50 protein-coding genes and 1 pseudogene (2 of these 51 cut by a window edge) are annotated in these 56,372 nt (G+C 73.0%); 30 read left to right on the forward strand and 21 right to left on the reverse strand.

Features of this window, described 5'->3' with window-relative positions; all coding sequences use genetic code 11:
• Together ACZ66Z_RS16185 and ACZ66Z_RS16190 are read right to left on the reverse strand one after the other, a co-directional pair.
• Positions 1-338, reverse strand: partial view of a LysR family transcriptional regulator gene (locus ACZ66Z_RS16185; RefSeq protein ID WP_469934610.1) — the start only. The gene continues 547 nt to the left of window position 1, outside the view; 338 of the gene's 885 nt are visible here — the first part of the coding sequence; the start codon lies at positions 336-338; its stop codon lies off the left edge, out of view.
• Positions 338-730, reverse strand: coding sequence for a PLD nuclease N-terminal domain-containing protein (locus ACZ66Z_RS16190; protein ID WP_469934611.1), 393 nt, complete (start codon positions 728-730; stop codon positions 338-340). The genes ACZ66Z_RS16185 and ACZ66Z_RS16190 overlap by 1 nt, the downstream gene beginning before the upstream one ends.
• A gap of 89 nt (positions 731-819) precedes the next feature.
• Between ACZ66Z_RS16190 and ACZ66Z_RS16195 the strand changes: the two genes are divergently transcribed.
• Genes ACZ66Z_RS16195 through ACZ66Z_RS16205 form a run of 3 tightly spaced genes read left to right on the forward strand, consistent with a single transcriptional unit; the run spans position 820 to position 3,876 of the window.
• Positions 820-2,271: a menaquinone biosynthesis decarboxylase gene (locus tag ACZ66Z_RS16195; RefSeq protein ID WP_469934612.1), complete on the forward strand. Its 1,452-nt coding sequence runs from the start codon at positions 820-822 to the stop codon at positions 2,269-2,271.
• Positions 2,268-3,170 carry a menaquinone biosynthesis prenyltransferase MqnP gene (gene mqnP / locus ACZ66Z_RS16200; RefSeq protein WP_469934613.1) on the forward strand — a complete coding sequence of 301 codons (903 nt, stop codon included), beginning with the start codon at positions 2,268-2,270 and terminating at the stop codon, positions 3,168-3,170. Before ACZ66Z_RS16195 ends, mqnP begins: the two co-directional genes overlap by 4 nt.
• 31 nt (positions 3,171-3,201) lie before the next feature.
• On the forward strand, positions 3,202-3,876 hold the full coding sequence (locus ACZ66Z_RS16205; protein WP_469934614.1) for a UbiX family flavin prenyltransferase: 675 nt from the start codon (positions 3,202-3,204) through the stop codon (positions 3,874-3,876).
• Here ACZ66Z_RS16205 and ACZ66Z_RS16210 read toward each other — a convergent pair.
• Positions 3,873-4,010 (reverse strand): hypothetical protein, encoded by a 138-nt coding sequence (locus ACZ66Z_RS16210; protein ID WP_189806327.1) that lies wholly within the window; start codon positions 4,008-4,010, stop codon positions 3,873-3,875. The two genes, ACZ66Z_RS16205 and ACZ66Z_RS16210, sit on opposite strands and share 4 nt — an antisense overlap.
• A 112-nt stretch (positions 4,011-4,122) precedes the next feature.
• Here ACZ66Z_RS16210 and ACZ66Z_RS16215 point away from each other — a divergent pair, with 112 nt between their 5' ends.
• Both ACZ66Z_RS16215 and mqnE read left to right on the forward strand, forming a co-directional pair.
• The gene (locus tag ACZ66Z_RS16215) at positions 4,123-4,578 is read left to right on the forward strand and encodes an Lrp/AsnC family transcriptional regulator (protein ID WP_017241016.1); all 456 of its coding nucleotides are present in this window, start codon (positions 4,123-4,125) and stop codon (positions 4,576-4,578) included.
• Between the two features lie 50 nt (positions 4,579-4,628).
• Positions 4,629-5,792, forward strand: coding sequence for an aminofutalosine synthase MqnE (gene mqnE / locus ACZ66Z_RS16220; RefSeq protein WP_356905754.1), 1,164 nt, complete (start codon positions 4,629-4,631; stop codon positions 5,790-5,792).
• A gap of 82 nt (positions 5,793-5,874) precedes the next feature.
• Here the strand turns inward: mqnE and ACZ66Z_RS16225 are convergent, their stop codons facing one another.
• Positions 5,875-6,408, reverse strand: a complete 534-nt coding sequence (locus ACZ66Z_RS16225; protein ID WP_469934615.1) for a GNAT family N-acetyltransferase — start codon at positions 6,406-6,408, stop codon at positions 5,875-5,877.
• A gap of 135 nt (positions 6,409-6,543) precedes the next feature.
• Here ACZ66Z_RS16225 and ACZ66Z_RS16230 point away from each other — a divergent pair, with 135 nt between their 5' ends.
• The 4 genes and pseudogenes from ACZ66Z_RS16230 to ACZ66Z_RS16245 all read left to right on the forward strand — a co-directional run bounded on the left by ACZ66Z_RS16230 (position 6,544) and on the right by ACZ66Z_RS16245 (position 11,039).
• Positions 6,544-6,810: a DUF4229 domain-containing protein gene (locus ACZ66Z_RS16230; RefSeq protein ID WP_469934616.1), complete on the forward strand. Its 267-nt coding sequence runs from the start codon at positions 6,544-6,546 to the stop codon at positions 6,808-6,810.
• 356 nt (positions 6,811-7,166) lie between these two features.
• On the forward strand, positions 7,167-8,498 hold the full coding sequence (locus ACZ66Z_RS16235) for a dicarboxylate/amino acid:cation symporter (protein WP_469934617.1): 1,332 nt from the start codon (positions 7,167-7,169) through the stop codon (positions 8,496-8,498).
• A 111-nt stretch (positions 8,499-8,609) separates the two neighbouring features.
• Positions 8,610-9,080 (forward strand): annotated as a pseudogene (locus ACZ66Z_RS16240) (TetR/AcrR family transcriptional regulator); the annotation flags it as partial.
• A gap of 78 nt (positions 9,081-9,158) precedes the next feature.
• On the forward strand, positions 9,159-11,039 hold the full coding sequence (locus ACZ66Z_RS16245; RefSeq protein ID WP_469934618.1) for an AMP-dependent synthetase/ligase: 1,881 nt from the start codon (positions 9,159-9,161) through the stop codon (positions 11,037-11,039).
• A gap of 17 nt (positions 11,040-11,056) precedes the next feature.
• Here the strand turns inward: ACZ66Z_RS16245 and ACZ66Z_RS16250 are convergent, their stop codons facing one another.
• From ACZ66Z_RS16250 to ACZ66Z_RS16260, 3 genes are all read right to left on the reverse strand, one after another.
• A complete protein-coding gene (locus tag ACZ66Z_RS16250; protein ID WP_469934619.1) occupies positions 11,057-11,710 on the reverse strand; it encodes a pyridoxine/pyridoxamine 5'-phosphate oxidase in 654 nt (217 codons plus the stop codon).
• Complete coding sequence (locus ACZ66Z_RS16255) at positions 11,707-12,978, reverse strand: FAD-dependent monooxygenase (protein ID WP_469934620.1); 1,272 nt, start codon at positions 12,976-12,978, stop codon at positions 11,707-11,709. The genes ACZ66Z_RS16250 and ACZ66Z_RS16255 overlap by 4 nt, the downstream gene beginning before the upstream one ends.
• A gap of 78 nt (positions 12,979-13,056) precedes the next feature.
• Entirely contained in the window at positions 13,057-14,253 is a 1,197-nt protein-coding gene (locus tag ACZ66Z_RS16260; RefSeq protein ID WP_469934621.1) for a thiolase C-terminal domain-containing protein, read from the reverse strand.
• A gap of 106 nt (positions 14,254-14,359) precedes the next feature.
• Between ACZ66Z_RS16260 and ACZ66Z_RS16265 the strand changes: the two genes are divergently transcribed.
• Complete coding sequence (locus ACZ66Z_RS16265; RefSeq protein WP_469934622.1) at positions 14,360-15,571, forward strand: acyl-CoA dehydrogenase family protein; 1,212 nt, start codon at positions 14,360-14,362, stop codon at positions 15,569-15,571.
• Positions 15,572-16,042, forward strand: a complete 471-nt coding sequence (locus ACZ66Z_RS16270; protein ID WP_469934623.1) for a nitroreductase family deazaflavin-dependent oxidoreductase — start codon at positions 15,572-15,574, stop codon at positions 16,040-16,042.
• Between the two features lie 295 nt (positions 16,043-16,337).
• On the opposite strand, the gene ACZ66Z_RS16275 is transcribed toward ACZ66Z_RS16270, so the two are convergent.
• On the reverse strand, positions 16,338-16,985 hold the full coding sequence (locus tag ACZ66Z_RS16275) for a TetR family transcriptional regulator (protein ID WP_351189101.1): 648 nt from the start codon (positions 16,983-16,985) through the stop codon (positions 16,338-16,340).
• Positions 16,986-17,339: 354 nt separating this feature from the next.
• Between ACZ66Z_RS16275 and ACZ66Z_RS16280 the strand changes: the two genes are divergently transcribed.
• A complete protein-coding gene (locus tag ACZ66Z_RS16280; protein WP_469934624.1) occupies positions 17,340-18,131 on the forward strand; it encodes a VOC family protein in 792 nt (263 codons plus the stop codon).
• A gap of 162 nt (positions 18,132-18,293) precedes the next feature.
• Entirely contained in the window at positions 18,294-20,705 is a 2,412-nt protein-coding gene (gene afsK, locus ACZ66Z_RS16285; RefSeq protein WP_469934625.1) for a protein serine/threonine kinase AfsK, read from the forward strand.
• On the opposite strand, the gene ACZ66Z_RS16290 is transcribed toward afsK, so the two are convergent.
• Positions 20,702-21,340 carry a hypothetical protein gene (locus ACZ66Z_RS16290; RefSeq protein WP_469934626.1) on the reverse strand — a complete coding sequence of 213 codons (639 nt, stop codon included), beginning with the start codon at positions 21,338-21,340 and terminating at the stop codon, positions 20,702-20,704. The genes afsK and ACZ66Z_RS16290 overlap by 4 nt on opposite strands.
• A 159-nt stretch (positions 21,341-21,499) precedes the next feature.
• Here ACZ66Z_RS16290 and ACZ66Z_RS16295 point away from each other — a divergent pair, with 159 nt between their 5' ends.
• Entirely contained in the window at positions 21,500-22,093 is a 594-nt protein-coding gene (locus ACZ66Z_RS16295) for a hypothetical protein (RefSeq protein ID WP_469934627.1), read from the forward strand.
• A gap of 45 nt (positions 22,094-22,138) precedes the next feature.
• On the opposite strand, the gene ACZ66Z_RS16300 is transcribed toward ACZ66Z_RS16295, so the two are convergent.
• The 3 genes from ACZ66Z_RS16300 to ACZ66Z_RS16310 are packed head-to-tail and all read right to left on the reverse strand — an operon-like array spanning position 22,139 to position 24,492.
• The gene (locus ACZ66Z_RS16300) at positions 22,139-22,915 is read right to left on the reverse strand and encodes an enoyl-CoA hydratase/isomerase family protein (protein WP_469934628.1); all 777 of its coding nucleotides are present in this window, start codon (positions 22,913-22,915) and stop codon (positions 22,139-22,141) included.
• Complete coding sequence (locus tag ACZ66Z_RS16305) at positions 22,912-23,343, reverse strand: Zn-ribbon domain-containing OB-fold protein (protein WP_469934629.1); 432 nt, start codon at positions 23,341-23,343, stop codon at positions 22,912-22,914. Before ACZ66Z_RS16305 ends, ACZ66Z_RS16300 begins: the two co-directional genes overlap by 4 nt.
• Positions 23,344-23,349: 6 nt before the next feature.
• Complete coding sequence (locus tag ACZ66Z_RS16310) at positions 23,350-24,492, reverse strand: lipid-transfer protein (protein ID WP_469934630.1); 1,143 nt, start codon at positions 24,490-24,492, stop codon at positions 23,350-23,352.
• An 84-nt stretch (positions 24,493-24,576) separates the two neighbouring features.
• On the opposite strand from ACZ66Z_RS16310, the gene ACZ66Z_RS16315 reads away from it, so the two are divergent.
• Positions 24,577-26,157 carry a FadD3 family acyl-CoA ligase gene (locus ACZ66Z_RS16315; RefSeq protein ID WP_469934631.1) on the forward strand — a complete coding sequence of 527 codons (1,581 nt, stop codon included), beginning with the start codon at positions 24,577-24,579 and terminating at the stop codon, positions 26,155-26,157.
• Positions 26,158-26,407: 250 nt separating this feature from the next.
• Here ACZ66Z_RS16315 and ACZ66Z_RS16320 read toward each other — a convergent pair whose 3' ends face one another.
• Both ACZ66Z_RS16320 and afsR read right to left on the reverse strand, forming a co-directional pair.
• A complete protein-coding gene (locus ACZ66Z_RS16320) occupies positions 26,408-26,617 on the reverse strand; it encodes a hypothetical protein (RefSeq protein WP_469934632.1) in 210 nt (69 codons plus the stop codon).
• A gap of 218 nt (positions 26,618-26,835) precedes the next feature.
• Entirely contained in the window at positions 26,836-29,922 is a 3,087-nt protein-coding gene (gene afsR / locus ACZ66Z_RS16325) for an SARP-family global regulator AfsR (protein ID WP_469934633.1), read from the reverse strand.
• Positions 29,923-30,088: 166 nt separating this feature from the next.
• On the opposite strand from afsR, the gene ACZ66Z_RS16330 reads away from it, so the two are divergent.
• From ACZ66Z_RS16330 to ACZ66Z_RS16365, 8 genes are all read left to right on the forward strand, one after another.
• Entirely contained in the window at positions 30,089-31,306 is a 1,218-nt protein-coding gene (locus ACZ66Z_RS16330; protein ID WP_469934634.1) for an amidohydrolase family protein, read from the forward strand.
• Between the two features lie 496 nt (positions 31,307-31,802).
• Complete coding sequence (locus tag ACZ66Z_RS16335; RefSeq protein ID WP_469934635.1) at positions 31,803-33,164, forward strand: hypothetical protein; 1,362 nt, start codon at positions 31,803-31,805, stop codon at positions 33,162-33,164.
• Positions 33,165-33,410: 246 nt separating this feature from the next.
• Entirely contained in the window at positions 33,411-34,328 is a 918-nt protein-coding gene (locus ACZ66Z_RS16340; RefSeq protein ID WP_469934636.1) for a TIGR03619 family F420-dependent LLM class oxidoreductase, read from the forward strand.
• A gap of 11 nt (positions 34,329-34,339) precedes the next feature.
• On the forward strand, positions 34,340-35,101 hold the full coding sequence (locus ACZ66Z_RS16345; RefSeq protein WP_469934637.1) for an SDR family NAD(P)-dependent oxidoreductase: 762 nt from the start codon (positions 34,340-34,342) through the stop codon (positions 35,099-35,101).
• Between the two features lie 99 nt (positions 35,102-35,200).
• On the forward strand, positions 35,201-36,325 hold the full coding sequence (locus tag ACZ66Z_RS16350; protein WP_469934638.1) for an LLM class flavin-dependent oxidoreductase: 1,125 nt from the start codon (positions 35,201-35,203) through the stop codon (positions 36,323-36,325).
• 504 nt (positions 36,326-36,829) lie between these two features.
• A complete protein-coding gene (locus ACZ66Z_RS16355; RefSeq protein WP_469934639.1) occupies positions 36,830-38,557 on the forward strand; it encodes an N-acyl-D-amino-acid deacylase family protein in 1,728 nt (575 codons plus the stop codon).
• A complete protein-coding gene (locus ACZ66Z_RS16360; RefSeq protein WP_469934640.1) occupies positions 38,554-40,011 on the forward strand; it encodes an aldehyde dehydrogenase family protein in 1,458 nt (485 codons plus the stop codon). Before ACZ66Z_RS16355 ends, ACZ66Z_RS16360 begins: the two co-directional genes overlap by 4 nt.
• Positions 40,012-40,249: 238 nt before the next feature.
• The gene (locus ACZ66Z_RS16365) at positions 40,250-41,821 is read left to right on the forward strand and encodes an APC family permease (protein WP_469934641.1); all 1,572 of its coding nucleotides are present in this window, start codon (positions 40,250-40,252) and stop codon (positions 41,819-41,821) included.
• Positions 41,822-41,914: 93 nt separating this feature from the next.
• Here ACZ66Z_RS16365 and ACZ66Z_RS16370 read toward each other — a convergent pair whose 3' ends face one another.
• The 3 genes from ACZ66Z_RS16370 to ACZ66Z_RS16380 form a co-directional block, all read right to left on the reverse strand.
• On the reverse strand, positions 41,915-42,133 hold the full coding sequence (locus ACZ66Z_RS16370) for a hypothetical protein (RefSeq protein WP_469934642.1): 219 nt from the start codon (positions 42,131-42,133) through the stop codon (positions 41,915-41,917).
• A gap of 37 nt (positions 42,134-42,170) precedes the next feature.
• Entirely contained in the window at positions 42,171-42,638 is a 468-nt protein-coding gene (locus tag ACZ66Z_RS16375; protein ID WP_469934643.1) for a carboxymuconolactone decarboxylase family protein, read from the reverse strand.
• 135 nt (positions 42,639-42,773) lie between these two features.
• Positions 42,774-43,514, reverse strand: coding sequence for a GNAT family N-acetyltransferase (locus ACZ66Z_RS16380; RefSeq protein WP_469934644.1), 741 nt, complete (start codon positions 43,512-43,514; stop codon positions 42,774-42,776).
• Positions 43,515-43,628: 114 nt separating this feature from the next.
• On the opposite strand from ACZ66Z_RS16380, the gene ACZ66Z_RS16385 reads away from it, so the two are divergent.
• The 4 genes from ACZ66Z_RS16385 (at position 43,629) to ACZ66Z_RS16400 (ending at position 49,129) form a co-directional block, all read left to right on the forward strand.
• On the forward strand, positions 43,629-44,270 hold the full coding sequence (locus ACZ66Z_RS16385) for a hypothetical protein (protein WP_469934645.1): 642 nt from the start codon (positions 43,629-43,631) through the stop codon (positions 44,268-44,270).
• A gap of 103 nt (positions 44,271-44,373) precedes the next feature.
• Positions 44,374-45,204: an LLM class F420-dependent oxidoreductase gene (locus ACZ66Z_RS16390; RefSeq protein WP_469934646.1), complete on the forward strand. Its 831-nt coding sequence runs from the start codon at positions 44,374-44,376 to the stop codon at positions 45,202-45,204.
• Between the two features lie 86 nt (positions 45,205-45,290).
• A complete protein-coding gene (locus ACZ66Z_RS16395) occupies positions 45,291-47,876 on the forward strand; it encodes a bifunctional FO biosynthesis protein CofGH (protein WP_469934647.1) in 2,586 nt (861 codons plus the stop codon).
• Between the two features lie 134 nt (positions 47,877-48,010).
• The gene (locus ACZ66Z_RS16400; protein WP_469934648.1) at positions 48,011-49,129 is read left to right on the forward strand and encodes an ADP-ribosylglycohydrolase family protein; all 1,119 of its coding nucleotides are present in this window, start codon (positions 48,011-48,013) and stop codon (positions 49,127-49,129) included.
• A gap of 37 nt (positions 49,130-49,166) precedes the next feature.
• On the opposite strand, the gene ACZ66Z_RS16405 is transcribed toward ACZ66Z_RS16400, so the two are convergent.
• Positions 49,167-49,949: an SDR family oxidoreductase gene (locus ACZ66Z_RS16405; protein WP_469934649.1), complete on the reverse strand. Its 783-nt coding sequence runs from the start codon at positions 49,947-49,949 to the stop codon at positions 49,167-49,169.
• A gap of 92 nt (positions 49,950-50,041) precedes the next feature.
• Here ACZ66Z_RS16405 and ACZ66Z_RS16410 point away from each other — a divergent pair, with 92 nt between their 5' ends.
• A complete protein-coding gene (locus ACZ66Z_RS16410) occupies positions 50,042-50,875 on the forward strand; it encodes a hypothetical protein (protein ID WP_469934650.1) in 834 nt (277 codons plus the stop codon).
• 98 nt (positions 50,876-50,973) lie between these two features.
• Here ACZ66Z_RS16410 and ACZ66Z_RS16415 read toward each other — a convergent pair whose 3' ends face one another.
• The 3 genes from ACZ66Z_RS16415 to ACZ66Z_RS16425 all read right to left on the reverse strand — a co-directional run bounded on the left by ACZ66Z_RS16415 (position 50,974) and on the right by ACZ66Z_RS16425 (position 53,119).
• Positions 50,974-51,174 carry a DUF397 domain-containing protein gene (locus ACZ66Z_RS16415; RefSeq protein ID WP_469934651.1) on the reverse strand — a complete coding sequence of 67 codons (201 nt, stop codon included), beginning with the start codon at positions 51,172-51,174 and terminating at the stop codon, positions 50,974-50,976.
• 179 nt (positions 51,175-51,353) lie between these two features.
• Positions 51,354-52,214: a helix-turn-helix domain-containing protein gene (locus tag ACZ66Z_RS16420; protein ID WP_469934652.1), complete on the reverse strand. Its 861-nt coding sequence runs from the start codon at positions 52,212-52,214 to the stop codon at positions 51,354-51,356.
• 206 nt (positions 52,215-52,420) lie between these two features.
• A complete protein-coding gene (locus ACZ66Z_RS16425; protein WP_469934653.1) occupies positions 52,421-53,119 on the reverse strand; it encodes a GOLPH3/VPS74 family protein in 699 nt (232 codons plus the stop codon).
• A 183-nt stretch (positions 53,120-53,302) separates the two neighbouring features.
• Here ACZ66Z_RS16425 and ACZ66Z_RS16430 point away from each other — a divergent pair, with 183 nt between their 5' ends.
• Positions 53,303-55,663: a serine hydrolase gene (locus ACZ66Z_RS16430; protein WP_469934838.1), complete on the forward strand. Its 2,361-nt coding sequence runs from the start codon at positions 53,303-53,305 to the stop codon at positions 55,661-55,663.
• Positions 55,664-55,795: 132 nt separating this feature from the next.
• A protein-coding gene (locus ACZ66Z_RS16435; protein ID WP_469934654.1) for an MFS transporter crosses the window boundary here: on the forward strand, positions 55,796-56,372 show its 5' end (the start). The gene runs 1,337 nt beyond the window's last position; 577 of the gene's 1,914 nt are visible here — the first part of the coding sequence; the start codon lies at positions 55,796-55,798; the stop codon falls past the right edge of the window.

The following is a 56,372-nucleotide window of genomic DNA, read 5'->3' on the forward strand; positions in this document are numbered from 1 at the left end:
TGGAAGTACTCCAGGAGCGGCGGCAGCCGGTAGGAGGTGAGCGACTCCATCGTGCCGATCGCGATCGGACCCGAGAGTTCCGCCGTGGTCGCGACGGCGGAACGGGCCTCCTCCGCCAGGTCCGCCATCCGGCGGGCGTACGGCAGGAGCCGTTCGCCGGCCTCCGTGAGGCGGATGCGGGAGCCGAGGCGCTCGAAGAGGTCGACCCCGAGGGAGGACTCCAGGGCGCGGACCTGACTGGTGACGCTCGACTGGGCGTAGCCGAGCTCGGCCGCCGCCCGGGTGAAGGAGAGGACGTCGGCGACCTTCTCGAAGGTGGCCAGGAGCCGCAGCTCCATCAGCCCTCGGTCTCCGTGTCCTCGCCGCGCTCGCGCCGCTTCAGCTCCTCCTCGCGGCGGCGCAGGTCCGCCTCCCAGTCCTTGAGGAGGGACTCGTCCTTCTTGTTCTCCCCGCGGAGGGACTCGAGGAACTCGGGGTTGTCGTCGGGGGCGACCCACTCGGAGCGGTGGTTCCGGTGCCACTCGGAGGGCGTACGGCCCCCGGCGGGGGCGTGCCGCATCTTGCCGGCGGCGAACCAGACGACCGGGCCCACGATCCAGAACAGCAGGATGATGATGACCCAGACCACCTTCGGCAGGTGCTTGGCCTCGTCCTCGGGGGTGTTCAGGCAGTCGATGAAGGCGTAGATCGTCAGCGCCAGCGGCAGGATGTACATCAGTGCCCTGAGCATGTGGTGCGGCCCCCTGGAAGCAGCGGCGGGGCCGGTTGCGGCGGCCCCGGTGACAGCCCAAGCCTAGCCCGTGACCGATACTGGCCCTTATGGCTTACGACGATCTCCGCTCGCTGCTCAGGGCGCTGGAGCGCGAAGGCGACCTCAAGCGCATCAAGGCCGAAGTCGACCCGTACCTGGAGGTCGGGGAGATCGTCGACCGGGTGAACAAGGCGGGAGGCCCGGCGCTCCTCTTCGAGAACGTCAAGGGCTCCGCCATGCCGCTCGCGATGAACGTCTTCGGGACGGACCGCCGGCTGCTCAAGGCGCTCGGCCTGAAGTCGTACGGCGAGATCAGCGAGAAGATCGGCGGGCTCCTCAAGCCGGAGCTGCCGCAGGGCTTCATCGGGGTCCGCGAGGCCTTCGGGAAGCTGGGCTCGATGGTCCACGTGCCGCCGAAGAAGGTCAAGGAGGCTCCTGTGCAGGAGGTCGTCCTCACCGGCGACGACGTCGACCTGGACAAGCTGCCGGCGCTGTTCACCTGGCCGAAGGACGGCGGGTCCTTCTTCAACCTGGGCCTCACCCACACCAAGCACCCCGAGACCGGCGTGCGGAACCTGGGGCTCTACCGGCTCCAGCGGCACGACAAGCGCACCATCGGCATGCACTGGCAGATCCACAAGGACAGCCGCAACCACTACGCGGTGGCCGCCGCGAAGGGCGAGCGGCTGCCGGTCGCCATCGCCTTCGGCTGCCCGCCCGCCGTCACGTACGCCTCGACGGCGCCGCTGCCCGGCGACATCGACGAGTACCTCTTCGCCGGCTTCGTGCAGGGCAAGCGGATCGAGATGGTCGACTGCAAGACGGTGCCGCTCCAGGTGCCGGCGAACGCCGAGGTGGTGATCGAGGGCTGGCTGGAGCCGGGCGAGATGCTGCCGGAGGGCCCCTTCGGCGACCACACCGGCTTCTACACCCCGCAGGAGCCGTTCCCCGCGCTGAGGATCGACTGCGTCACGATGCGCAGGCGCCCGCTGCTCCAGTCGATCGTGGTGGGGCGCCCGCCGACCGAGGACGGTCCGCTGGGGCGGGCGACGGAGCGGTTCTTCCTGCCGCTCCTCAAGATCATCATCCCGGACATCGTGGACTACCACCTGCCGGAGTCGGGCGGCTTCCACAACTGCGCGATCGTCTCGATCGACAAGAAGTACCCGAAGCACGCGCAGAAGGTCATGCACGCCATCTGGGGCGCGCACATGATGTCGCTGACCAAGCTGATCATCGTGGTCGACAAGGACTGCGACGTCCACGACCTGCACGAGGTCTCCTGGCGGGCCCTCGGCAACACCGACTACGCCCGTGACCTGACCGTGGTGGAGGGGCCGGTCGACCACCTCGACCACGCCTCGTACCAGCAGTTCTGGGGCGGCAAGGCGGGCATCGACGCGACGAAGAAGCTGCCCGAGGAGGGCTACACCCGGGACGGCGGCTGGCCGGACATGGTGGAGTCGGACCCGGCGACGGCGGCCCTGGTGGACCGCCGCTGGAAGGAGTACGGGCTGTGACCACGGCCGCCGTGCCGGGCGCCCAGCCCGGCCGCACCAAGGCGTTCCTGCGGCTCGTGATGATCGAGCACTCGGTCTTCGCGCTGCCCTTCGCCTACATCGCCTCGCTCACCGCGATGTACCAGGTGGACAGGAACATCCACTGGTGGACGTTGTTCCTGGTGACCGTGTGCATGGTGGGCCTGCGGACCTTCGCCATGGCCTGCAACCGGATCATCGACCGCGAGATCGACGCGCGCAATCCGCGGACGGCCGGGCGGGAGCTGGTGACCGGTGCGGTGTCCGTGCGCTCGGCGTGGATCGGCGCGGGCATCGCCGTCGTCGTCTTCCTCGGCGCCGCCGCCCTGCTGAACCCGCTCTGTCTGGCGCTCGCGCCGCTGGCCGTCGTCCCGATGGTCGTCTATCCGTACGGCAAGCGGTTCACCAACTTCCCGCACGCCATCCTGGGCCTCGCCCAGTCCATCGGCCCGATCGGCGCCTGGCTCGCGGTGACCGGCGAGTGGTCCTGGGACGCGGTCGTCCTGGGCCTCGCGGTGGGCGTCTGGATCGGCGGCTTCGACCTGATCTTCGCCTGCCAGGACGTGCAGGCGGACCGGGCGCACGGCGTGATGTCGGTGCCGGCCCGCTTCGGCGTCCCGGCGGCGCTGTGGGGCGCCCGCGCCTCGGCGGTCGTGACGACGGGCCTGCTCGTCTGGTACGCCCTGGTGACGGGCGCGGGCCTCTTCTTCTGGATCGGTCTGGTGATCGTGGTCGTCGCCTTCGGCTACGAGCACACGATCGTGAAGCCGCACGACCTGTCCCGTCTGAACAGGGCGTTCTTCACGACGAACGGGTTCATCGGCATCAGCCTGTTCGTGTGCGCCCTCCTCGACCTGCTGGTCCGCGGGCTCACCCCGTAGCCCCGGTACGACGACGGATAGGCTCGACGGCATGAACGACGGCAAGCGCACCCCCTGGATCGTGGGGGTTTCCGGGGCGTCGGGCACGCCGTACGCCGCCGCCGTGCTGAGGGGGCTGCTGGAGGCGGGGGAGGGCGTCGACCTCGTCGTGTCGCGCGCCTCGCGGCTGACGCTGCTCGACGAGACGGGGATCGCCTTCCGGGACGCGCACTGGCGCGAGGACCTGGCGGCCTGGCTGGCGCGGGGCGCGGACGGGAAGCCAGACGCCTTCGACGTGTCGGGCCGGCTGGACGACGTGCGGTACTGGACGGCCGGGGACCTGGCCGCGGGGCCGTCCTCCGGTTCGTACCCGGCGAAGGGGATGCTGGTGGTGCCGGCCTCGACCGCCGCGGTGGCGGGAGTGGCGCTCGGGCTCTCGAAGGACCTGCTGCAGCGGGTGGCGAGCGTGACGCTGAAGGAGCGGCGCCCGCTGGTGGTCGCGGTGCGGGAGACCCCGCTGAACGGGCAGACGCTCAAGCACATGGTGACGCTGGACGAGGCGGGCGCCGTGGTGCTGCCCGCCTCTCCGGCGTTCTACGCGGGGGCGACGCACATCCAGGATCTGGTGGACTTCGTCGCCGGGCGGGTGCTCGACGCGGCAGGCGTGCCGCACGGGCTGTACCGCCGGTGGAAGGGAGAGCTCGGTGGCGCTCTCCCGTCTGCTTAGCGCTTCTTGGCGCGCTTCTTCGCGGCGCGCTTCGAGGCGGCGGTCGGCTGGTGGGCACGCGAGCGGTTGGCCAGGTCCTGCAGCTCGCGCATGCGTGCGTAGGCCATCTCGATCGTGTACACGGTGAACACCACTCCTGAAAGATCGTCTTTGATCTGCTGAAAGATTCACAGGGCGTCTTCCCTGTGTACCTTAGATTCTATACCTAAACTCGCGGTATCGCTGGACAATGGAAGGTTCCTCTTTATGGACGCCGTGGACAGGCAGCTCATCCAGGCTCTGCGCGAGAACGGCCGCGCCTCGTACGCCGAGCTCGGCCGGCTCGTCGGGCTCTCCGGGCCCTCCGTCACCGACCGCATCAACCGGCTCGAAGCCGCCGGGGTCATCACCGGCTACCGCGCCACCGTCGACGCCGCCTCGCTCGGCCTCGGCGTCACCGCCCTCATCGGCATCTCCCTCTCCGACGCCGCCGACCACGAGGACGTGGCCCGCCGCCTGAAGGACCTCGCCGAGATCGAGGACTGCTGGTTCATCGCCGGCGACGACTCCTTCATGCTCAAGGTGCGCGCGAACGACGTCGACGGCCTGGAGAAGACGATCCGCCGCCTCTCCGGCACCAAGGGCGTCTCCCGCACCCGTACGACGATCGTGCTCTCCACCAAGTGGGAGAACCGGGTCGGGGAGCTGCCCGAGGAGGGCTGAGAGTACGGTGGGTGGAGCTTGAATCGGAGACAAGAGGGAGGCGGCCGTACATGGACGCGGGACTCAAGCGCGAACTTGAGCAGAAGGTCCGGGACGGTGAGCGGCTGAGCCGTGAGGACGGCATCGCCCTGTACGAGTCCGACGACCTCGCCTGGCTCGGCGGTCTGGCCCACGAGGTCCGGACCCGCAAGAACGGCGACGTGGTCCACTTCAATGTCAACCGGCATCTGAACATGACCAACGTCTGCACCGCCTCCTGCGCCTACTGCTCCTTCCAGCGCAAGCCGGGCGAGAAGGACGCGTACACCATGCGCATCGAGGAGGCCGTGCGCCTCGCGAAGGCGATGGAGAACGAGAACCTCACCGAGCTCCACATCGTCAACGGGCTCCACCCCAACCTGCCCTGGCGCTACTACCCGCGCTCCCTCTCCGAGCTCAAGAAGGCCCTGCCGAACGTCTCCCTCAAGGCGTTCACGGCCACCGAGATCCACCACTTCGAGACGATCTCCGGCCTCTCCGCCTCCGAGATCCTCGACGAGCTGATCGAGGCCGGCCTGGAGTCCCTGACCGGCGGCGGCGCCGAGATCTTCGACTGGGAGGTCCGGCAGCACATCGTGGACCACCGCACCCACTGGGAGGACTGGTCCCGGATCCACCGGCTCGCCCACGAGAAGGGGCTCAAGACCCCCTCGACCATGCTCTACGGGCACATCGAGGAGCCGCGCCACCGCGTGGACCACGTGCTCCGGCTGCGCGAGCTCCAGGACGAGACCGGCGGCTTCCAGGTCTTCATCCCGCTGCGCTACCAGCACGACTTCGTGGACATGCAGGACGGCAAGATCCGCAACAGGCTCCAGGCGCGCACCACGATGGCGACCGGCGCCGAGGCCCTGAAGACCTTCGCGGTCTCCCGGCTGCTCTTCGACAACGTGCCGCACGTCAAGGTCTTCTGGGTCATGCACGGCGTCCAGACCGCGCAGCTGGCGCTCCAGCACGGCGCCGACGACATGGACGGCTCGGTCGTCGAGTACAAGATCACGCACGACGCCGACAACTACGGCACGCCGAACAAGCTGGGCCGCGAGGACCTGCTCGAACTGATCCGTGACGCGGGCTTCCGGCCGGTCGAGCGGAACACGCGGTACGAGATCATCCGCGAGTACCCGGGCCCGGACGCGGACCGGCGCGAGTCGCCGCAGCCGATGCGGGTCTGACGCCGTTCGCACGGCGGAAGGGTGCGGTGAGAGGGCACGGCGAGAGGGCCGGCGGGGGCGTCCCCGCCGGCCCTCTCCGCGTTCACCCCAACGGCAGCAGCATGATGATGTCGTCGCGGTCGTCGCCGGGGGCGACCCGGATCGCGTCGGGGACGCGGCCGACCTCCTTGTAGCCGGACCTGGCGTAGAAGCCGTCGACGCCGGTGCCGCCCCGGCAGGTCAGCCGGATCGCCTCGATCGCCTCGAAGCCCCCGGCGGTGCGGGCGGTGTGCTCGACGGCCGCCATGAGGTCGCGGCCGTATCCCCGGCCCTGGTGCCGGGGGTGGACCATCACGGTGTAGAGCCACACCCAGTGGGTCATCAGCGGGTGGGTGTTGAAGGTGAAGAAGGCGGTGGCGGCGACCCGGCCGTCCTCGTCGCGGCCGACCAGGAGGCGGGTGCCGCCCTCGGCCATGGCGACCAGGTGCCTGAGCAGCGCGGGGCGTATCTCCTCGGGGGTGACGGGGGGCACGAAGCCGACCGCGCCGCCCGCGTTGGAGACGTCGGCCCAGAGGGAGAGCACGCCGTCGCGCAGGGCGGGGTCGACTGCCGGATCCACCTCGAACGTAAGGGTCATAGGGGGAGCGTATCCATTACTCACCTGGTGCTCAAGAGGCCCGGTCCCGGATCGGGCGCCGTCGCGTGCTTCACTGGAAGGCGCTCGTCCCGCTGGGAAACTTCGGGATCTTTCGGAACGGAAGACTGGACTGACATGCTCCGCTACACGCTGATGCGGCTCGGGATCTTCGCCGGGTGCTTCCTCGCCCTGTGGGGTCTCGTCTACGTCGGCGCGCTGCCGCGCGGTCTGGGCGACTCGAACCTGCTCTGGGTCCTCGTCCTCTCCATCGTCGTCTCCGCCCCGCTCAGCTTCGTGCTCCTGCGCAAGGTGCGGGACGAGGCGAGCGCGGAGGTCGTGGCGAAGGTCGACCGCGCCAAGGGCCGGCTGAACGCGAACCGCTCCCAGGAGGACGTGCTGTAGCCGTATAAGGGCTACGTAAGCTTCCTCACAGACGTCCACCCCGGGCAGGGCCTTCCAAGGCTCCTGCCTGGGGTGTTCTGCGTTTCGGAGGTGAAACGGCGTCCCGGGCCCCAAAGAAGAGCTTTGAGGTTCTCAAAGTTCAAGTGTTAACGTGTGGGCCATGAAGACAGCAGTGCGCCCCTCCGACGCCGCGAGCACCCCGCTCGTGGCGCGCCTGCACGTCGACCTCTGCCGCTGTATGTCCGCGGTCTGTTGCCGCGCCTTCTGATCCGGCATCATGCAGCGGCCCGCGCCCAGCGCGTGTGTGCCGCACCCCCGTCCCCGTATTCCCCGATACGCACCTGTGGAGTGTGCCCGTGTCCGCGTCCGTGACGCCCGAGGCGAAGCCCCGGATACCCAAGGTCCCCTTCTGGGCCCAGATCATCGCCGGTCTGGCCCTCGGAGCCCTCCTCGGCTGGATCGCCCGCAGCCAGGACGTCTCCTGGCTGAAGGAGACCCTCGGCCAGATCGGCGACATCTTCGTCCAGCTGCTCAAGCTGGCCGTCGCGCCGCTCGTCTTCTTCGCGATCCTGGTGTCGATCACCAACCTGCGGAAGGTGAACAACGCCGCCCGCCTCGCCACCCGCACGCTGCTCTGGTTCATGATCACCTCGCTCATCGCGGTCGGCATCGGCCTCGCGATCGGCCTGATCACCGACCCGGGCGCCGGCACCGGCCTCACGCCGAAGGACGGCAAGCTCCCCAAGCACGAGGGCTCCTGGATCGACTTCCTCACCGGCATCGTCCCGACGGACGTCATCACGCCCTTCACCGAGCTGAACGTCCTCCAGATCGTCTTCATGGCCGCCGTCGCCGGCATCGCCGCCCTCAAGCTCGGCGACCGGGCCAAGCCGATCCTCACCCTCTCCGAGTCGGTCCTCGAGCTCCTCCAGAAGGCCCTGTGGTGGGTCATCCGCCTCGCCCCGCTCGGCACCGTCGGCCTCATCGGCTTCGCCATCGCCGACTACGGCTGGGACCTGATCGGCAAGTACGCGACCTTCACCGCCGACATCTACGTCGGCTGCGCCCTGGTCCTCTTCGGCGTCTACCCGCTGCTGCTCGCCACGGTCGCCAAGGTCAACCCGCTCCAGTTCTACAAGGGCGCCTGGCCCGCCATCCAGCTGGCCTTCGTCTCCCGCTCCTCCGTCGGCACCATGCCGGTCACCCAGAAGGTCACCGAGCGCCTCGGCGTCCCGAAGGAGTACGCCTCCTTCGCCGTCCCGTTCGGCGCCACGACCAAGATGGACGGCTGCGCCGCGATCTACCCGGCACTCGCCGCGATCTTCATCGCGCAGATCTTCGACGTGCAGCTCGGCGTCGGCGACTACCTGCTGATCGCCTTCGTCTCGGTCGTCGGCTCGGCGGCCACCGCCGGCCTCACCGGCGCCACGGTCATGCTCACCCTGACCCTCTCCACCCTGGGCCTCCCCCTGGAGGGCGTCGGCCTCCTCATGGCGATCGACCCGGTCCTGGACATGATGAGGACGGCCACGAACGTGGCGGGCCAGGCGCTGATCCCGGTGATCGTCTCGGCCCGCGAGAAGATCCTCGACCTCACCGCGTACGAGCACGCCTCCTCGTCCCCGGTCGACGACCCGGCCGAGGGCGTCGACGGCGACCGGAAGGTCCCGGTCGCGGCCGCCGCCTGACCCCCGCGAAGCGCGTACGTGCCCCCCGCCCGGACCGGGCGGGGGGCACGTACGCGCTTCGCGGGGCATCCAGCGGATCAAGGAGGAGCTGTTCACCGCCCGCATACGGCGCGGCGCGAGGCGGGGGCGTTGCTCGCGGCCGTGGACGCCGGGGTCGGGGGGCCGGAGGTGCCGCCGGACGAGCGGCTCTGGGCGGGGCCGCTCGCCTTCTTCACGCACGCGGCCGGGCATCCGGACGCGTGGACGGTGCTGAGCCGGCAGGCGCGGACGCAGGGGGAGCCGTTCGCCGGCGAGGTGGCGCGGATGCGGGACGAGATCGTGGGCTTCGTGGCGGGACTGATCGGGGAGGCCGCCCGGGAGGCGGGCGTGGTCATCACCGGGCGGGACGTGGACGCGCTCGCGCAGGCGCTGACGGGGTCGGCCGAGTCGCTGGCCGGCTGGGCGAACGAGACCCCGGGGGTGACGGCGAAGGAGGCCGCCGCGACGCTGATGAACTTCGCCCGGGCCGGGCTCGGGAACCTCCTGAAAAGCGAGCGCTGGTCTCCCCGTGAGCGCTTACCGGGCAGTAAGGTTACCGGCTAGTCCGGACCGTCAGGACACCGCAGGGCTCAACGCACCGACGCACGACCTCAGTTCATCGCGCAGACCGAGGAGCCGCCCGTGTCCGTCGTCACCGCCGCATCCGAGACCGGGCCGGACGAGCCGCGGAAGGTGGTGGTGGACGGGTGCGTGCGGGAGGTGTCCGTCCCCGCGCTCGTCCCCCGGGTGGCCCGCGGCTCGCTCGCCGACCTGCCCTACGACAACGCCCGGCAGGAGCCCGGAGCCGTCCTCTTCTCCCGGAAGGACGCGGAGGGCGGGTGGTACGACGTCACCGCCGCCCGCTTCGCCGCCGAGGTGCACTCCGTCGCCAAGGGCCTCGTCGCCGCCGGCCTGCGCCCCGGCGACCGGCTCGCGCTCATGGCCCGCACCGCCTACGAGTGGACCCTGATCGACTTCGCCGCCTGGGCCGCCGGGCTCGTCACCGTCCCCGTGCACCCCACCTCCTCCGCCTTCCAGACCCGCTGGATCCTCCAGGACTCCGGGGCCGCGGCCTGCGTCGTCGAGGACGCCGGGCAGGCGCGGCTCGTCTCCGCCGAGCGGCGGCAGCTGCCCGGCCTCGCCCACCTCTGGGTCCTCGGCACCGGCGCCGTCGACCAGCTCCGCGCGGCGGGCGCGCGGGTCGCCGACGAGGCCGTCACCGCCCGTCGGGGACTGCTCACCCCGGAGGCCCTGGCCACCCTCGTCTACACCTCCGGCACCACCGGCCGCCCCAAGGGCTGCGCCCTCACCCACGCCAACTTCTTCGCCGAGGTCGACAACGCCGTCCGGCTCCTCCACCCCGTCTTCGTCTCGGAGGGCGAGGAGCCCGCCGCCACCCTCCTCTTCCTGCCGCTCTCCCACGTCTTCGGGCGGATGGTCGCCGTCGGCTGCGTCCGCGCCCGCGTCCGGGTCGGACACGCGCCCTCCGTCGAGGGCGAGGAACTCCTCGCCGACCTGGCGGCCTTCCGGCCCACGTTCCTCCTCGCCGTCCCGTACGTCCTGGAGAAGGTCTTCGACAGGGCCCGCGCCACCGCCGAGCGCGGCGGGAGGGCCGCCGCCTTCGACCGGGCCGCCCGGATCGCCCGCCGGTACGGGCGGGAGGCCTCGCCCTCGTTCTCCCTGCGCGCCGCGCGGGCGCTGTACGACCCGCTGGTCTACCGGCGGATCCGCACGGCGCTCGGCGGCCGCGTGAAGCACGTGATCTGCGGCGGCTCCGCGCTCGGCGCCCGCCTCGCCGAGTTCTTCGCGGGCGCCGGCGTCGAGGTCTTCGAGGGGTACGGCCTGACGGAGACCACGGCCGCCTCCACGGTCACCCCGCCGCGCCGGCCGCGCACCGGGACCGTCGGATGGCCGCTGCCGGGCACGGCCGTCCGGATCGCCGACGACGGCGAGGTCTGGCTCAAGGGCGGTCACGTCTTCGCCGGCTACTGGGACGCGCAGCGCGGGGCGGCCCTGCCGTGCACCGACGACGGCTGGTTCCCCACGGGGGACCTGGGCGCGCTCGACGCGGACGGCTATCTGCGGATCACCGGCCGGAAGAAGGACGTCATCGTCACCTCGGCCGGCAAGAACGTGGCCCCCGCCCCGCTGGAGGACTGGCTGCGCGCACACCCGCTGGTCTCCCAGTGCATGGTCCTCGGCGACGACCGGCCGTACGTCACGGCCCTGATCACCCTCGACCACGAGGGCCTGACGCACTGGCGGCGGATGCGGCGCAAGGACCACCTGGCGCTCTGGGAGACGGCCCGGGACCCGGAGCTGCTCGCCGTGCTCCAGCGGGGGGTGGACGACGCCAACCGGCTGGTCTCGCGGTCCGAGTCGATCCGCGCCTTCCGCGTCCTGAACACCGAGTTCTCGGAGGCCTCCGGCCACCTGACGCCGTCCCTGAAGCTCAAACGGCGTGCGGTGCTGCGGGACTTCGCCCGGGAGGTCGAGGAGATGTACGGGACCGGCACCCCCTGACGGCCGCCCGGCGTCCCTCAGGGCCAGAGGAGTTCGCGGGTCCAACCGTCCGCCGTGCGGCGGTAGCGGAGGCGGACGTGGCGGCGGCGGGCGTCGCCCTGGAAGAACTCGACCTCGGCCGGTTCGACGACGTACAGGGTCCAGGTGGGGGCGGCCGCGTCCGGTTCCTCCTCGGCCCGGCGCCAGGCCGCCGCGCTCGCCCCGGCGAGGGTCTCGGGGGAGTCGAGGACCTCGCTCTGCCGGCCGACGAGCGCCGAGGCGAGGGCGCCGGTGGTGCGGGCGTGGAGGTCCTCGTGCGCCTCCTCGGGGGTGCCGGTGACGACGTGGCCCCGGATCCGGACCTGGCGGCCCTGGACCGGCCAGTAGAAGCCGAGCGCGGCCTCGGGGCGGGCGGCGAGCTGGCGGCCCTTGGCGCTGGTGGCGTGCGAGGCGAAGTGCCAGCCGCGCGCGTCGGCGTCGTGCAGCATCACCGTACGGACGTCGGGCCTGCCGTCCTCGTCCACGGTGGCCAGGGAGGGGGTGTGCGGTTCGGTCTGGCCGGCCGCGGCCGCCGCCGTGAACCAGTCGTGGAAGAGGGGGAGCGGCTCGGGCGGGGCGCTCGCCGGGTCGAAGGACGGCAGTGCGGTGTCCCAGACCCGGAGGGAGCGGAGGGCGCGGTGGAAGTCGGTCATGCGGTCACGGTAGGGCGTGCGGCGGCGTTCGTGGCCGGTGCCGTGTAGTCCGCGAGCGGGACCGCGTTGGCCGATGCCTGGATCTCGTCGCGGATCTTCTTCGCGATGAGGTTCTTCCAGGGGGTCTTCGGCAGGGTCCGGACCATGAACATGCGCAGGGCGATCTTCCACTTCCGGTCGACGACCATCTCCTTGACGAAGCCCTCGGCCATCTTCTGGTTCCGCTCGACGCCCGGCCGCATGTGCTGCTCGTAGCGGGCGAAGGCCACGGTGTGGTCGCCGCCGGCCCGGGCCAGTTCGCCCGCCAGGACGTAGGCGCCGATGAGGGCGAGGCCGGTGCCCTGACCGGAGGCCGGGGAGGCGCAGTGGGCGGCGTCGCCGAGGAGGACGACGCGGCCGGTGGACCAGCGGTCCATCTCCACGAGGGACATGGAGTCGAGGTAGAAGTCGTCGGCCCCGGCGGCGTGGCCGAGGAGCCGGGGGATCTCCCAGCCGTCGCCGGCGAAGGTGTCGATGAGGGCGCGCTTCTGGGCGGCGGTGTCCCCGTGGCGGTGGGTGAGCTCCTCCGGCGAGGAGAAGACGAAGAGGTTCTTGGCGTCGGTCTCGCCGGCGGAGCTGTAGACGCAGACCAGCTTCCCGGGGAGCGCGTGGTAGGTCTCCCAGCGGTCCAGGCCCAGGTGGTTGGGGGCCGTGAAGATGGAGACGTACGCGCCGAGGTGGCGCTTGAACCGCTCCTCCGGGCCGAAGGCGAGCCGCCGGGTGTTCGAGTGGAGCCCGTCGGCGCCGACGACCAGGTCGAAGCGGCGGACGGTGCCGCTCTCGAAGGTGACGGTGACTCCGGCCGGGTCCTCGGGGTCGTCCGCGATGTCGGCGATCGAGTCGCCGAAGACGTACTCGACGTCCTCGCGGGTCCGGTCGTACAGGATGCGGGCGAGCTCGCCGCGCATGATCTCGTCGTCCTCCTCGACGCGGCCGCCGAAGATGTCGGCGGGCAGCTCGCCGATGGTGCGGCCGGCGTCGTCGACGTACGAACCGCCGCGCATGTCCGTGGAGTGCGCGCGGATCTCGTCGAGGACGCCCATCCGGCGGCAGACCTCGATGGCGGTGCCGCGGATGTCGACCTTGTAGCCGCCGGTGCGCAGTTCGGGGGCGCGCTCGACGACGGTGGGGACGAAGCCGTAGCGGTGCAGCCAGAGGGCGAGGGCGGGGCCGGCGATCGAGGCGCCGGAGATCAGGACGGTCTTGGCGGTCTTCGGGGCGCTGGTCATGACAGGACTCCTCGTCGGGTGTGTGCGGGCCGTTCTCCTGCCCGCGGACACGACTATACGGATGTCCTACACGACTGTCTATGACGCTTGTATAGATCTTCTCGTGCCCGGTCGGTCCCGGCCCAGCACCACCGTCCCCGAGGAGCAGAACCAGCCGCCCGTCCCCGAGGCCACCGCCAGTTCCGGCAGCGAGCCGTCCGTCCGGCGCACCTGGAGCCCCGGGGCCTCGCCGCGCAGCTGTCGCACCGCCTCCACCAGCAGGAACAGGCCCCGCATCCCCGGATGGCAGGCCGAGAGCCCGCCGCCGTCCGTGTTCACCGGCAGCCCGTCCTTCTCCCCGACGAACGCGCCGCCCTCGCCCTTCGCGCAGAAGCCCAGGTCCTCCAGGGTCACCAGGGTCATGTAGGTGAAGGCGTCGTAGATCTCGGCGAGGTCGACGTCGGCGGGCCGGACGCCCGCCCGCTCGAAGGCCAGCCGGCCGCTGACGGCCGCCGGGGAGACCGTGAAGTCCTCCCACTCCGACATCGTGGTGTGCGAGACGTGCTCGCCCGTCCCGAGCACCCACACCGGGGCCGTGCGGCAGTCCTGGACGTACTCCTCGGCCGCGAGCAGCACCGCGCAGCCGCCGTCGCTGCGGATGCAGCAGTGCAGCCTGGTGAACGGGTCCGCGATCATCGGCCCGTCCAGGACGTCGTCGACGGTGATCGGCTCGCGGAACATCGCCTCCGGATTGAGCGCCGCGTTCGCCCGCGCCCGGACGGCCACCTCCGCGAGCTGCTCCAGGGTCGTGCCGTACTCGTGCATGTGGCGGCGGGCGGCCATCGCGTACTTGGCGATCAGGGTGTGCCCGTACGGGACCTCGAACTGGAGCGGGCCGCGCGAGCCGAACGAGAGGTTCGCGGTGCGGCGCCGGGCCCTGATGTCGGCGCGGGCGGTGGAGCCGTACACCAGCAGGACCGCGTTCGCGTGACCGGCGGCGACGGCGTCGGCGGCGTGCGCGGCCATGACCTCCCAGGTGGCGCCGCCGACGGCGGTCGAGTCCACCCAGCGGGGGCGCAGGCCCAGGTACTCGGCGACCTCGACCGGGGCGAGCGCGCCGAGGCCCGCCGAGGCCAGGCCGTCGATCAGCGAGCGGTCGAGGCCGCTGTCCGCGAGGGCGCGGCGGGCGGCCTGGGCGTGCAGGGCGTAGGGGGTGGCCCCGTCGACCCGGCCGCAGTCGGACAGGGAGACGCCGACGACGGCGACGCGGCGGGAGCTGCGCGTGGTGGTGGGCATAAATCTGACGGTACATCAGATCTGGGGAATCGGGACCGGTGCTTCTCTGGGCAACCGGCCCTGTACCGCCCTAACATGACGCACCGTCAGACACGGAGGGAGCTCCATGGACGTCGCCGATGCCGCCGCGCTCAACGCCCCGCGGGCGGAACCGCCCGCCGACCCGCCGACGGGACCGCCCGCCGCCGCGCCCGCGCCGCCGCCCGTGCCGCCCGACGAGGAGCGGCAGGAGCTCCGCCGCGCCCTGCGGGAGCTGCTCGCCGGGCGGGGCGGGACGGGCGGGGGCCGGAGCGACGGCCCCGAGGGGGACGACACCGCCCTCTGGGCCCGTGCGACCGCCACCCTCGGCCTGGCCGGACTCGCCCTCCCCGAGGAGTACGGAGGCGCCGGTCGCGGCCCCGTCGACCTCGCCCTCGTCTGCGAGGAGACCGGCCGCGCCCTCGCCCCCACCCCGCTCCTCGCCACCACCGTCCTCGCCGCCCCGCTCCTCGCCGCCCTCGGCACCCCCGCCCAGCGCGCCGCACTCCTCCCGCGCGTCGCCGACGCCACCCTCACCTGCGCCCTCGCCGCCCCCTCCGGCACCGCCCTCGCCCTCGGCCTCACCGGCGACAACACCGAAGGCGACTGGTCGGGCGGCGGCCGGTCCGGCGGCATCCAGGCCGCCCGCGCGACGGACGGCGACTGGCGCCTCTACGGCGAGGCCGCCCAGGTCCTCGACGGGCACAGCGCCGGACTGCTCCTCGTCGCCGCCCACGCCGGCGGCTTCGCCCGCAGCCGTACGCTCCTCTTCCTCGTCCCCGCGGAGGCCCCCGGACTCGTACGGACCCGACAGCCCGCCCTCGACCCCACCCGGCCCCGGGCCACCGTCCAGTTCCGGGACACCCGCGCCGAACTCCTCGGCGAGGAACCGGCCGACGTCCTCGGCGCCCTCGCCGCCACCGGCCGTACCGCCGCCGTGATGCTGGCCGCCGAAGCCGTCGGCGTCGCCGCGGCCGCCCTCGACCGCGCGGTCGGGCGCATCCGCTCCCGCGAACGGTCCGGCTCCCGGCACCGCCTCGCCGACCTCCACGTCCGGATCGGGACGGCCCGCTCCCTGACGTACTGCGCGGCCCGCGAACCCGGCCCCGGACCCGACGGCGGACCGCTCGCCCTCGCCCACGCCCTGGAGGCGCTGCGCGCCGCCGCCGACGAGTCGCCCACCGGGGAGGACCCCTGCTTCAGGCGGGCCGCCTCCGACGAACTGCTCTTCGGCCCCGCCCGCCGGCTGCGCGCCCGGGCCGCGGAACGGACCGGACCCTTCGGAGAGGAGGCGGCGTAGATGCCCGCCGGACGGAAGCTCGTGCAGAAGGTGTCCTCGACCCGGACCTTCGCCAAGGTCGCCCCGCACGTCATCCCGGTCATGGACCGGGCCGTGCACCGGCTGACCAGGGGGAAGGTGCTGCTCAGCGCACGGATGCTGCCCGGGGTGATCCTCACCGCCCGGGGCGCGAGGAGCGGGCGGCCGCGGGTCACGCCGCTCGCCTGCATGCCGGAGGGGGACGGCCGCTGGCTCCTCGTCGGCTCCAACTTCGGCCGCCCGGGCCATCCGGCCTGGACGGCGAACCTGCTCGCCCACCCGGACGCCGAGGTCAACTGGCGGGGCGAGGACGTGCCCGTACGGGCGGAGCTGCTCGCGGGCGAGGAACGGGCGGCGGCCTGGAGGGCGGCGCTGGAGTTCTGGCCGCCGTACGCCACGTACCAGGCGCGGATCGAGCGCGAGATCCGGCTCTTCCGCCTCACGCGCAGGTAGCGACCGCACGGGATCGGCGACGGACCGGATCGGCCCGGCAGCGGCCCCACCGGCTCCGCATCGGCCCCGAACCGGACCGGATCGGCCCGCACTGGCCCGAACCGGCCCCCACCGGCCCGGTGGCGGCCCCCACCGGCCCGGTGGCGGCCCGCACCGACCCGGGCCGGGCCCGCGCCGCGCGTCGATCCCTCGTCGTGCCCGGACACGGCGACGCCGACGGCGGTCCCGGCCCCGGTCTCGCGGGGCGGGTCGCCGTCGGCGTCGACGACAGGACGGGTGGAGGAAGGGGCCGGCGCTACCTGGTCGGCTTCTTGCCCGTGATGCCCAGGTGCACCAACAGCGCCAGGTTCGGTTTGAGCTCGGCCTGCTTCACGCCCCAGGTCTGGAAGCCCTTCTGGTGGCCGGCGACCGAGGCCAGCATCGCCACCAGGGAGCCGGCCATCGCGGCGGGGCTGACGTCCTTGTCGACCTTGCCCTTGGTCTGGAGCTCCTTCACCGCGTCCGTGAGGGAGTTGGTGACGGAGTTCAGGATCTTCATGCGGATCTTGTAGAACCGCTTGTCGCCCTCGGCGGCGCCGAGGTCCACGACCCGCAGGATCGCGTCGTGCTTCCGCCAGAAGTCCAGGAATCCCTCGACGAGTTCCTCCGAGGTCTGCCATCCGGCCTTGCCGACCCAGGAGCGGCCGCTGACCAGCTCGGTCAACGCGGCGCCCTCCTTGGCCATTTCCTCCGCGATCTCGAGGACCGCCCCCTCGACGTCCGGGAAGTACTGATAGAACGTCGCGGGTGAAGTACCCGCCTTCCGGGCCACATCGATGACCTTGACGTCCCGGTAGGGCGAGGAGCTGAGCATCTCACCGAGGCAGTCGAGCAGCTTCTGCCGCGTCGCCTGACCGCGTCGTCCGGCCACGCGGCCGTCGACGGTGCGTACTTGTCCTGTCATGCCGTCAGCTTACCGAGGGGGGGTCGGCGCGCGATTCGGCCGACTGCAAATGGGGTGCACCCCCGGCTCGCCCCCGTTCCGCGAGGTCGGCGCGGGTGGGCGGGCCGAGGGGGCGGGGGCGGTATCGAGCCAGTTCCGGACGCCGGGGGCGGGCCCGCGGGCGGCCCGGGGGTGGGCCCGGCACCGGGCCCGGGGCCCGCGCGGGGAGTCCCGTACCCGAACAGGCTCATGGGCGGGCTGTGGGCGAGGCCGGTGGACGACCCGGGCGCCCCAAGGGATCCGACCCACTGCATCGATCCCCTGTTCGCCTCCCGGGGCGTGCGGGGCCGCCCCCTCCGCCCTAGCGTGAAAGGCATGGCCGTACGCACTGAGGGCACCCCCTGCTGGGTGGACGCACAGCTCCCCGACCTCGAGGCGGGCAAGCGCTTCTACGGCGAGCTCTTCGGCTGGACCTTCGACCCCGACCGCGACGAGGCCCTCCTCGACGGCCGCCGGGTCGCCGGGCTCGTCCCCAAGCGGGACGGGCGGATGCCCACCACCTGGACCCTCTACCTCGCCACCGAGAACGCCGGCACCCTCGCCACCCGGATCAAGGCCGCCGGCGGACAGATGGTCATGGAGCCGTACCCCGTCGGCCCGTTCGGCGTCCGCGCGCTCGCCGCCGACCCCGGCGGCGCGGTCTTCGGCCTCCGGCAGGAGGGGGACGACGACGGCTTCGAGGTCACGGACGAGCCGGGGGCCTTCTGCTGGATGGAGGTCTACACCCGCCGTCCCGACGACGTCGACACCTTCTACGCCACCGTCTTCGGCTACCTCGGCCGCCAGGTCGACGCCGTCGGAGAGGGCGGGGGCGCCCGCCTCGACCACCGCGTCTGGTCCCCGCCCGGCTCCCGGCCCGGCGGCGGCGACGCCTTCGGCGGGCGGGCCGTCATCACCGACGACTTCCCCGCCGAGATGCCCGGCCACGTCCTCGTGCACTTCGCCGTCGCCGACTGCGACGAGGCCTGCGAGACCACCGTCCGGCTCGGGGGCCGGATCGCCACCCCGGCCCTCGACACCCCGCACGGCCGCGTCGCCGTCCTCCACGACAACCAGGGCGCCCGCTTCGCCGTCCGCGAGGAGCCGGAACCGTCCGCCGGGGACTGATCCGTCACCGGCCGCACCGGCCGGCGCACCCCGTACCGCGGCGCCGCGTCACGACATGTGACACCCCGATCCGCCCCCGGGTTCGCAACCGGGCCCTCGGACAGGAAGAATCAGGGCCACGGGGCCGTACCTTCATGGCCCGTACGGGGAGGTGGCAGGCAAGTGGAACAGCTGACGCAGCACGACCCGAGACGCATCGGGCCCTTCGAGGTGCTGGGCCGGCTCGGCGCGGGCGGAATGGGCCTGGTCTATCTCGCGCGCTCGGCCTCGGGCCGGCGCGTGGCGATCAAGACCGTGCGCACGGAGCTCGCGGAGGACCAGCTGTTCCGGGTCCGCTTCACCCGGGAGGTGGAGGCCGCCCGGGCGGTCTCCGGCTTCTACACGGCCGCGGTCGTCGACGCCGACCCGCGCGCCGCCGTGCCCTGGCTGGCCACCGCCTACGTGCCGGCGCCCTCCCTCGAGGAGATAGTGAACGAGTGCGGGCCGCTCCCGGCCCAGGCCGTCCGCTGGCTCGCCGCGGGCGTCGCCGAGGCCCTGCAGTCCATCCACGGCGCGGGCCTGGTCCACCGCGACCTCAAGCCGTCCAACGTCCTCGTCGTCGAGGACGGCCCCCGGGTGATCGACTTCGGCATCGCGTCGGGCGTCTCCAACACACGGCTGACGATGACCAACGTCGCCGTGGGCACGCCCGCCTACATGTCGCCCGAGCAGGCCCGCGACTCGCGCAGCGTCACCGGTGCCAGCGACGTCTTCTCGCTGGGCTCGATGCTGGTCTTCGCCGCCACCGGCCACGCGCCCTACCACGGCGCCAACCCGGTCGAGACCGTCTTCATGCTGCTCCGCGAGGGCCCCGACCTGGAGGGCCTGCCCGAGGAGCTGCGGCCCCTCATCGAGTCCTGCATGCAGATGGACGTCAGCCGCCGGCCCACTCCGGCCGACCTCCAGGCGCAGCTCGCCCCGCACCTCTTCGGCCCCGGCAGCGACGACAGCGGCACGGCCTCCGCCTGGCTGCCGCAGAGCGCCACCGCCATGATCGAGCAGCGCCGCGGCGGCGGCCGCCAGCTGCCCGCTCCGGTGACGCCGCCGCGGCCCCCGGCGGATCCGCCGGGTCCCCGCCCCGACCCCCGCTTCCCGGAGCGGGCGCCCGAGCACGCGCCCGTCGGCGGCCGGCACGCCGGGCCCGCCGAGAGCGCGGGCGGCCCCGTGCGCCTCGGCGGCGCGACCGTGCCGATCGGCCCCGGCCCCCGGGTCGCCGACACCCGGGCGGCGCTCGCCGTCGGCCGGGGCGCCGACGCGGGCCCCGCGACCGGCTGGATCCGCCCGCCCGGCGGCGGCCCCCACGGGGCCGATCAGGCCCCGCAGCAGGGCTCCCGTCCGTCCGTGCCCTCGCAGGGCACCGACCAGACGGCGGCCCCGCAGCCCCCGCCGGAGCCCGGCCACTGGCGGCCCTGGCGCTTCCGGATGTCGAACGACGTCTGGGGCACCCCGGTCGTCGACGGCGACCTGCTGTACGTGACCTCCTTCGAGGTGCACGCCCTGGACACGGGCAGCGGCCGGCGCCAGTTCAAGACCCGGGACGTGGCCTGGTCGATGGCCGTCGCCTCGGGCCGCATCCACGCCTCCGACGGCCCCACCCTGTACGCCCTCGACGCCGCCGACGGCGGCGAGCGCTGGCGGCTGCACACGGACGCCTGGGTGTACTCGCTGAAGGTCGACCGGGGCACGGTCGTCACCGGCACGCGCGGCGGCGGGGTGCAAGGCTGGGAGGCCTCCAACGGCGCCAAGCTGTGGGAGCTCACCGGCGCGCAGACCGACTTCGAGACCCCGGAGGCGGGGCCCGCCGTGCACGGCGACACCGTGTACGTGTGGCGGAACGCCCGGCTCCAGGCCCTCGACGCCCGCACGGGCGCGGAGCGCTGGTCGTACCCGATCGGCGACGCCGCCTCCTGTGCGAACGTGCCGGTCCGGGTGGCCCCGGCCGAGGACGGCTGCGTGTACGTCTCCGCCGGGACCCGGGTCCTGTCGATCGACATCGCGGGCGGGCACGTCCGCTGGCACTTCGAGGCGCCGGCGGTCTTCCTCTCCCCGCCGGCGTTCGCGCCGGGACCGGCGGTCACGGGCGGCGGGGTGTACCTCTCGGACCACCTCGGCACCGTGTACGCGCTCGACGCCACCACCGGCCAGGACCGCTGGCGGATCGCGACCGAGCCGCGCCAGTCCGCCGAGCCGGTGCTCGTCGCCGACGGCAACGTCCACGTCGGCAGCGGCAGCGCGCTCTACACGCTCGACGCGGTCACCGGCACCCCCCGGTGGCGGTTCGCGGCGGGCGGCGAGCTGGTCGGTTCCCCGGTCGTCGCCGACGGCCGGGTGCACTTCGGCTCCGCCGACCACGTCCTGTACACCCTGGACGCGACCGGCGGACAGCTGCGCTGGAAGCTCGCGACGGGCGGCGAGATCACCGGCTCGCCGGTGGCGAAGGGCGGGGTCGTGTACGCGTGCAGCAAGGACCGCTGCGTGTACGCGCTCGACGCGGCCAAGGGCACGGCGACGGGCAGGGGCGCCGCGGCGCGCTAACGCCACGGGGGCGGCGGGCCGCCGTCGTCGCGGTCCCGGTCCTGGTCCTGGCCCCGGTCCCGGCCCGGCACGTCGTAGGTCTGGGTCGGGGCCGAGGACGACGGCTCCGACCGGGGCCCGTCCGCGGGGCCCCGGTCCATCGGGCCCCGGTCTGCCGGCGGGCCGTCCGGTGGCAGGTGCTCGTGCCGGGGGGACCGGCCCGCCCGGATCGTCCGGGAGGCGTGGTGCCGGCCCGGCATGACGAGTGCGCCGATGAGCAGCAGGACCCCGCCGCCGACGGCGTACGCGAGCCCCTCGTCGAGGCCCCTGCCGTCGACGTCGATGACGAGGCCCCCCTCCGCCTGGCCGAGCCGCACCGTCCACAGGACGGTGAAGCCGAGGACGAGGAGTCCGGCGACGGTGACGAGCAGGCGGGAGCGGAGCACCACGCCGACGAGGGTGACGAGTGCGGCGAAGGCGAAGGGCAGCAGGATCGAGCCCAGGAGGTCGGCCTTCGCGTCGGTGATGCCGGTGAACAGCTCGTCGATGCCGTAGTCGCGCCCGGGACGGCCGTCGTACCAGGCACGGAAGGGGCTCCAGACGGCGGCCGTCGCTCCGGCGAGAGCCAGGACGGAGCCGACTGCGTCGCGGATCATGGGCGGCCTCCTCGGCGGTCCGGCCCTCTCTCCCGACGCTACGCCTGGCGAGGGGGGCCCGCCATGTGGCGGGGCGCGGTGCCGGCGTCACGCGCCCGGCCCGATCGGCACGGCATCCCCTAGGGTGGCGCGGACACGACAGACAGGACGGAGCCGACGATGGTACGGACGCGCGTGAAGCTCGCGGCGACGCTCACGGTGGTGGTCCTCGCGCTGACCGGTTTCCACACCGGCAAGGGCGGCCACGGGAGCGGCGGCGGCAGCGGGAAGAGCAAGAGCGGCAAGAGCAAGAGCCGGAGCCACTCGGACTCCGACGACGACGACGATTCGGGCGGCGGCTGCTCCAGCGACGAGCAGGGCAACGACGACTACGACGGTTCGGGCGGCTCCACGCCCGGTGCCAGTCCTTCTCCCACGTCGGCCGAGGTCGAGGTGGTGGTCGTCGACTGCGTGAAGCCCGCGCAGAAGAAGCGGAAGGGCAGGCCCGCCCGGAAGGCGGACACCACGGCGACCCTGAGGATCACCTCGCACGGCCTGTCGGCGGGGACGTACGAGGTGACGCTGGAGTTCAAGGGCGTCACGGGTTCCGCGGTCGACTCGGTCACGACGGCCGTCACGGTCGGGAACCACGAGGACAGGACCTTCGAGGTCGCGATGAAGAACCCCGAGGCCGTCGACCGGGTGAAGAACTGCCACGTGTACGACGTGCGCGGGAAGGCGACCGCCTCCCCGAGCCCGTCCTCGAGCAGCTGACCTCCGGGCCCGCCCGGCTCCGCCGTCGGCGGCGCCTTCCACCCGCTATCGGAGCCGGTACCCGCCGCTCCTCCGGGTGAACAGCTCCGCCTGCCGTTCCGGCGGCAGGTTCCCGAGCGTCACCAGGTGGGCGGCGTGGGCGAGGGCCTGGGCGCGGGCGGCCTCGTCGACCGACCACAGCGCCCGTACGGTCCCCTGGACGGCCTCGGTGGGGTGGGAGGCGATGACGGCGGCGGCGGCCCGCGCGGCGTCGAGCGCGCCGCCCGGCCCGGTCAGCTCGGAGACCAGCCCCGTCTCGTACGCGCGCCGGGCGGAGACCCGTTCGGCGGTGCCCATGAGGGCCGTCCGGGCGACTTCCCCGTACGGCATCTTCCGGGTCATGAGGACGGTCTCGAAGGCGGAGACCATGCCGTAGGTGGTGTGCGGGTCGAAGAAGGTGGCGTTCTCGCCCGCGATGACGAACTCCGCCTCGCCGAGCAGGTGGAAGGCCCCGCCGCAGGCCATGCCCTCGACGGCGGCGATCACCGGTTTCCACAGGTCGTTGGCCTTGGGCCCGAGGGCGAGGAGGGGGTCGTCGATCGTGTACGGGGAGGAGGGCTGCGGGATCCTTCCGGCGTCCTCCCGGTCGATCCCGGTGCAGAAGGCCCGGTCGCCGGCCCCGGTGACGACGATAGCCCGGACCTCGTCCTCGTAGCGGAAACCCCGCCAGACGGCGGCCAGTTCGCGGGCCATGCCGAGGGTGACGGCGTTGTGCTTCTCCGGTCGGTCGAGGGTGACGACCGCGACCCCGGTCTCCTCGTCGCGCTCGACGCGGATGCTCATGTCCGCTCCAGGAGCCAGCGGGGGACGGTGACGCCGTCGACGTCGGTGAAGGCGACCCGGACGGGGGCGCCGATGCGCAGCCGGGCCGGGTCGACCGAGTTCAGGGGGGCGTCCGGGGCGGCGACGACGTTGCCGACGAGGCGGATGCGGGGGGCGTCGGCGAGTTCGACGAGCACCGCGTTGTACGGGGCCTGGGCGGCGTACTCGGGCAGGAGGGGCGGGTGGGGGAGGACGTAGGACCAGATCCGGCCGCGTCCGGACATGAGCCGCCACTCGCTGTCGAAGGAGCGGCAGTGCGGGCAGCAGGGGCGGGGCGGGAAGCGGAGCTCGCCGCAGTCGGGTGCGGCGCAGGCCTGCATCCGCAGTTCGCCCCGGGCGGCGTGCTCCCAGAAGGGCGCGCCGTCCTCGTCGATGACCGGTGTCAGCATCCGGGTTCAGCTCCTCAGCAGGACGGCGGACGTGGGGACGCCCTCGCCCGCCGTGACCAGGCAGGTGGTCGCGTCGGGGACCTGGGCGGTGGAGGTGCCGCGGAGTTGCTTCACGCCCTCGTTGATGAGGTTGAAGCCGTGCACGTACGCCTCGGACAGTCCGCCGCCGCCGGTGTTGAGCGGCAGCCGGCCGCCGATCTCCAGGGCGCCGCCCTCGGTGAAGGCGCCGCCCTCGCCGCGGCCGCAGAAGCCGTAGCCCTCCAGGGAGAGCGGGACGAGGGGGGTGAAGGCGTCGTAGATCTGGGCGACGTCCACGTCGGCGGGGCCGAAGTCGGCTTGCTTCCAGAGGTGGCGGGCGGCGGTCCAGGCGGGCCCGGAGAGCGGGTCGTCGTTCCAGTAGTTGACCATGCCGTGGTGCTGGGCGGGCAGGCCCTGGGCGGCGGCGTGCACGTAGACGGGCTTTCGGCGGCAGTCGCGGGCGCGTTCGGCGGAGACGATCACGCAGGCGAGCGCGCCGTCGGTCTCCAGGCAGTTGTCGAAGAGGCAGAGGGGCTCGCTGATCCAGCGGGCGGTCATGTACATCTCGCGGGTCAGCGGTCGCTCGTACATGATCGCGGCGGGGTTCTGGTTGGCGCGGTTGCGGCAGGCGAGGGCGACGTTGAAGAGGTGGTCGCGGGTGGCGCCGTACTCGTGCATGTAGCGGCGGGCGAGCAGGCCGATCTCGTCGGCGGGGCGCAGCAGTCCGAAGGGGCGGGTCCACTGGCCCGGGGTGGGCAGCTGGACGGCGGTGTTCTTCCAGGGGCGGGGGCCCGAGCCCCGCTTCCTGGACCGCCAGGCGACGCCGACGCTCGCCTGGCCGGTGGCGACGGCGGCGGCGAGGTGGCCGACGGTGGCGCAGGAGCCGCCGCCCCCGTATCCCACCTTGCTGAAGAAGGTGACGTCACCGGCCCCGATGGCCTTCGCCACCTCGACCTCGTCGGTCTCCTCCATCGTGTACGAGGCGAAGGCGTCGACCTCGTCGGGGGCGATCCCGGCGTCGTCGAGGGCGGCGAGGACCGCCCGGCAGGCGAGGGTCTTCTCGGTCTCGTGGAGCTGTTTCGCGAAGGCGGTCTGTCCTATCCCGACGATGGCCGTGGCGTCCTTGAGCACCGAACCTCCTCATGGGGCAGCACTGCTGACAGCGCGTCAGGCTACAACTAATCTGACGGATAGTCAGCTACAGGGAGGTTGGACATGGACGTGGACACGGACGGCGACCCGCGCGGCGACCTGGAGTGGGGCACGATCCCCGGCCTCGTCCGGGCGGCGGCCGAGCGCCACGGGCGGCGGGAGGCCGTCGTCGACGGCCGCGTCCGCGTCACGTACGTCGAACTCGGCGAGCGCGTCGAGCGGGCGGCCGCCGCCTGCCTCGCCACCGGGATACGGAGCGGGGACCGGGTCGCGATCTGGGCCCCCAACACCCTCGACTGGATCGTCTCCGCCCTCGGCGCCGTCACCGCCGGCGCCGTCCTCGTCCCCCTGAACACCCGCTTCAAGGGCACCGAGGCCGCCTACGTCCTCCAGCGCTCCCGCGCCCGGCTGCTCTTCGTCACCGGCACCTTCCTCGGCACCTCGTACGTGGCCTCCCTGCGCCGCTCGGGCGTCGAACTCCCCGACCTGGAGCGGGTGGTGGTCCTGGGCGACACCGCCCCCGACGACGAGGGCTGGACCACCCTGAAGGCCTTCCTCGCGGAGGGCGACGCCGTCCCGGCCGCCCGTGTCCGCGCCCGCGCCGACGGCATCGACCCCGCGTCCCCCTCCGACATCATTTACACCTCCGGCACCACCGGCCGCCCCAAGGGCGCCGTCATCAGCCACGCCCAGACCCTGCGCTGCTACGCGATCTGGTCCGAGCTCGCCGGCCTCCGGGAGGGCGACCGCTACCTCGTGGTCAACCCCTTCTTCCACACCTTCGGCTACAAGGCCGGCGTCCTCGCCTGCCTCATGCGGGGCGCGGTGATCGTCCCGCAGTCCGTCTTCACCGTGGACACCGTCCTCGCCAACGTCGCCGCCGAGCGCGTCACCGTCCTCCCCGGCCCGCCCACCCTCCACCAGTCCCTCCTGGACCACCCGGCCCGTCCCGCGCACGACCTCTCCACCCTCCGCCTCGTCGTGACGGGCGCGGCCGTGGTCCCGCTGCGGCTGGTCGAGCGCCTCCGCGCCGAGCTGGGCGTGGGCACGGTCCTCACCGCGTACGGCCTCTCCGAGGCGAGCGGCGTCGTCACCATGTGCCGGCGCGACGACCCGGACGGGACGATCGCCACCACGTCGGGCCGCCCCGTCCCCGGCACCGAGCTCCGCCTCTCCGACGACGGCGAGGTCCTGGTCCGCGGCCACCACGTGATGAGCGGCTACTTCGAGGACGAGGAGGCGACGGCGGCGGTGATCGACGCGGACGGCTGGCTGCACACCGGCGACGTCGGAGTCCTGGACGGGGCCGGCAACCTCCGCATCACCGACCGCCTGAAGGACATGTTCATCGTCGGCGGCTTCAACGCCTACCCGGCCGAGATCGAGCAGCTCCTCGGCCTGCACCCCGACATCGCGGACGTCGCCGTCATCGGCGTCCCGGACCCGCGCCTCGGCGAAGTCGGCAAGGCCTTCGCGGTCCGGCGCCCGGGGGCACGGGTCACGGCGGACGACCTGATCGCCTGGTCGCGCCGGGAGATGGCGAACTACAAGGTGCCCAGGGAGGTCGAGTTCGTGACGGAACTGCCGCGGAACGCGAGCGGGAAGGTGGTGAAGGGGGAGCTGAGGACGCGGACGGGGAACTGACCGCGAGGAGCGGCGCACGACCCCCCCCACGACCGGAAGAACGGAAAGGGCGGAGGGGCCGGGCGTCTGCCCGGCCCCTCCGTGGTGCGGTGGTCCGATCGCGTTGCGCACGGGCCCTGCCGGGCGGATCCCCCCTGGTTCCGCCGGGCGTCCCCCGAGCCCGTGTGCTCCCCCGTCGACCGGACCTCCCCGTGCGGTCCCGGCGGCTCCCCCGAAGTCGCCGCCGGGACCGTTCCCCGTCGGGAGTGGCTCAGTGGGACGGCTCGCCCGTGGTTCCGTCACCGAGGACCTTGTCCGCGATGGCGTCGGCCGGACCGGAGGTGGCGTGCATGTCCTTGGTGGCGATGCCCTCGTCGTGGCCGCCCGTGATCTTTTCGGTGATCGCGTCGAGAGCCGGCTCCGAGGTGGCGTGCATGTCCATGGGCTTGATGATCGGGTCCTGCTTGATCGGGTCGGTCATGCTCGTCAACTCCTGCGTGTGATGTCCGAGATGTGGGGAGATTCGTCCAGCCGTTCCCCCGTGGACAGCTGGACGAATCTCCGGGGCCGATCACCCTAGTCCTTCGGGGTCCGCGGCCCTCATCGGCGAACCGCCTGCCCCCCGACGCGGCGGATCGTCATGCAGAGAAGCATGCCGGGTGGCGATAAACGAACGATGAACGCACTGGCCGTGCGGGTCTACGCGGCGGTCGCGGGGGTCAGCAGCGCACGGACCTCGTCGGCCTCCGGGGCGCCGAGTTCGTCGAAGATGCCGAGCGCCTCCTGCCAGCAGACGAGCGCACGGCCGGTCTGCCCGATGCCGAACAGGGCCCGCCCGAGGACGGTGAGGACGTTGCCCCGCCGCCACTCCCCGCCGATGCCCCGCAGCACGGTGAGGGCCATCTCGGCGTTCGACGCCGCCTGGGCGTGCCGGCGGGCGGCGATGTCCACCTCGGACAGCCGGAAGAGCGTCATGCCCTCCCACAGCCGCTGCCGGCTGTCGGAGAAGACCGCCAGCGCCTCGCGGAGCTGCTCGCTCGCGGCGGTGAGCCGGCTGTCCTGGGTGAGGGCGAGGCCGAGGGCGTACCGCCCGTTCGCGCCCCGGAGCGCGTGGCCCATCGCGTCGTATATGTCCGTGCCCTGGCGGGCCAGCGCTATGGCGCTCGACGTACGGCCCGTCGCCAGGTGGATGCGCGAGAGGTTGCAGAGCGCGCTGGCCTCCCCGGGCCCGTCCCCGATGCCGCGGAACCGCTCGATCGCCTCGGTGAGGTACTGCTCGCCCTCCGCGAACCGGTTCTGGTACAGCGCGATGATGCCCCGGGCGTTGGCGGACCAGCAGGCCGGCACCGGATCCTCGGCCCGGTCCGCGCACGGCAGGGCGAGTTCGGCGTCGCGGTCCGCCTCCGCGAAGCGGCCCGCCGTGTGGTGGACGCCCGCGAGGACCATGAGCGCACGGCCTTCGGCCCTGGCGTCCGCATGGGTCCGGGCCGCGTCGCGCACGACGACGCCCGTCGCCTCGAACTCCTTGGAGTTCGCCCCGGACTCGCCGAGGTCCAGCGACGCCCACAGGAGGTCCACCCCCCGGCGCAGGGTCGTCGGGGACGACGCGGACCGGCGGACGCAGGCCAGGAGGCAGTTGGCCTCCGCGTAGAGCCAGTCCTGGGCCTCGTGGCGGTCGGTGAAGGCGAGGCCCTCGTACGCCGTGGGTTCCAGGTGGTCGACCAGCCGGTCGCCGGGGCGTTCGATCGCGTACACCCGGGCCGCCGTGGAGAGGTAGAAGTCCAGGAGGCGCGAGAGCGCCGCCTCCTTCTCCGACGGGGGCTGCTCGTCGCGGTCCGCGCACGCACGCGCGTAGAGCCGGACCAGGTCGTGGTAGCGGTAGCGGCCCGGCGCCGCCGATTCCACCAGGGACGTGTCGACGAGGGCTTCGAGGAGGTCCTCCGTGTCCCACAGGGGGAGGTCCAGGACCGCCGCCGCTGCCGCCAGCGAGATGTCCGGGCCGTCCGCCAGGCCCAGGAGGCGGAAGGCGCGGGCCTGCGCCGGCTCCAGCTGGCCGTAGCCGAGCTCGAAGGTCGCCTTGACCGCGAGGTCCCCCGCCTGGAGCTCGTCGAGGCGGCGCCGCTCGTCGGCCAGCTTCGCCGCCAGGACCGAGACCGTCCACGTCCGGCGCGCCGCCAGGCGGGACGCCGCGATGCGGATCGCGAGCGGGAGGAAGCCGCAGGCCGCGACCACGTCGAGGGCCGCCTCGCGCTCCGACCGCACCCGCTCCTCGCCCACGATCCTCGTGAACAGCCGGAGCGCCTCCTCCGGGGACATCACGTCCAGGTCGACCAGGTGCGCGCCCGCCAGGTCGACCATCCGGATGCGGCTCGTGACCAGGGCGGCGCAGCCCGCCGTGCCGGGCAGCAGGGGGCGGATCTGGGCGGCGTCACGGGCGTTGTCGAGGAGGACCAGGACCCGGCGGCCGTCGAGCGTCGAGCGGTACAGCGCCGCCCGGTCGTCGAGCGAGTCCGGGATGGCCGAATCCGGTGTGCCGAGGGCGCGGAGGAAGGAGCCGAGGACGGTCTCCGGGGCGGCGGCGCGGGAGCCGGCGCCCTGGAGGTCGACGTACAGCTGGCCGTCGGGGAAGTGCGGCCGGGCCTCGTGGGCGACGTGCACGGCGAGCGTGGTCTTGCCGACGCCGCCGATGCCCGCGAGCGCCGAGACCGCCATGACGTGGCCCTCGGCGCTGGCGAGCCGGGCGCCCAGCTCCCGTACGAAGGAGGCGCGGCCGGTGAAGTCGGGGACGGTGGCCGGGAGCTGGGCCGGGCGGGCCACGGGCGCGGCGGCGGGGGCCGACTCCTCCACCGGGCGGGCGAGTTCCGCGTCGGCCTGGAGGATGCGCTGCTGGAGCCGGGAGAGCTCGGGGGTCGGGTCGACGCCCAGTTCGTCGGCGAGGAGCCGGCGGGTGTCGGCGTACACGGCGAGGGCCTCGGCCTGCCGTCCGCTGCGGTAGAGGGCCAGCATGAGGAGTTCGCGCAGGCGCTCCCGCAGGGGGTGCGCGGCGGTGAGCGCGGTCAGCTCGGAGACGGCCTCCGCGTGCGCGCCGACCTCCAGGTCGATGTCCAGGCGGGTTTCGAGGAGGGTGAGCCGCCACTCCTCCAGGCGGGTCCGCTGGGTCTCGGCGTACGGGCCGGGCACGGAGGCCAGCACCTCGCCGTCCCACAGGTCGAGCGCCTCGGCGAGCCGCGCCCGGGCGGCCGTCCGGTCCCCGGCCGCGCGGAGCTTCTCGGCCTCCGCGGCGAGCTCCTGGGCGGCGGTCACGTCGAGCGCGTCGGCGGGGACGCGGAGCGCGTAGCCGCCGGACTCGCTGACCAGGACGTCCGGGTCGAGGGCCTTGCGGAGCCGGGAGGCGTACGTACGGACCGCGGCGAGCGCCTGGGAGGGGGGCTCCTCGCCCCAGAGCGCGTCGATCAGCTCGTGGGCGGTGGCGGTGCGGCCGCCGCGCAGGAGCAGCGCGGCGAGCAGGGCGCGCTGCTGCGGGGAGCCGGTGGGGACGGGTTCGCCGTCGCGCCAGGCGCGGACGGGTCCGAGCACGCCGAAGCGGAGCGAGCCGGGAGGGCCCCCGCCGGTGCCGGCACCGGTGCCCGTGCTCGGGCGTGCGTCGGCGTCCGGGCGTGCGGCGGTGTCCGGGCGCATGCCGGCGCCCGTGGTCCCGGCGGCGGCCGTCACTTCGCCCGCCGAGGCTGCCGGGCCCTGCTTCGGAGCCCGCTGCGCCGGAACTCGCGGCCCGTTCTCACGGTCCATCGCTCCCCCTGCCCCTGCTGCTGGTTTCGCCCAGGACAGTCTGCCTTGTCCGGAGGGAGTCCGTCAGCATCGGGTGGGTCGTTGTGAAGCCGTTGTGCGCCGGTAACCGGGCCGTTCCGGTCCCCGATAGCTGACGGGTCGTCAGATCGGCGCTACCGTGAGGGCCATGGAGACCTTCCCGAAGATCATCTCGGTGGACGACCACACCGTGGAGCCCCCGCACGTCTGGCGGGACCGGCTCCCGTCCCGGTACCACGACACCGGGCCCCGGATCGTCCGCGCCCCGCTCAAGGAAATGACCTTCCTCGGCGGCAGGTTCGCCCCGGTCATGGGCGCCAAGGGGGACGACGGCCCGATCGGCGACTGGTGGGTGTACGAGGACCTGCACAGACCCCTCACACGGCTCGACACCGCCGTCGGCTGCGACCGGGACGAGATACGCCTCGAAGTCATCACGTACGAGCAGATGCGGCCCGGCTCCCACTCCGTGCCGGACCGGCTCGCCGACATGGACGTCAACCACGTCCAGTCCGCGCTCTGCTTCCCCACCTTCCCCCGCTTCTGCGGGCAGACCTTCACCGAGGCGGGCGACCGCGAGCTCGGACTGCTCTGCGTCCGCGCCTACAACGACTGGACGGTCGAGGAGTGGTGCGGGCCCGAGGCGCACGGGCGGCTGATCCCGCTCACCCTCATCCCGCTCTGGGACCCCGAACTCGCCGCCGCCGAGGTCCGCCGCAACGCCGCGCGCGGGGTCCGGGCCGTCGCCTTCTCCGAGATCCCGCCGCACCTCGGGCTCCCCTCGGTCCACACGGACCACTGGGACCCCTTCTTCCGGGCGTGCGACGAGACCGGCACGGTCATCGCGATGCACATCGGCTCCTCCAGCCGGATGCCGTCGACCTCCGCCGACGCGCCGCCGGCCGTCGGCTCCACCATCACCTTCGCGAACTGCTGCTTCTCGATGGTCGACTGGTTGATGAGCGGCAAGTTCGAACGCTTCCCGAACCTGCGGATCATGTACGCGGAGGGGCAGATCGGCTGGATCCCGTACATCCTGGAGCGCGCCGACGTCGTCTGGGAGGAGAACCGCGCCTGGGGCGGCGTCGCCGACAAGGTCACCCGCCCGCCCTCCGAGCTCTTCGCGGACCACGTCTTCGGCTGCTTCTTCGACGACGCCTTCGGGCTCCGCAACCTCGACGCGATCGGGGCGGGGAACGTCCTGTACGAGACCGACTACCCGCACTCGGACTCCACCTGGCCCCGGTCGAAGGAGGTCGGCGAGGCGCAGACGGGCCATCTGCCGGCGGACGTCGTCGAGCGGATCGTCCGCGGCAACGCGATCGAGCTCCTCGGGCTGTCGCCGGACGGTCTCTGGCGGCCCTAGGGAGGGCCTTTCGGGCCGGACCGGGCCCCCGCGCGGGGGCCCGGGCGCTTCCGTGCGGACCCGTCGTACGCCCTGGTCCGGGCTGCTTGTCGCCCCATCGGCCCAACAAGGCCGCCCCCTGATGGCGGCATGTCATGGACTGCGCACAAATGGTTGTCAAGTGTGCGTTTCTTGCACATCACGAGACAGCCACGGTGGACGTCCCTCCGGGGTGTTCACGAACGGAGCCTGTGACATGACCCCCGACCTCCCGCACATCCAACCGGCGGACGACGACATAGGACCGACCACAGAGCCTCGCCCGGGTCCCTCCCGCCAGCCGGTTGTCTCCTCGTCCCCGACGCTCGGCGCGTCCCCCCGCCCCGATCGACCGACGACGGCCCCCGCCGTGCCGCCCGTTCCGGTCGTACCGCCGATTCCCGTCGCAGCGGCGGGCCCGGCCGTACCGACGGTTCCGGGCGCGACGGCAGGTCCGGTCGTACCGACGGACCCGGTGGTGACGGCGCTCTCGACCGACCCGCAGCCCCGGGTCACCCCGGAGCCCCCGGCCGCCCCGGAGCCCCTGGCCGACCCCGAGGCGCGGAACGCCCCGGAGCCCCCGGCCGACCGGGAGCCCCCGGCCGCCCCGGACCCCCGGGCCGACCCGGAACCCCCGGTCGACCCGAAGGCCCCGGCCCCGGTCGACGCGGACGCGCAGGCCGCCCCGGAACCCCCGGTCGACCCGAAGGCCCCGGCCCCGGTCGACGCGGACGCGCAGGCCGCCCCGGAGTCCCCGGAGCCGCCGAAGTCCCCGGAGCCGCCGAAGTCCCCGGAGTCGCCGGAGTCCTCGGACGCCCCGGTCGATCCGGGGTCCCCGACCGCCTCGGACGCCCCGGTCGGTCCGGAGCCTCCCGTCGGTCCGGAGCCCCCGGACGCCCCGGCCGGTCCGCAGCCGCACGCCGCCGCCCCCGAGCCGTCGGACCACGACGAGGCCGGTGACGAGGCGGTTCACACGCTGCTGCGGACGGCGGCGACCGAGCGGCCGGTGGAGGAGGTCGCCGCGCTGGTGGCCCGCCTCCAGGAGACCGGCGCGCTCTCCAGCCCCGCGGACGTGGCGCTCCGCGCGGCGGCCGTCACCCGTCCGCTGGACGAGGTGCGCCAACTCCTCGCGCTGCTGAACGCGTCCGGGTACGACCTCCACCAGGCCGAGACCACGCTGCGCGCCGCGGCGGTGGGCCGGCCGGTCGAGGACGTGGTCCGGCTCGTCGGCATCCTCGGCGCCGACAGCAGCGACTGGCAGTCCACCGGGAGCGGGGACGGCGGGGCGCGGAAGGCCGAATCCGGCGGGGAGGACCGCGAGCGCGTCGACGGGAAGGCCGCACCGGCCGCCGACCCCCCGAAGCGCGCCCGGCGCGCCCCCAAGGGGCGGAAGTCCGGCCTGGACGGGGCCCTGGCCTCGGGTCCCGGCAGCCACACCGCCTCTCCCGCGCTGAGGTCGGTGCTGCGCTGGCCCGCGGCGCTCGCGCTGTTCGCCTGCGGCCTCCTCCACCTGCCGGTGGACCTCGCGGGCCTGCGTGCGGGCGGCGACGCGGACGCGCTGTCCGCGGTCGTCACCGTGCTCTGCCTGGCGGGCGCGGTGTGGCTCGCGGCCCGGGACACCCTGGTCGTCTGGGCCGCCGCCGCGGGTCTCGCGGTCGTCGTCATCGCGCTCCACGGAGTCGCGAGCGCCCGCACCGTCGACCTGCTGGGCAGCAGTCTCGGCACCACCTTCGCCTGGGCGAAGGCGCTGGCGCTCCTGAGCGCCGTGGGCATCGTCTGCCTGGCCGGCTCGGCCCTGGTGCGCCACGCGAGGACGACCGGCGCGGCGGACAGCACCTGACACACCGGAGCACGGCACCGGAGTACAGCTCCGGAGCACGGTTCCGGAGCACGAAGGAAGAAGATCGCCCCCGCTCGGGCAGCCCCGCGCTGCCCGAGCGGGGGCGTGTCCGCAGGGGGTGCCGAGGAGGTCCCGGAACCCCGCACCCCTTGCCTGATGGGACGTCAGGTACGAGCATGGGCCTGCTCGTAGAAGTGACGACCCGTCAGATTTGGGCCGTGTGCCCGGGGCGCAAGGGGGTTTTCCATGGTGGTCTACGGCATGCAGCTGCCGGTCCAGTCGCAGAGCACCCTCTACGCCGAGGCCTGGGAGGCGACCGCGGGTCCCGCGGACCTGCTCGCCGTCGCCCGGGCCGCCGAGGCGCACGGCTTCGACTACCTCGCGAGCTGCGACCACGTCGCGGTCCCGCGCCGCCTCGCCGGACCGATGGGCACCGTCTGGTACGACCCGGTGGCCACGCTCTCCTTCCTCGCCGCGGCCACCGAGCGCGTCCGGCTCCTCTCGCACGTCGCCGTCGTCGGCCTGCGCCACCCGCTCGTCACGGCCAAGGCGTACGCGACGCTCGACCACCTCTCCGGCGGCCGCCTGGTCCTCGGGGTGGGCGCCGGGCACGTCCAGGAGGAGTTCGAGGCGCTCGGCGTGGACTTCGCCCGCCGGGGCGCCGTGCTCGACGAGACGGTCGACGCGCTGCGGGCGGCCCTCGGGCCCGAGGAGTACCCGGAGCACCTGGGGGAGCGGTTCGCCTTCAAGGACCTGGGGCAGCTGCCCCGGCCCGCGCAGGAACGGGTCCCGCTCTGGGTGGGCGGCTCCTCGCCGGCCGCCGTGCGCCGGGCCGCGCTCAAGGGCGACGGCTGGCTGCCGCAGGGCGACCCGCGCGAGAAGCTCGCCGGACAGGTCCGCACGCTGCTGCGGCTCCGCGCGGAGGCCGGGATCGCCGAGCCCCTCACCGTCGGCGCGATCACCGAGGCGCTGTACGTCGGCACGCCCGGCTGGGAGGTCGGCCGGCGCACCCTGAGCGGCCGGCCGGAGGAGCTCGCCGCCTCCCTGCGCGCGTACGGGGAGATGGGCGTGCACCAGATACAGGTCCGGTTCCGCTCCCGGAGCCGTACCGAACTCGTCGACCAGATCGCGGCCTTCGGCACGGAGGTCGCCCCCCACCTCTAGGGAGTGCGGACATGGGAAAGCTCGACGGGCGGGTCGTCCTCGTCACCGGGGCGGCGCGCGGGCAGGGCGAGCAGGAGGCGCGGCTGTTCGCCGCCGAGGGCGCGCGGGTGGTCCTCGGGGACGTCCTGGACGACGCCGGCGAGGCACTGGCCGAGGAGCTGGGGGAGGGCCGGGCCGCGTACGTCCACCTGGACGTGACCAGCGAGGACGACTGGGCGGCGGCCGTGGCGGCGGCCAAGGAGCGCTTCGGGCGGATCGACGGGCTCGTCAACAACGCGGGCATCCTCCGCTTCAACGAACTGGTGTCGACCCCGCTCGACGAGTTCCGGGCGATCGTCTCGGTCAACCAGACCGGCTGCTTCCTGGGCATCCGCACGGTCGCCCCGGAGATCGCGGCGGCCGGCGGCGGGACGATCGTCAACACCGCCTCGTACACCGGACTCACCGGCATGGCCGGGGTCGGCGCCTACGCGGCGAGCAAGCACGCCGTCCTCGGCCTGACCCGGGTCGCCGCCCTGGAGCTGGCGGCGCGGGGGGTCCGGGTGAACGCCGTGTGCCCCGGCGCGATCGACACCCCCATGAGCAACCCGGAGGGCGTGGACCCGGCGGCCACGGGCGAGCTCTACCGCAAGCTCGTGCCGCTCGGGCGGATCGGCCGGCCGGAGGAGGTGGCGGCCCTGGCGCTCTTCCTGACCGGGGAGGACTCGGCGTACATCACGGGCCAGCCGTTCGTGATCGACGGCGGCTGGCTGGCGGGCGTGAGCCTCTTCTGACGAACCGTCAGGTATTGACGCACCTGTGCCGCGGTGCGAGAGTCGGGCACATCAAGGAATCTGACGAGTCGTCAGAAACGACGAGGACGGTGAACCCCCTTGGAATTCGGGATCTTCGTACAGGGATACGTCGGCAAGCGCGCCGAGACCGATCCCGAAGCCGAGCACAAGGCCCTCATGGAGGAGACCGAGTACGTCATCCAGGCCGACAGGTCGGGCTTCAAGTACGCCTGGGCCTCCGAGCACCACTTCCTGGAGGAGTACTCGCACCTCTCCGCCAACGACGTCTACCTGGGCTACCTCGCCCACGCGACGGAACGGATCCACCTCGGCTCCGGCATCTTCAACCCCCTCGCCCCCGTCAACCACCCGGTCAAGGTCGCCGAGAAGGTGGCGATGCTCGACCACCTGTCCGGCGGGCGCTTCGAGTTCGGCTCCGGACGCGGGGCGGGCTCCCACGAGATCCTCGGGTTCATGCCGGGCATCACCGACATGAACCACACGAAGGAGATCTGGGAGGAGACCATCGCCGAGTTCCCCAAGATGTGGCTCCAGGACGAGTACGCCGGCTTCCAGGGCAAGCACTGGTCGCTGCCGCCCCGCAAGGTCCTCCCCAAGCCGTACGGGAAGTCCCACCCCGCCATGTGGTACGCGGCCGGCTCACCGTCCTCGTACGCCATGGCCGGGAGGATGGGCCTCGGCGTCCTCGGCTTCAGCGTCCAGAAGGTCTCCGACATGGAATGGGTCGTCGAGTCCTACAAGAACGCGATCAAGGAGGCGCGCGCGGTCGGGGACTTCGTCAACGACAACGTCATGGTGACGTCGACGGCGATCTGCGCGGAGACCCACGAGAAGGCGGTCGAGATCGCGGTGGGCGGCGGCCTCAACTACCTCCAGTCCCTCCTCTTCCGCTACCACGACACCTTCCCCCGCCCCGAGGGCATCCCCGAGTGGCCCGAGCTCCTCCCCGAGTACTCGGCCGAGATCATCGAACTCCTCATCCAGGAGGAACTGATGATCTGCGGCGACCCGAGCGAGGTGCTGGCCCAGTGCAAGCGGTGGGAGCAGGCGGGCGCCGACCAGCTCTCCTTCGGCCTTCCGATCGGGATCTCGTACGAGGACACGATGAACTCGATCAAGCTGATCGGGGAGCACGTGATTCCGGAGATCGACACGGATCCGGTCCACCGGACGACCCGCATGCGCCACTCCTCCGGCTCCTGACGCCCTCCCCGCAACCCGCCCCCACCGGGGCGGCGCGCTCCCCGCACCCCCGTGTGGGCAATCGTCCCGCTGGGGCGGGACGGGTGGGCACAACGGGACGGCGCGCTCCAGCGGCGCCTCCGCGTTCCGCGCCTTGACCCGCACCCCGTGTGCAGCGCACGTTCCGGTGCGGGGCAAGGCACGGGAGCCTAGGCCTCGGCAAGGGCGCCGTTCCGTTGTGCCCACCCTCCCCCAAGCTCTCGGCTCCGCTCGAGCAGGGGGGACCCCCTTCGCCCCAGCGGAACAACTGCCCACAACGGGGGGCGGCGGGCGCGGCCCGCAACGGAGGGCCCGGCGGGCGCGGCCCGCGACGGACGCGCGTCCCGGCGCGGTCGCGCCGCAAGCGCGGGACGGTGTCTTCCCGGATCACCGCCCCGTACCGGCCCCGGCCGGAGGCCGTTCCGCGGCGGCCCCGGTCCGGGGCGCACCCACGTCCACGGTCACGCACCACGGAAAGGGACCGTCATGCTCGACCACCTGATCAAGGGCGCCACCGTCGTGGACGGCACCGGAGCCCCCGCCCGCGTCGCCGACGTCGGCATACGGGACGGCCGGATCGTCCTCCCCGAGCGGGGGGCCACGGCGCGCACCACCGAGGACGCCACCGGCCTCGTCCTCGCCCCCGGCTTCGTCGACCCGCACACCCACTACGACGCCCAGCTCTTCTGGGACCCGTACGCCACCCCGTCCATGAACCACGGCGTCACCACCGTCGCCGGCGGCAACTGCGGCTTCACCCTCGCACCGCTCCACCCCGACCGCCCCGAGGACGCCGACTACACGCGCCGGATGATGTCCAAGGTCGAGGGCATGGCGCTCAAGGCCCTGGAGGAGGGCGTCGACTGGAGCTGGTCGTCCTTCGCCGAGTACCTCGACGCCCTCGACGGCCGGATCGCCGTCAACGCCGGCTTCATGGTCGGCCACTGCGCCCTGCGCCGGTACGTGATGGGCCCGGACGCGGTCGGCGGACAGCCCACCCCGGAACAGCTCGCGCGGATGGTGGCCCTCCTCAAGGAGGCCATGGACGCCGGCGCCTGGGGGCTCTCCACCACCCAGTCCTCGACCCACTCCGACGGCGACGGCGCCCCCGTCGCCTCCCGGCACGCCGCGCCCGCCGAGCTGATCGCCCTGTCGAAGGCCGTCGGCGAGCACGAGGGGACGCAGATCGAGGCCATCCTCGCCGGGTGCCTCGACCAGTTCTCCGACGAGGAGATCGAGCTGTTCGTCGAGATGACCGCCGCCGCCGGGCGGCCCCTCAACTGGAACGTCCTCACCATCGACGCCGCCGTCCCCGAGCGCGTCCCGCGTCAGCTCACCGCCTCCGAGCGGGCCCGGAAGTCCGGCGGCCGGATCGTCGCGCTCACGATGCCGATCCTCACCCCCATGAACATGTCCCTCGGCACCTTCTGCGCGCTCAACCTCATCCCGGGGTGGGGCGAGGTCCTCGGTCTTCCCGTGCCCGAGCGGATCCGCAGGCTCCGTGACCCCGGCGTGCGCGCCGAGATGCTGCGGCGCGCGGACTCGAAGGAGGCCGGGGTCTTCCGGCGGCTCGCGCACTTCGGCCGGTACGTCGTAGGGGACACGTACAGCCGCGAGAACGAGGGCCTCACCGGCCGGGTCGTGGGGGACGTCGCGGCCGAGCGCGGTCAGGACCCCTTCCAGGCCCTCGTGGAGATCTGCGCCAACGACGACCTGAGGACCGTGCTGTGGCCGATGCCCAGCGACAACGACCCGGCCTCCTGGGCCCTGCGCCGGGAGACCTGGGACCACGAGGACGTCCTGCTCGGCGGCTCGGACGCGGGCGCGCACCTGGACCGGATGTGCGGCGCCCCGTACACGACCCGCTTCCTCGGCGACTGCCTGCGCGGCCGGAAGCTGGTCCCGCTGGAGCGGGCGGTGAGGATGCTGAGCGACGACCCGGCGCGGCTCTTCGGGCTCCGGGAGCGGGGCCGGATCGCGGAGGGCTTCCACGCCGACCTGGTCCTCTTCGACCCGGAGCGGATCGACGCCGGCCCGGCGACCCTGGTGCACGACCTGCCGGGGGACAGCCCGCGCCTCGACTCGCGGGCGGTCGGGATCGTGTCGGTGCGGGTCAACGGGGTGGAGACGGTGCGGGACGACCGGGTGACCGGCGCGATCCCGGGGCGCGTCCTGCGCTCGGGCCGCGACACGAGGACGGTGAGCACGCGATGACCAGGATCGAGCGCCTCTTCGTGGGAGGGGAGTGGGTCGAGCCCGACGGCGGCCACTACGAGGTGATCGACCCGGCGAGCGAGGAGGTCGTCGGCCTCGCCCCGGAGGCTTCCCGGGCCCAGGTGTACGAGGCGGCCGCCGCCGCCCGCGAGGCCTTCGCGACCTGGTCCCGCACGAGGCCGGAGGAGCGGGCGGCGATCCTCGACCGGGCGGCGGACCTGATGGCCCGGGACGCCGAGGAGAACACGCTCCTCGCCCGGGCCGAGACCGGCGCCACCACCGGCACCGCGCGCGGGATGCAGGTCGCCGTCGGCGCCTCCCGGTTCCGCCGGTACGCGCGCGGGGCGATGGAGCCGGTCGAGCGGGCGCTGCCCCCGCAGATCAACGAGGCCGGTCCGATGGGGAGGGCCGGGGTGTTCGGCGCGGTGGCGGTGCGGCGTCCGGTCGGCGTCGTCACCTGCATCACCTCGTACAACAACCCCTGGGCCAACCCGGCCGGCAAGATCGCCCCGGCGCTCGCGATGGGCAACACGGTCGTGGTGAAGCCCGCCCCGCAGGACCCGCTCTCCGTGTACGCCATGACCCGGGCCCTGGCGGAGGCCGGTGTCCCGGCGGGGGTGGTGAACGTCGTCACCGGCTCCGCGCAGGCGGTCGGCGAGGCCGCCGTCGACTCCCCGGACGTCGACATGGTCTCCTTCACCGGCTCCACGGCCGTCGGGCAGGCGATCGGCGAGGTCTGCGGCCGCTCGCTCAAGCGACAGCTGATGGAGCTGGGCGGGAAGGGGGCCGCGCTCGTCTTCGACGACGCCGACCTGGACTCGGCGGTGCTGGGGATCGGGACGACCTTCGCCTTCTACAGCGGGCAGATCTGCACCGCCCCGACCCGGGTCCTCGCCCAGCGCGGGATCTACGAGCGGCTGATCGAGAAGCTGACCGGCTACCTCGCCTTCATGAAGGTGGGGGATCCGGCGGAGAAGGGGACGGTGGTCGGCCCGGTGATCTCGGCGGCGCACCGCGACCGGGTGGAGTCGTACGTGGAGATCGGGAGGAAGGAGGGGGCGCGGGTCGTCGCGGGCGGCGAGCGCCCGGACCTCGCCCGGGGCTTCTACGTGGCCCCGACGCTGCTCGCCGACTGCACCAACGAGATGCGGGTGGTGCGGGAGGAGATCTTCGGCCCGGTCGTCGTGGTCGTCCCCTTCGGCGACGAGGAGGAGGGGATCGCGCTCGCCAACGACAGCGACTACGGGCTGATCGACTACGTGTGGTCGGGCGACGTGGCCCGCGCGTTCCGCGTCGCGGCCCGGCTGCGGGCCGGCGGGGTGGGCGTGAACACGATCGGCCGGAACATGGAGGCGCCGTTCGGCGGCTTCAAGAAGAGCGGTGTCGGGCGGGACGTGGGCTCGTACGCGCTGCACGCGTACAGCGAGCTCCAGGCGGTCGTCTGGCCGGGATGAGGACCGTCCGGAAAATTCCTCGGGAAAATTTTGAAACGGACATTTAGGGCACAGCTGCGGTTCCCGCATATCGGACACCCGTCGCCGGACCTGTCGGATTCCCGGATCGCCCCGTTGGTCGATCTTTCAATCATTGGCGAGTGTCCGATTCGACCCCGGAAAAGCAAGGTCATGATCGATCAAGTGAGCGGAGTCAAGTGCTCCGGATGTGGAAACCGCAGCATTTAACGTCGAGTTCATGACTCAGGTGGACGTGCGGCCTCAGGCCGGAGACACGGCAGGGGGCGACGACGCCCCGGGCGGCACCCCCGGCGTGCGCACCAAGGGCCTCGGCGGCAACTCCGTGGGCCTCCTCGGCAGCGCCGTCATCGGCATCTCGACCGTCGCCCCCGTCTACTGCCTGACCTCCACGCTCGGCTCCACCGCCGGCGAGGTCGGACTGCAGATGCCCGCCGTCTTCCTCGCGGGCTTCCTGCCGATGCTGCTCGTCGCGTTCGCGTACCGCGAGCTCAACAAGCGCATGCCGGACTGCGGCACCTCCTTCACCTGGACCGTGAAGGCCTTCGGCCCCAAGGTCGGCTGGATGTGCGGCTGGGGCCTGGTCATCGCGACGATCATCGTGCTGTCCAACCTGGCCGGCGTCGCGACCTCGTACTTCTGGCTGCTCGCCGGGGAGATCAGCGGCAATCCCTCGATCGCCGCCCTGGACGACGACAAGGCCGTGCACATCCTCACCTGCCTCACGCTGATCGCCTCCGCCACCGCGATCAGCTACCGCGGCATGACCGCCACCAAGGGCGTGCAGTACACCCTGGTCGGCCTTCAGCTGGCCGTCCTCGCGGTCTTCGTCGGCATGGCCTTCTCCAAGGCCGGCTCGGTCGACTTCCCGACCGGGGCCTCCTTCTCCTGGTCCTGGCTGAACCCCTTCTCCGTCGGCTCCTTCGCGGCCTTCACCGCCGGCCTCTCGCTGTCGATCTTCATGTACTGGGGCTGGGACACCTGTCTCACGGCCAACGAGGAGACCACCGACAGCGACAGGACCCCGGGCCGCGCCGCGCTCATCTCGATGGTCGTCCTGGTCGGCTCCTACCTGGCCACCGGCGTCGCCGCCCAGATGGTCGTCGGCTCCGGGGGCAAGGGCCTCGGCCTCGCCAACCCGGAGACCTCCGACAACGTCTTCGCCGCCCTCGCGGGCCCGGTCATGGGCCCCGTCCTCGGCATCGCGCTCTTCGTCGCGGTCCTCGCCTCCGCCGCCGCGAGCCTGCAGACCACCTTCATCCCGGTCGCCCGCACGGTCCTCGCCATGTCCAGCTACGAGGCGCTGCCGCCGTCCTTCGCCCGGGTCCACCCCGTCTTCAAGGTCCCCGGCAAGGCCACGATCGTGGCCGGCGCCTCCACCGCCGTCTTCTACACCGTGATGACCCTGGTCAGCGAGAACGTCCTGGTCGACACCATCTACGCGCTCGGCCTGATGATCTGCTTCTACTACGCGCTGACGGCCTTCGCCTGCGTCTGGTTCTTCCGCGAGGAGCTCTTCCGCTCCGCCCGCGACCTCGCCTTCAAGGGAGTGATCCCGTTCCTCGGCGGCCTGATGCTCACCGCCGTCTTCGGCAAGACGCTCTACGACATGTGGAACCCGGCCTACGGCTCCGGCTCCTCGGTCTTCGGCGTCGGCTCGGTCTTCGTGATCGGCGTCGGCCTCCTGCTCCTGGGCGTGGTGATCATGCTGGTCATGCAGCGCAGGAGCCCCGCGTTCTTCCGCGGCGAGGTCCTCACGAAGGAGACCCCGTCGATGGTGATCGCGGACTGACGCCGGACGCGGACCGACGCTCGGGGCGTCCACGAAACGCGAAGGTGGCGGGCCCGTGGGGGGTCCCGCCACCTTCGTCGTCCTCCGTACCGGTCAGTGGTGACCGGGCAGCAGCCGCTCCACCGCCGCGTTGGCGGGCGGCAGGTCGGGCGTGCCGGCCGGCTTGGCCTTGGGGGTCAGGACGCCGCTGAGCGGGACGACCGAGGGAAGGTTCATGCCGCCGGTGTCGGCGGCCGCGGTCCCGGTGGCCGCGCCGGCGGCACCGGCGGCGGCGAAGACGGTCAGGGCGGCTGCGGTGAGGATCCTCTTCATGCCCGCACCAACGCGGACGGCAGGCGTCCGGTTACGGCTACCAGGTCGCGCCGGCCGGCTGCCGGACGGTGACGTTGATCCGGTTGAACAGGTTGGTGACGGCGACCATCAGCACGATCGCGGCGAGCTGCTTCTCGTCGAAGTGGTCGGCTGCGGCGTCCCAGACCTCGTCCGGCACCGCGTCCGAGACGTCGGCGAGCCGGGTCGCCGCCTCGGCGAGGGCGAGGGCCGCCCGCTCCTCGTCGGAGAAGTACGGCGCCTCGCGCCAGGCCGCGACGGCGAACAGCTTCTCGTCGCCGACGCCGTTCTTCCTGGCGCTCTTGGCGCCGTAGTCGACGCAGAAGCCGCAGTTGTTGATCTGGCTGGCCCGCAGGTGCACCAGCTCCAGGATCGTCTCGTCGACCCCGCCCTGCCGGGTGGCCTTGACCAGGTTCTGGATCGCCGGACCGGCGTCGGTCAGGACGTGGGCGGGGTTGGTCATGCGGGCCCGGGGCGTGTGCGCCATGGTGACTGCTCCTCAGCGTGTCTCGGTGCGTCTCGGCGTCGCTCGTGCGTCGCTCTCACCGCACTGACGGATCGCGCGCCGGTGAGGTGACACGTCCGGAGAGCTTTTCCGGGATCCTTTTTCACGCCCCCGCGCTCACGCCTCCGCGATCAGGGCGGTCGCCACCGTACGGAAGCCGAGCCGGCCGTAGAGCCGGGCCACGTCCGCGTCCGAGGCCGAGAGGAACACGAGCTCCGTGCCGTGGGCGCGGGCGTCCGCGACGAGCGCGGCCGTGACCGCGAGCCCGAGGCCCCGGCGCCGCGCCGCCGGAACGGTGCCGACGCCGACCACCTCGGAGACGGCCCCGACGGGCTGGTGCTGGCCGGCCGAGAGGGCGCTCCCGTCGGCGTCCAGGGCCGCCGCGAGCCGGGTCAGCCCCGCCGCGAGGCGCTCCGCGACCTGCGCGGCGCTGCCGGGCTCCGGCTCCATCCCGAAGGCGGCGTACGGTGCGGCGACCGCGCTCTCCAGGGCGGGGTCGTCCGCGCCCACCATCCGTACGGTCACGTCCTCGGGCTCCGGTACGGCGAGCGGCTCGCCCGCCAGGACCATCAGCGGGTGCTCGTGGACGGTGAGCCCGGTCGCCTCCACGGCGGCCCGCAGCCCCGGGGCCGTCTCCGCGACCCATTCGAAGGCCTCGGGCACCCCCAGCTCCCGCTGCCGGGCCCGCACCTTCTCCACGGCCCCGGGGGAGACCCCGCCCTCGTGTCCGAGCGCCGGGCGGGCGTAGTAGGGCCAGCCCTTCCCCTCCCGCACGAAGAGGGTCAGCGGCCCGAACTCCTCGGCACGGGCGGCGGATCGGGGGACGGCGTCGTAGTACGTCTCGATTCGGTTCAGCACCCGGCCACCGTAGGGGGCGGCGCGGGAGGTCGCAGGCGGTTTTCGAACGGGACGGAGGGAACCGCGCGAGACGTGATCCCGTCCCACAGCGCGACCGTGGAAAGAGGGGGAGCCATGAGCCGTACCCGCCACACCTGCCCGGGCTGCGACCGCGACGACCTGGTGCAGGCCGTGCCGGCCGTGTACCTCGCGGGCCGGGACTCCGTCACCGGCCGGGAACGGAACCGCGACGGCGACGTGCGGACCGTGACCCGGACGGTGACCACCGGGCTCTCCGACGCGCTCGCGCCGGTGCCGGAGCCGCCGAAGCACGCGATCGGCTGCGTCGGCCTCGCCTCCGGTTTCGTGTGCGTCGCCGCGTTCATGGGCTGGATCTTCGTCGGGGGCGCCCTGGAGGGTGACCCCGAGCCCGTGGAGGACTTCGCGCAGTTCGGGCCGCCGCCCCGGCTCGGCCCGGACCTGGGGTTCCTGGGCTGGGTCTCCGCCTTCGCCCTGGTCGTCACCGTCCTGGTCGTCGTCGAGCTGTGGCGGCGCAGGGCCGCCTTCGCGGGCCTGACGCGCGGACGGCACCGCGCCGAGGAACTCTGGGCGCGCGGCTGGTACTGCCACCGCTGCGGAACGGTCCACTTCGAGGACGTGCCCGGTGAGGACCGCGTCCCGCTCACGCTCCAGCGCTTCCGCGAGAGAGTCTGGGAGCACGGCGGGTACGGGGACCTGGCGGCGCGGCGGCGGGCGGTGGACCCGGCCCGTCCCTGACGGCCGGCCCGGCGCGTCCTCGCCGCCGTCCCCCGCCCGCCGTATCCCGCCGCATCCCGCCCGACCCCTCGGAAATCCGCGCCCCACCGCCTACCGTGCCGCTATGCGGATCTCGACCACGATCTTCCTGACCGACGAGACCATCGGCCCCGTCCGGCTCGCGCGCGAGCTGGAGCAGCGCGGCTTCGCGGGGCTCTACCTGCCCGAGCACACCCACATCCCCGTCGAACGGACCACCCCCTACCCGGCGGGCGGCGAGCTGCCCCGGGAGTACGCCCGGACGCTCGACCCGCTCGTGGCCCTGGGCCAGGCCGCGGCCGTCACCGAACGCCTCGGCCTCGGCACCGGCATCACGCTGATCGCCCAGCACGACCCGATCGTGCTCGCCAAGCAGGTCGCCACCCTCGACCACCTCTCCGGGGGCCGGTTCACCCTGGGCGTCGGCTTCGGCTGGAACCGGGAGGAGGCCGCCGACCACGGCGTCGACTGGTCCACCCGCCGCGACCTCGGCCGCGACCGGCTGGACCTGATGCGGGCCCTGTGGGCACCCGAGCCGACGGCGTACGAGGGGAAGCACGGCGACTCCGTGCGCGCCTCGGAGGTCTGGCCCAAGCCGGCCGGCGGCGCCCCGCGCGTCCTCCTGGGCGGCGCGGCGGGCCCGAAGCTCTTCGCGCAGATCGCCGCCCGGGCCGACGGCTGGATGCCGATCGGCGGGCGGGGCCTGACGGAGTCCCTCCCCGTCCTGCGCGAGGCCTGGGAGAAGGCCGGCCGCGCCCCGGAGGCCCTCCACCTCGTCCCGTACGCGGTCCTCCCGAGCCCGGGCAAGCTGGCCCACTACGAGGAGCTGGGCTGCGACGAGGTCGTCCTCCAGCTCCCGCCGGGCGACGAGACGGAGGTCCTGACCGTCCTGGACGCGTACGCGCGGTACCTGTGACGGGCGGCGCCCGTGACGAGCGGCCGGGTCCGGGTTCCTGCGGGGACCCGAACCGCGGTCGCGCGGGGCGCTCGTATGCTCGGTTCATGACGGATCACCAGGCAGGACGACCCACCGAGAACGCCATGCGCCGCGCCCTCAAGAGGGCCAGGGACGGGGTCGCGCTCGACGTCGCCGAGGCCGCCGTGCTGCTGCGGGCGCGGGGGGAGGACCTGGCGGACCTGGTGGCGACCGCGGGGCGCGTGCGGGACGCCGGTCTGGAGGCGGCCGGGCGGCCGGGGGTGGTCACGTACTCGAAGAGCGTGTTCGTGCCGCTCACCCGGCTCTGCCGGGACAAGTGCCACTACTGCACGTTCGTCACCGTCCCCGGCAAGCTGCGCCGGGACGGGCACGGGATGTTCATGTCGCCGGACGAGGTCCTCGACGTCGCCCGCCGCGGCGCCGCGGCGGGCTGCAAGGAGGCCCTGATCACCCTCGGCGACAAGCCCGAGGACCGCTGGCCCGAGGCCCGGGAGTGGCTCGACGCCCACGGGTACGACGACACCGTCGCGTACGTACGGGCCATGGCGATCCGCATCCTGGAGGAGACGGGGCTGCTGCCGCACCTCAACCCCGGCGTCCTGTCCTGGACCGACTTCCAGCGCCTCAAGCCCGTCGCGCCCTCCATGGGCATGATGCTGGAGACGACCGCGACCCGGCTCTGGTCCGAGCCCGGCGGCCCCCACCACGGGTCCCCCGACAAGGAACCGGCGGTGCGCCTGCGGGTGCTGGAGGACGCCGGCCGTTCCTCCGTCCCCTTCACCTCGGGGTTGCTGCTCGGCATCGGGGAGACCCTGGAGGAGCGGGCGGAGTCCCTCTTCGCGCTGCGCCGCGTCGCGCGCGCGTACCACTCGATCCAGGAGCTGATCATCCAGAACTTCCGCGCCAAGCCGGACACGGCGATGCGCGGGATGCCGGACGCCGAGCTCGACGACCTCGTCGCCACCGTCGCCGTCGCCCGGCTCATCATGGGACCCTCCGCCTGCCTCCAGGCCCCGCCGAACCTCGTCGACTCCGAGTACGAGCGGCTGATCGCCGCCGGCATCGACGACTGGGGCGGGGTCTCCCCGCTCACCATCGACCACGTCAACCCCGAGCGTCCCTGGCCGAAGATCGAGGAGCTCGCCGAGAGGTCCCGCGCCGCCGGCTTCGAGCTGCGGGAACGGCTCTGCGTCTACCCCGAGTTCGTCACCCGGGGCGAACCCTGGCTCGACCCCCGGCTCCTCCCGCACGTCCGCGCCCTCGCCGACCCCGAGACCGGCCTCGCGAACCCCGACGCGCCCGTGCGCGGCCTGCCCTGGCAGGAGCCCGACGAGGCCTTCGTCGCCACCGGCCGCACGGACCTGCACACCACCATCGACACCGAGGGCCGCACGTCCGACCGGCGCGAGGACTTCGACGACGTGTACGGGGACTGGGAGGCGCTCCGTGAGGCAGCCGCCCCCGGCATGGTCCCCGAGCGCGTCGACGCCGACGTCCGCGAGGCCCTCTCCGTCGCCGCCGACGACCCGACGAGGCTCACCGACGCCCAGGCCCTGGCCCTGCTGCACGCCGACGGCCCGGCCCTCGACGCCCTGACCCGCGTCGCCGACGACGTCCGCGCCTCCGTGGTCGGCGACGACGTCACGTACGTCGTCACCCGCAACATCAACTTCACCAACGTCTGCTACACCGGCTGCCGTTTCTGCGCCTTCGCCCAGCGGCGCACCGACGCCGACGCGTACACGCTCTCCCTCGACCAGGTCGCGGACCGCGCCCAGCAGGCCTGGGACCTCGGCGCCGTCGAGGTCTGCATGCAGGGCGGCATCCACCCCGACCTGCCCGGCACGGCCTACTTCGACATCGCGCGCGCGGTGAAGGAGCGGGTCCCCGGGATGCACGTGCACGCCTTCTCGCCGATGGAGGTGGTCAACGGCGCGTCGCGCACGGGCCTGTCGATACGGGAGTGGCTGACGGCCGCGAAGGAGGCGGGCCTCGACTCCATCCCGGGCACGGCGGCGGAGATCCTGGACGACGAGGTCCGCTGGGTGCTGACGAAGGGCAAGCTGCCGACGGCGACGTGGATCGAGGTCGTCACCACGGCCCACGAGCTGGGCATCCGCTCCTCCTCCACGATGATGTACGGGCACGTGGACCAGCCCCGGCACTGGCTCGGCCACTTCCGCACGCTCTCCCGCATCCAGCAGGAGACCGGGGGCTTCACCGAGTTCGTGACCCTGCCCTTCATCCACACCAACGCGCCCGTCTACCTCGCGGGCATCGCCCGCCCCGGCCCGACCGCCCGCGACAACCGCGCGGTCATCGCCATGGCCCGGCTCCTTCTCCACCCGCACATCCCGAACATCCAGACCAGCTGGGTGAAGCTGGGCACGGAGGGCGCGGCGGAGATGCTCCGCTCGGGCGCGAACGACCTGGGCGGGACGCTGATGGAGGAGACCATCTCCCGGATGGCCGGGTCGGGTTACGGCTCGTACCGTTCGATCCGCGACCTGGAGGCGATCGCGGAGGCGGCGGGGCGCCCGGCGAAGCCGCGCACGACGCTGTACGGGGAGGTGCCGCGGGAGCGCCAGGACACCGCCCGGGCCTCGGACGGCCACCTCCCGACGCTCCTCCCGGTCCTGCCCCGGGAGTAGACCGCGCCGCGCGGAACGCATGCCCGCAACGGGGGTCCCGAAGGGCGTCCGATCGCATGACGTTCCGGGTCCGGAACGCACGTACCCGGTCCATTACAGTGCTGCGCAGACCGCCGACGGGGGGAGGGCACGTCGTGGCCACGACAGCCGCAGCCGTGTGGGGCCGCGCCGAGCAGCAGGACTTCCGGGCCCGCGTACGGGGCTGTCTGCTCGGTGGGGCCCTCGGCGACGCCCTGGGCGCGGCCGCCGACGGCCGCACGCTCGCGGAGCTGCGCGAGGTCCACGGACCTGACGGACTCACGGATCCCGTGCCCGCGTTCGGCCGTCGCGGCGCCGTCACCGCGGCGACCCAGATGGCCCTGTTCACCGTGGACGGCCTCATCAGGGCCCAGGTCCGCCGGGACACGGGCGCCTGGCACCCGCCCACCGACGTCCACCGGGCCCATCTGCGCTGGGCCGCCACCCAGCGCGACTGGGGCCCGGACGAGCGCCGCAAGGACAACGGCTGGCTGGCGTGCGAGGAGTGGCTCTACGCCCGTCGCAATCCGCCCCGCGCCTGCCTCACCGGCCTCGGCGACGACGTCCTCGGCACGCTCGACAAGCCGAAGAACCCGGACGCCGCGGACTCCGGCGCGCTCGCCCGCTCCGCCCCCTTCGGGCTGCTCGTGGGCTGGGAGCCGCAGCTCGTCTGCCAGCTGGCCGTGGAGTGCGCGGCGCAGACGCACGGCGCCGCGGAGGCGGGCCTCGCGGCGGGCGCCTTCGCGGTCACCGTCCACGGTCTCGCGCGCGGCGGCTCCGTGGAGGCGGCGGTGGCCCGCGCCCTGGAGCAGCTCGCGGTGCGCCCCGGCCACGAGCCGGTCACCGAGGCCCTGAGGGCCGCGCTGACCGCCGTACGGGAGGGGGCGCCGGACGCGGACCGGGTGACGGCCCTCGGGGCCGGTGCGGACCGGGCCGGGGGACAGCTGGCGGCGGCGGTCTACTGCGCCCTGGTCGGCGAGGACGTACGGCACGGGCTGCGGCTCGCGGTGAACCACGACGGCCCCTCGGCGGTGACCGGAGCGCTCACGGGCGCGCTGCTCGGTGCCCTGCACGGCGAGACGGCCCTTCCGCCGGCCTGGCTGGCCGAACTGGAGGGGCGCCCGACGGTCCTGGAGCTCGCGGACGACTTCGCGATGGAGATGACCCAGGGCGCCGCCCTGCACGGCGCGGCGGAGTCCTCCCCGGGCTGGCTGGCCCGTTACCCGAGGGGCTGATCCGTCCGCGCGCCCCGCAGTACGGGAAGCAGGGCGTTCAGCGCATCAGCTCCCCGGCGTTGACCAGCAGCGACTGCCCGGTGATGGCCCGCGCCCGGTCCGAGGCGAGGAAGGCCGCCGCCTCCGCCACGTCCCCGTCCGTCGCGAGCTCGGGCAGCGCCGTCCGCTCGGTGAGCCGGGCGAGGACCTCGGCCTCCGGCACCCCCTCGGTGTGCGCGGCGAACCGGACGTACGCCTGGACCGGCGGCCCCCACATCCATCCCGGCAGCACGGTGTTGACCCGGATCCGGTGCGGCCCCAGCTCGTGCGCGAGCGAGTACATGGCCGAGGTCAGTGCCCCCTTCGAGGCCGCGTACGCCGCCTGCCGCACCTGCGAGGGCGCCGCCACCGCCGACTGCGTCCCGATGAGGACCACCGAGCCGCCGCGCTCCTTCAGCGCCGGCAGGCAGGCCCGGGTCATCCGCAGCGTGCCGAGCAGGTTGACGTCGAGGACCCCCTGCCAGGTGCCGAAGTCCGCGTCCTCCAGGCCCCCGAAGTAGGAGTCCCACGCGGCGACGTGGACGACCGCGTCGATCCCGCCGAAGCGCTCGACGGCGAGCGCGGCGAGCGCCTCGCACTGCTCCTCGTCGGTGATGTCCGTGGCGCGGTAGGCGGTGCGGCGGCCCTCCGGGTCGATCTCCGCCGCGGACTTGGCGAGGTTGGCCACGGTGCGGGCGCCGAGGACCGCGCGCCCCCCGTCCCGGACCACCGTCTCCGCGATCCGGTGCCCGAGCCCGGCACCGACCCCCGATACGACGACCGTCTTCCCCTGGAGCAGCATCCGGACCCTCCTCGACCCTGGCCAAGCAACTGACGGTCCGTCAGAGTAGGTGCCCGTCACCGACAAGGGAAGACACGGGAAGGGGTACGGGAGTGAGCGAGGAGACCCGCAGCGAGACGTACGCGGAACTGGCGGCCCTCGGGCCGTACGGCGTGCGTCCCGGCCACGCGCTGATCACCATGGTCGAGCCGCACCCGGGCCACGAGCACGCCTACAACCGCTGGTACGAGGACGACCACTACTACGCGGGCGCGATGGCCATGCCCTGGATGTACGCCGGCCGCCGCTGGGTCGCCACCCGCGAACTCCAGCTCCTGCGCGGCCCGAAGGAGTCCGCGGTCGCCCGGCCGGTCACCGCCGGCTGCTACCTCTCCACGTACTGGATCACCGAGGGCCGCTACGACGACCACATGAAGTGGACCGTCGGCATCAACAGGCGGCTCGACCGCGACGCCCGCGTCCACCACGAGCGCACCCACGTCTTCACCTCGTTCCAGGACCACGAGGCGACCGTCTACCGCGACGGGGCGTCCGGCCCGCGCGACTTCCACGCCCTCGACCACCCCTACGCCGGGCTGATCCTCCAGGTGGTCGACGCCGAGGGCCCGGAGGAGCGGGCGGCCCTGCTCGACCGCCTCCGCACCCGCGACCTGCCCCGCCGCCTCGCCGGCTCACCGGCGGCGCTGGTGACCGTCTTCCGTCCGACCCCGCTGCCCGGCGACCGCATGACGTACGTGAAGCAGGTCGAGGGCGTCGACACCCGGCTGACCCTGCTCTGGTTCCTGGAGGAGGACCCCCGCGCGTGCTGGACGGACCACTTCGCGGACCTGGAGGACCTGGGCGGGGGCGCGGGGAGGGTGGAACTGGTGGCGCCCTTCGTCCCGACGGTCCCGGGCACGGACCGCTACGTGGACGAGCTGCGCTGACCTCGCGCGGGCAGAAGCCGAGCCCCCTCGGCCAGGACGGCGGACCGGTCGAGAGGGCTCTTTTTGTACCGCTGGTGACGGCGTGCGCGCACCGGGGCTCAGAGGGCCCCGGTGCTCACCTCGCCGACGAAGGCGTTCCACGATCCCGGACCGAAAGAGAGGGACGGACCCTCGGGCGCCTTGGAGTCCCGCACCGCGATCGCGGCCATGACAGGGGACTTCACTTCGACGCAGGCCCCGTTCCCACCCGAGTACGAGGACTTCGTCCAGGTGTCCGTAGCACCCTGAATAATCGCCATGCTGCTCACTCCGGTTCTGCCGAGTAGTGTGTCGCGCCAACGTTCTTGATGGCGTGATCGACGCTACTCGCCGGTCCCGTCCGACGGGACCGGCGTTCACACGTCCGAGTGGCATATTCCAACCGTGCTTCCGTGGGAGCGATCACCCGGTGTACGGTGCCTGCCCCGCCCTTCGGTGATCAGCCCTGGGCGTGCTTCTTCGCCATCTTCGAGATGAACTCCCGCGTCTGCTCCACGTTCAGCGCCTGCGCCCTGAGGTGCTCGTACATGACGGAGTACTTGCCGACGTCCTGCGCCTTCTCCAGGTACAGATCGCTCGTCACGCCCTCGATGTAGACGACGCTGGAGTCCGAGGTGTCCGGGAACTCCAGGATCGAGTACTGCCCGCTGATCCCCGGATGCGCGCCCATCTCGAACGGGATCACCTGCACGGTGACGTGCGGCAGGTGCGACTGCTCGATCAGGTGCTCCAGCTGCTCGACCATCAACTGCCGGCCGCCCACGATCCGGTGCAGCGCGCCCTCGTCGATCACCGCCCACAGGCGCAACGGACGCTCCTCGTCCCGGATCCGCTCCTGGCGGCGGGTCCGGACCGTGACGCGCTTCTCGATCTCCGCGGGCGTCGACTCCGGCAGCGCGCCCGAGATCACGGCCTCCGCGTAGGCATGGGTCTGGAGCAGGCCCGGGATGATCTGCGGCTCGTACATCCGCAGGCTCTCCGCGTCCGTCTCCAGACCGATGTAGACGCTGTACGGGATGTCGCCGAAGGCGTGCCACCAGCCCTGCTGGCGCGAGTCCTTGGCCATCTGCATGAGGGAGTCGACCATGCGCTCGTCCTCGACCTCGTACACGCCGCACAGGTCCCGGACGTCACGCTGGCTGATGGACCGACGGCCGTTCTCCAGCCGGCTGATCTTGGACTGGGAGACGAGGAGGCGCTCGGCGACCTGCTCGGCCGTCATGTTCTTCGCCTCGCGGAGCTTGCGCAGCTCCTGGCCCAATCGACGTCGCCTGACGGTGGGGTTGACGTTGGACGCCACGGAAACTGCACCTCCGGCTGTCTGCTGCGTAGCTGTGAGTATCTACCGCTTGGCAGACTGCCACCAATGGCCGGGTGCGCGCTGGGAAAACAGGACAACGCACGTGTGCGGGACGGCCGTCCAGACCGCCCCGCACACCCGTGCGGCTCCCGGAATGGTTCCAGGTGGTTCGTGGTGCGGGTTGCTTCGTGCGGGCCGCGCGTCGGTCAGTGCGCGGCCACGCGGTCCATGCTGCCGCGAGGCTGCGCCGGGACGCCCGCGGCGCTCCGGCGCGGCTGCGCCGCCGCGCCGTTCTGGACGTCCATCACGGCGTGCGCCACGAGTCCGCCCATGGGGTCGTGCCGGATCAGGTCGCGCAGCCGGGACCGCGACGACCGTCCTTCGTTGCCGGGGTACAGGTGCTTGCCGAGACCGACCGCGTGGGCCAGCGCGGCGAGCGCCGCGGTCCGCGGGTCCGGCGGCACGCCGGTGCGGATCGCACTGTCCAGTCGGGCACGGATCTCCCGACTGATCGCCGTGTCGGTCGCCTGGTAGCGAACCGTCGGCAACACCCCGCACATCTGGCCCTCCACGGCATGCACCATGCCGCATCGCTCCAGATGCGAGAGATACGTCTGGCGGAGCCCCAGCCGGGGCCCGCCGATCCAGTGGACGGCCCGAACCGGACTGCCGCGCCTGCGCAGCAGCTCCAGTGCGGAGTCCAGTGTCGGATCTCCGGTCGGCCGTGGCATCACCACGGCGATACGATCCCCGTCAGGGGCTATCCGGCCTGCCAGAGCCAGCTCCACTAGCTGTGCTCCGGCCAGACCGAGGTCGAGCGACTGCGGCTGCGCTGTGGTACCCGTGGTCGGGTCCAGAGCGAGCAGCAGAAGCTCTTCCGGAATAGTTCTGCGGCTCCTGCCCATCCATGCCTCCCCGCGTGGATGAATGACAGGGTGACCCCTCTCACATTCATCTGTCGAGAGTGCCTGGGTGGTTCATCCGGGAACCGGCAGGTATGTCGTTCTCGTCTAGCACGGGAGCCAAGGGGTTCACACAGGACACTGGTACACGGTTCGGACGTACGCATGACGCATGGAGGAGGCACGGTGGCGGGCGAGTCCCCCGACAAGGCGGAGCAGCAGGGGTCGTCTCAGGAGACGACGGCCTCGGGCGGCGGCCGGGATCCTCGGCTTTCCGTTCTCCGTGAGTCAGACGCCTCGTCGTCCTCGGCGGTTCAGGTCGATCAGCCGACGGCCGTGTTCAAGAACCTGACGCCGCGCACGCCCGAGGACGACGAGTCGAAGACGGAGCCGGAGGCGGAGGCGAAGCCGGAGGCGGAACCGAAGACGGAGGCGAAGGCGGAGCCGGACTCGGAGCCCGAGGCCGAGGCCGGGGCGGAGAGCGACCGTCTGAAGGCGGCCGTGGCGGCGTGGGTCGCGACGGAGGAGCCGGAGGCGTCGAAGGCCGAGGCCGAGGAGTCGGAGTCGGAGGACGAGACCGAGGCCGAGGACTCCGATGCCGAGGGCGAGGAGGCGGTCGAGGACGCCGAGGATGCCGAGGGCGAGGACAAGGCGCCCACCGCGTCCTGGTTCGCCACGCGGAAGCCGGCCGCCGACGAGAAGTCGACGGAGCCCGAGGCGTCCACCGAACAGCCGAAGCCTTCGAAGCCGTCGGACGCCTCGGACGAGAGTGACACCTCGGACGAGCCGGACTCCTCGGACGAGGCCGGCACCCCGGACGAGGCCGGCACCCCGGACGAGGCCGGCACCCCGGACGAGACCGACTCCTCCGACTCTGCCGACTCCTCCGAGGACGAGGAGCCCGTCGACCAGCCGACGACCATGTTCAAGATGGTCCGTCCGCCCGTGGTCGACCAGCCGACGACCGCCCTGAAGCTCCCGTCCGGTCCGACCGGTCCGACCGGTCCGACCGCGGACTCCGACAGCGAGCGCACCAGCGTCTTCCGCGCGCTGCGTCCCGACATCCCGGCCGAGCAAAAGGCCGAGAAGGCGGCGCGGGAGGCCGCCAAGGCCCCCGCCGCCCCGGCGCCCGCGCCCAAGGCCCCCGAGGCCGCCAAGGACCCCAAGGCCCCCGCGTCCGAGAAGCCCGCGCCCGCCCCCGTAGCGCCGTCGCCGGCGGCGCTCGCCGAGCCGGAGCGGACCCGGCAGCAGCCGCTGCCGCCGCTGCCCCCGCTCGACCTGCTCGCGGAGCTGACGAACACGCCGCCCCCGCCGCCGAGCCCGCTGCGGACGGCCGTGCGCCGGGTGCGGATCTGGACCCCGCTGGTCCTGCTCCTCCTGATCGTCTTTGCGATCGTGCAGATGGTCCGCCCGCTGCCCGCGCCCGCGCTGACGCTGTCGGCCGCGCCGACCTTCACCTTCGACGGCGGCAAGCTGCAGATGCCGTGGCCCAACGAGGGGCAGGGCGCCGTCGAGGTCGAGGGCGTCGGTTCCATGGGCATGTACGGAGCGCAGAAGCCCGCTCCGATCGCGTCCGTGACCAAGACGATGACGGCGTACGTGATCCTCCGCGACCACCTGATCAAGGGGAAGCAGCAGGGTCCCGAGATCACGATCGACAAGAAGGCCGCCGACCAGGCGAAGCACGATTCGGAGTCGACGGCGCCGGTCCAGGAGGGTCAGACCTACACGGAGAAGGAGCTCCTGGAGCTCCTGATGATCCCCTCCGCGAACAACGTGGCCCGGCTGCTCGCGCGCTGGGACGCCGGTTCGGAGGCCGCGTTCGTCGAGAAGATGAACGCCGCCGCGAAGGACCTGGGCATGACCCAGACGACGTACACGGACCCGTCCGGTCTCCTCGACACCACCATGTCGACCCCGCAGGACCAGCTGAGGCTGGCGAAGGCGGTCATGCAGTACGACGTGTTCCGCGAGATCGTGAACATGCCGAACCTGACGGTCGACGGCATCTCCGGCCGGATCGAGAACAACAACAACATCCTGCTCTACGACGGCGTGAGCGGCATCAAGACCGGCTCCTCCACCCCGGCCGGCGGCAATCTGCTCTGGGCGGCGAACACCGTCGTGGACGGCCAGAACCGCCGCATCCTCGGCATCGTCATGGGGGCGAAGAACGCCAAGATGCTCATCGACAAGCTCCAGCTGGCCATCGACAACAGCCTCAAGCTGATCCAGCAGGCCCAGAAGGACGTCACCTCGGCCGCCGTGGTCGAGAAGGGCCAGGTCCTCGGCTACGTGGACGACGGCCTCGGCGGCCGGACCCCGGTCGTGGCCACCAAGGAGCTCAAGGCGGTCGGCTGGCCGGGCCTGGAGGTGAAGCTGGAGCTCACGGATGGCGGAAAGGCCGTCCCGCACTCCGGCAAGGCGGGTGACGTCGTCGGCCAGGTGTCGATCGGCACCGGCTCGGGCAAGGTCAGCTCCCCGGTCGCCCTGAAGGCCGACCTGGCGGAGCCGGGCTTCGACAAGAAGCTGACCCGCCTGGGCTGAGGCCACCCGCTCGGCCGGGCGCCCCGGATTCTCCGGGGCGCCCGGCTGTTAGCGTCTTCGGGGGACGAGACGCACGCGTACCTGCGCGAGAAGCGAGCAGCGAGACGGGCAGCAGCACGGGAAAGGGCCGCAGTGACCACCGCCGAGCCGACACGCGCCGACCGCGCGGAGTCCGACCCCGACGTCTACCGTGATGCCCATGAAGCTCGTGACACCGACGACGGCCCGCCCACGGATATCGAGTCCCCTTCGCTCCCGCGAATAGTGCTTCCGACGCAGCGGCCCGCCCCGGCACCGGCCCCGGCGCCACCCGCTCCCACCCCTGCCCGCGCCCCACGGCGCAAGCGCCGCTCCACGGTCATGGCGGCCACCGGGCTCGCCGCCCTCACGCACGTCCTGTGGTTCTTCCTCTTCGCGAACAGCGGCGGGGACCTGGCCGCGCAGGACGCCTGGGCCGAGTTCGTGGGACGGCACCCGGACTCCGCGTACAACCTGGCCTGGTACGGCGGGATGCACCCCGTCTCGTACAGCGTGGTCTCGCCCTACCTGATGTCGTTGCTCGGCGTCCGCAGCACGATGATGGTCGCGGGGACGCTGTCGGCCGGCCTGACCGCGCTGATCCTGGTGCGGGTGCGGGCGGTCCGCAACCCGTTGGTCTGCTCGATCGCGGGCGTCTTCGCCTTCCTCTGCAACGCGCTCTCGGGCCGGG

It is taken from the genome of Streptomyces sp. NPDC107498, from assembly GCF_055582805.1.

Bases quoted from the DNA above. Each gene is read 5' to 3' on its own strand.
- afsR (WP_469934633.1), bottom strand. From the start codon at position 29,922: ATGGACCGTGAGAACGGGCCGCGAGTTCCGGCGCAGCGGGCTCCGAAG.
- ACZ66Z_RS16195 (WP_469934612.1), top strand. From the start codon at position 820: ATGGCTTACGACGATCTCCGCTCGCTGCTCAGGGCGCTGGAGCGCGAA.
- ACZ66Z_RS16405 (WP_469934649.1), bottom strand. From the start codon at position 49,949: ATGCTGCTCCAGGGGAAGACGGTCGTCGTATCGGGGGTCGGTGCCGGG.
- ACZ66Z_RS16225 (WP_469934615.1), bottom strand. From the start codon at position 6,408: ATGACCCTTACGTTCGAGGTGGATCCGGCAGTCGACCCCGCCCTGCGC.
- ACZ66Z_RS16260 (WP_469934621.1), bottom strand. From the start codon at position 14,253: ATGCCCACCACCACGCGCAGCTCCCGCCGCGTCGCCGTCGTCGGCGTC.
- ACZ66Z_RS16415 (WP_469934651.1), bottom strand. From the start codon at position 51,174: ATGGCGATTATTCAGGGTGCTACGGACACCTGGACGAAGTCCTCGTAC.
- ACZ66Z_RS16385 (WP_469934645.1), top strand. From the start codon at position 43,629: ATGAGCCGTACCCGCCACACCTGCCCGGGCTGCGACCGCGACGACCTG.
- ACZ66Z_RS16280 (WP_469934624.1), top strand. From the start codon at position 17,340: ATGGCCGTACGCACTGAGGGCACCCCCTGCTGGGTGGACGCACAGCTC.
- ACZ66Z_RS16390 (WP_469934646.1), top strand. From the start codon at position 44,374: ATGCGGATCTCGACCACGATCTTCCTGACCGACGAGACCATCGGCCCC.
- ACZ66Z_RS16330 (WP_469934634.1), top strand. From the start codon at position 30,089: ATGGAGACCTTCCCGAAGATCATCTCGGTGGACGACCACACCGTGGAG.
- ACZ66Z_RS16365 (WP_469934641.1), top strand. From the start codon at position 40,250: ATGACTCAGGTGGACGTGCGGCCTCAGGCCGGAGACACGGCAGGGGGC.
- ACZ66Z_RS16395 (WP_469934647.1), top strand. From the start codon at position 45,291: ATGACGGATCACCAGGCAGGACGACCCACCGAGAACGCCATGCGCCGC.
- ACZ66Z_RS16295 (WP_469934627.1), top strand. From the start codon at position 21,500: ATGGTACGGACGCGCGTGAAGCTCGCGGCGACGCTCACGGTGGTGGTC.
- ACZ66Z_RS16265 (WP_469934622.1), top strand. From the start codon at position 14,360: ATGGACGTCGCCGATGCCGCCGCGCTCAACGCCCCGCGGGCGGAACCG.
- ACZ66Z_RS16345 (WP_469934637.1), top strand. From the start codon at position 34,340: ATGGGAAAGCTCGACGGGCGGGTCGTCCTCGTCACCGGGGCGGCGCGC.
- ACZ66Z_RS16275 (WP_351189101.1), bottom strand. From the start codon at position 16,985: ATGACAGGACAAGTACGCACCGTCGACGGCCGCGTGGCCGGACGACGC.
- ACZ66Z_RS16355 (WP_469934639.1), top strand. From the start codon at position 36,830: ATGCTCGACCACCTGATCAAGGGCGCCACCGTCGTGGACGGCACCGGA.
- ACZ66Z_RS16360 (WP_469934640.1), top strand. From the start codon at position 38,554: ATGACCAGGATCGAGCGCCTCTTCGTGGGAGGGGAGTGGGTCGAGCCC.
- ACZ66Z_RS16215 (WP_017241016.1), top strand. From the start codon at position 4,123: ATGGACGCCGTGGACAGGCAGCTCATCCAGGCTCTGCGCGAGAACGGC.
- ACZ66Z_RS16370 (WP_469934642.1), bottom strand. From the start codon at position 42,133: ATGAAGAGGATCCTCACCGCAGCCGCCCTGACCGTCTTCGCCGCCGCC.
- ACZ66Z_RS16250 (WP_469934619.1), bottom strand. From the start codon at position 11,710: ATGACCGACTTCCACCGCGCCCTCCGCTCCCTCCGGGTCTGGGACACC.
- ACZ66Z_RS16315 (WP_469934631.1), top strand. From the start codon at position 24,577: ATGGACGTGGACACGGACGGCGACCCGCGCGGCGACCTGGAGTGGGGC.
- ACZ66Z_RS16340 (WP_469934636.1), top strand. From the start codon at position 33,411: ATGGTGGTCTACGGCATGCAGCTGCCGGTCCAGTCGCAGAGCACCCTC.
- ACZ66Z_RS16425 (WP_469934653.1), bottom strand. From the start codon at position 53,119: ATGGGCAGGAGCCGCAGAACTATTCCGGAAGAGCTTCTGCTGCTCGCT.
- ACZ66Z_RS16320 (WP_469934632.1), bottom strand. From the start codon at position 26,617: ATGACCGACCCGATCAAGCAGGACCCGATCATCAAGCCCATGGACATG.
- mqnE (WP_356905754.1), top strand. From the start codon at position 4,629: ATGGACGCGGGACTCAAGCGCGAACTTGAGCAGAAGGTCCGGGACGGT.
- ACZ66Z_RS16190 (WP_469934611.1), bottom strand. From the start codon at position 730: ATGCTCAGGGCACTGATGTACATCCTGCCGCTGGCGCTGACGATCTAC.
- ACZ66Z_RS16205 (WP_469934614.1), top strand. From the start codon at position 3,202: ATGAACGACGGCAAGCGCACCCCCTGGATCGTGGGGGTTTCCGGGGCG.
- ACZ66Z_RS16300 (WP_469934628.1), bottom strand. From the start codon at position 22,915: ATGAGCATCCGCGTCGAGCGCGACGAGGAGACCGGGGTCGCGGTCGTC.
- ACZ66Z_RS16230 (WP_469934616.1), top strand. From the start codon at position 6,544: ATGCTCCGCTACACGCTGATGCGGCTCGGGATCTTCGCCGGGTGCTTC.
- ACZ66Z_RS16305 (WP_469934629.1), bottom strand. From the start codon at position 23,343: ATGCTGACACCGGTCATCGACGAGGACGGCGCGCCCTTCTGGGAGCAC.
- ACZ66Z_RS16290 (WP_469934626.1), bottom strand. From the start codon at position 21,340: ATGATCCGCGACGCAGTCGGCTCCGTCCTGGCTCTCGCCGGAGCGACG.
- ACZ66Z_RS16375 (WP_469934643.1), bottom strand. From the start codon at position 42,638: ATGGCGCACACGCCCCGGGCCCGCATGACCAACCCCGCCCACGTCCTG.
- ACZ66Z_RS16255 (WP_469934620.1), bottom strand. From the start codon at position 12,978: ATGACCAGCGCCCCGAAGACCGCCAAGACCGTCCTGATCTCCGGCGCC.
- ACZ66Z_RS16270 (WP_469934623.1), top strand. From the start codon at position 15,572: ATGCCCGCCGGACGGAAGCTCGTGCAGAAGGTGTCCTCGACCCGGACC.